This is a genomic window from Neorhizobium sp. LjRoot104, assembly GCF_964253725.1.
Taxonomy (GTDB): Bacteria; Pseudomonadota; Alphaproteobacteria; order Rhizobiales; family Rhizobiaceae; genus Neorhizobium.
This window is the reverse complement of record NZ_CAXURS020000001.1, coordinates 3596453-3651264: the sequence shown is the minus strand read 5'-3', so window position 1 is coordinate 3651264 and position 54812 is coordinate 3596453. Positions and strand designations below refer to the sequence as shown.

The 54812-nt window shown below is 63.0% G+C and carries 60 protein-coding genes (2 of these 60 running past the window's edge); 36 read left to right on the top strand and 24 right to left on the bottom strand.

Translation table 11 applies throughout. From position 1 onward, the window contains the following. The 5 genes from dapF to ACSQ8R_RS18045 all read left to right on the top strand — a co-directional run. Nucleotides 1-567: the 3' portion of a diaminopimelate epimerase gene (dapF, locus tag ACSQ8R_RS18065; protein ID WP_436254647.1), read on the top strand. It extends 351 nt beyond the left edge of the window; 567 of the gene's 918 nt are visible here — the last part of the coding sequence; the start codon falls outside the window, past its left edge; the stop codon is at nt 565-567. Further along, nucleotides 564-1844, top strand: coding sequence for a tRNA (N(6)-L-threonylcarbamoyladenosine(37)-C(2))-methylthiotransferase MtaB (gene mtaB / locus ACSQ8R_RS18060; RefSeq protein WP_436254646.1), 1281 nt, complete (start codon nt 564-566; stop codon nt 1842-1844). Before dapF ends, mtaB begins: the two co-directional genes overlap by 4 nt. A gap of 15 nt (nt 1845-1859) precedes the next feature. Next, entirely contained in the window at nt 1860-3506 is a 1647-nt protein-coding gene (gene ftsY, locus ACSQ8R_RS18055) for a signal recognition particle-docking protein FtsY (protein ID WP_436254645.1), read from the top strand. Nucleotides 3507-3570: 64 nt separating this feature from the next. Continuing rightward, complete coding sequence (locus ACSQ8R_RS18050; protein ID WP_436254644.1) at nt 3571-4254, top strand: septation protein A; 684 nt, start codon at nt 3571-3573, stop codon at nt 4252-4254. Then, entirely contained in the window at nt 4251-4838 is a 588-nt protein-coding gene (locus tag ACSQ8R_RS18045; RefSeq protein WP_436254643.1) for a DUF2585 domain-containing protein, read from the top strand. Before ACSQ8R_RS18050 ends, ACSQ8R_RS18045 begins: the two co-directional genes overlap by 4 nt. A 468-nt stretch (nt 4839-5306) precedes the next feature. On the opposite strand, the gene ACSQ8R_RS18040 is transcribed toward ACSQ8R_RS18045, so the two are convergent. The 5 genes from ACSQ8R_RS18040 to ccmA form a co-directional block, all read right to left on the bottom strand. Beyond that, complete coding sequence (locus ACSQ8R_RS18040) at nt 5307-5909, bottom strand: DsbE family thiol:disulfide interchange protein (RefSeq protein WP_436254642.1); 603 nt, start codon at nt 5907-5909, stop codon at nt 5307-5309. Beyond that, complete coding sequence (gene ccmD, locus ACSQ8R_RS18035; protein ID WP_436254641.1) at nt 5906-6076, bottom strand: heme exporter protein CcmD; 171 nt, start codon at nt 6074-6076, stop codon at nt 5906-5908. Before ccmD ends, ACSQ8R_RS18040 begins: the two co-directional genes overlap by 4 nt. Nucleotides 6077-6080: 4 nt before the next feature. After that, nucleotides 6081-6851 (bottom strand): heme ABC transporter permease, encoded by a 771-nt coding sequence (locus tag ACSQ8R_RS18030; RefSeq protein ID WP_436254640.1) that lies wholly within the window; start codon nt 6849-6851, stop codon nt 6081-6083. Nucleotides 6852-6926: 75 nt separating this feature from the next. Continuing rightward, nucleotides 6927-7586, bottom strand: coding sequence for a heme exporter protein CcmB (gene ccmB / locus ACSQ8R_RS18025; protein WP_436254639.1), 660 nt, complete (start codon nt 7584-7586; stop codon nt 6927-6929). Nucleotides 7587-7875: 289 nt separating this feature from the next. Then, on the bottom strand, nt 7876-8520 hold the full coding sequence (gene ccmA, locus ACSQ8R_RS18020) for a heme ABC exporter ATP-binding protein CcmA (RefSeq protein WP_436255513.1): 645 nt from the start codon (nt 8518-8520) through the stop codon (nt 7876-7878). Between the two features lie 270 nt (nt 8521-8790). Here ccmA and acnA point away from each other — a divergent pair, with 270 nt between their 5' ends. From acnA to ACSQ8R_RS18000, 4 genes are all read left to right on the top strand, one after another. Then, nucleotides 8791-11484, top strand: a complete 2694-nt coding sequence (gene acnA / locus ACSQ8R_RS18015; RefSeq protein ID WP_436254638.1) for an aconitate hydratase AcnA — start codon at nt 8791-8793, stop codon at nt 11482-11484. A 201-nt stretch (nt 11485-11685) separates the two neighbouring features. Beyond that, nucleotides 11686-12423, top strand: coding sequence for a TSUP family transporter (locus tag ACSQ8R_RS18010; protein ID WP_436254637.1), 738 nt, complete (start codon nt 11686-11688; stop codon nt 12421-12423). A gap of 196 nt (nt 12424-12619) precedes the next feature. After that, complete coding sequence (locus tag ACSQ8R_RS18005) at nt 12620-13369, top strand: DUF1223 domain-containing protein (RefSeq protein WP_436254636.1); 750 nt, start codon at nt 12620-12622, stop codon at nt 13367-13369. Between the two features lie 294 nt (nt 13370-13663). After that, nucleotides 13664-14053, top strand: a complete 390-nt coding sequence (locus tag ACSQ8R_RS18000; protein ID WP_436254635.1) for a DUF2794 domain-containing protein — start codon at nt 13664-13666, stop codon at nt 14051-14053. Nucleotides 14054-14062: 9 nt separating this feature from the next. Here ACSQ8R_RS18000 and ACSQ8R_RS17995 read toward each other — a convergent pair whose 3' ends face one another. The 4 genes from ACSQ8R_RS17995 to ACSQ8R_RS17980 all read right to left on the bottom strand — a co-directional run bounded on the left by ACSQ8R_RS17995 (nt 14063) and on the right by ACSQ8R_RS17980 (nt 18998). Next, a complete protein-coding gene (locus ACSQ8R_RS17995) occupies nt 14063-14620 on the bottom strand; it encodes an N-acetyltransferase family protein (protein ID WP_436254634.1) in 558 nt (185 codons plus the stop codon). A 108-nt stretch (nt 14621-14728) separates the two neighbouring features. Further along, nucleotides 14729-15511: a Bax inhibitor-1/YccA family protein gene (locus tag ACSQ8R_RS17990; protein ID WP_436254633.1), complete on the bottom strand. Its 783-nt coding sequence runs from the start codon at nt 15509-15511 to the stop codon at nt 14729-14731. 233 nt (nt 15512-15744) lie between these two features. Continuing rightward, complete coding sequence (locus ACSQ8R_RS17985; RefSeq protein WP_436254632.1) at nt 15745-18288, bottom strand: ABC transporter permease; 2544 nt, start codon at nt 18286-18288, stop codon at nt 15745-15747. Then, nucleotides 18285-18998 carry an ABC transporter ATP-binding protein gene (locus ACSQ8R_RS17980; RefSeq protein ID WP_436254631.1) on the bottom strand — a complete coding sequence of 238 codons (714 nt, stop codon included), beginning with the start codon at nt 18996-18998 and terminating at the stop codon, nt 18285-18287. Before ACSQ8R_RS17980 ends, ACSQ8R_RS17985 begins: the two co-directional genes overlap by 4 nt. Before the next feature lie 76 nt (nt 18999-19074). Here ACSQ8R_RS17980 and ACSQ8R_RS17975 point away from each other — a divergent pair, with 76 nt between their 5' ends. From ACSQ8R_RS17975 to ACSQ8R_RS17960, 4 genes are all read left to right on the top strand, one after another. After that, nucleotides 19075-19725 carry an arylesterase gene (locus ACSQ8R_RS17975; protein ID WP_436254630.1) on the top strand — a complete coding sequence of 217 codons (651 nt, stop codon included), beginning with the start codon at nt 19075-19077 and terminating at the stop codon, nt 19723-19725. 66 nt (nt 19726-19791) lie between these two features. Next, on the top strand, nt 19792-20379 hold the full coding sequence (gene thpR, locus ACSQ8R_RS17970; RefSeq protein ID WP_436254629.1) for an RNA 2',3'-cyclic phosphodiesterase: 588 nt from the start codon (nt 19792-19794) through the stop codon (nt 20377-20379). A gap of 33 nt (nt 20380-20412) precedes the next feature. After that, the gene (locus tag ACSQ8R_RS17965; RefSeq protein WP_436254628.1) at nt 20413-20715 is read left to right on the top strand and encodes a 4a-hydroxytetrahydrobiopterin dehydratase; all 303 of its coding nucleotides are present in this window, start codon (nt 20413-20415) and stop codon (nt 20713-20715) included. Nucleotides 20716-20771: 56 nt separating this feature from the next. Further along, nucleotides 20772-21170 (top strand): YkvA family protein, encoded by a 399-nt coding sequence (locus ACSQ8R_RS17960; protein WP_436254627.1) that lies wholly within the window; start codon nt 20772-20774, stop codon nt 21168-21170. 12 nt (nt 21171-21182) lie between these two features. On the opposite strand, the gene ACSQ8R_RS17955 is transcribed toward ACSQ8R_RS17960, so the two are convergent. Beyond that, nucleotides 21183-21746 (bottom strand): sigma-70 family RNA polymerase sigma factor, encoded by a 564-nt coding sequence (locus ACSQ8R_RS17955; RefSeq protein WP_436254626.1) that lies wholly within the window; start codon nt 21744-21746, stop codon nt 21183-21185. Between the two features lie 329 nt (nt 21747-22075). On the opposite strand from ACSQ8R_RS17955, the gene ACSQ8R_RS17950 reads away from it, so the two are divergent. The 3 genes from ACSQ8R_RS17950 (at nt 22076) to ACSQ8R_RS17940 (ending at nt 24450) form a co-directional block, all read left to right on the top strand. Further along, the gene (locus tag ACSQ8R_RS17950; protein ID WP_436254625.1) at nt 22076-22642 is read left to right on the top strand and encodes an invasion associated locus B family protein; all 567 of its coding nucleotides are present in this window, start codon (nt 22076-22078) and stop codon (nt 22640-22642) included. A gap of 221 nt (nt 22643-22863) precedes the next feature. Continuing rightward, nucleotides 22864-24102, top strand: coding sequence for a 23S rRNA (adenine(2503)-C(2))-methyltransferase RlmN (rlmN, locus tag ACSQ8R_RS17945; protein ID WP_436254624.1), 1239 nt, complete (start codon nt 22864-22866; stop codon nt 24100-24102). A gap of 222 nt (nt 24103-24324) precedes the next feature. Next, nucleotides 24325-24450, top strand: coding sequence for a hypothetical protein (locus ACSQ8R_RS17940; RefSeq protein WP_436254623.1), 126 nt, complete (start codon nt 24325-24327; stop codon nt 24448-24450). 4 nt (nt 24451-24454) lie between these two features. On the opposite strand, the gene ACSQ8R_RS17935 is transcribed toward ACSQ8R_RS17940, so the two are convergent. Continuing rightward, nucleotides 24455-25096 carry a LysE family translocator gene (locus ACSQ8R_RS17935; RefSeq protein WP_046637422.1) on the bottom strand — a complete coding sequence of 214 codons (642 nt, stop codon included), beginning with the start codon at nt 25094-25096 and terminating at the stop codon, nt 24455-24457. Between the two features lie 72 nt (nt 25097-25168). Next, nucleotides 25169-26026, bottom strand: coding sequence for an SDR family NAD(P)-dependent oxidoreductase (locus ACSQ8R_RS17930; protein WP_436254622.1), 858 nt, complete (start codon nt 26024-26026; stop codon nt 25169-25171). A gap of 260 nt (nt 26027-26286) precedes the next feature. Between ACSQ8R_RS17930 and ACSQ8R_RS17925 the strand changes: the two genes are divergently transcribed. Then, nucleotides 26287-27510: an argininosuccinate synthase gene (locus ACSQ8R_RS17925; protein WP_436254621.1), complete on the top strand. Its 1224-nt coding sequence runs from the start codon at nt 26287-26289 to the stop codon at nt 27508-27510. Between the two features lie 56 nt (nt 27511-27566). Here the strand turns inward: ACSQ8R_RS17925 and ACSQ8R_RS17920 are convergent, their stop codons facing one another. Together ACSQ8R_RS17920 and ACSQ8R_RS17915 are read right to left on the bottom strand one after the other, a co-directional pair. Continuing rightward, nucleotides 27567-28742 carry a multidrug effflux MFS transporter gene (locus tag ACSQ8R_RS17920; protein WP_436255512.1) on the bottom strand — a complete coding sequence of 392 codons (1176 nt, stop codon included), beginning with the start codon at nt 28740-28742 and terminating at the stop codon, nt 27567-27569. A 22-nt stretch (nt 28743-28764) separates the two neighbouring features. Further along, nucleotides 28765-29268: a MarR family winged helix-turn-helix transcriptional regulator gene (locus ACSQ8R_RS17915; RefSeq protein WP_436254620.1), complete on the bottom strand. Its 504-nt coding sequence runs from the start codon at nt 29266-29268 to the stop codon at nt 28765-28767. 114 nt (nt 29269-29382) lie between these two features. Here ACSQ8R_RS17915 and ACSQ8R_RS17910 point away from each other — a divergent pair, with 114 nt between their 5' ends. Beyond that, the gene (locus tag ACSQ8R_RS17910; RefSeq protein WP_436254619.1) at nt 29383-30024 is read left to right on the top strand and encodes a LysE family translocator; all 642 of its coding nucleotides are present in this window, start codon (nt 29383-29385) and stop codon (nt 30022-30024) included. A 31-nt stretch (nt 30025-30055) separates the two neighbouring features. On the opposite strand, the gene ACSQ8R_RS17905 is transcribed toward ACSQ8R_RS17910, so the two are convergent. Further along, entirely contained in the window at nt 30056-30478 is a 423-nt protein-coding gene (locus ACSQ8R_RS17905) for a hypothetical protein (protein ID WP_436254618.1), read from the bottom strand. Between the two features lie 187 nt (nt 30479-30665). Between ACSQ8R_RS17905 and ACSQ8R_RS17900 the strand changes: the two genes are divergently transcribed. The 4 genes from ACSQ8R_RS17900 to ppa all read left to right on the top strand — a co-directional run bounded on the left by ACSQ8R_RS17900 (nt 30666) and on the right by ppa (nt 36350). Beyond that, nucleotides 30666-32756, top strand: a complete 2091-nt coding sequence (locus ACSQ8R_RS17900; RefSeq protein ID WP_436254617.1) for a M3 family metallopeptidase — start codon at nt 30666-30668, stop codon at nt 32754-32756. A 379-nt stretch (nt 32757-33135) separates the two neighbouring features. After that, a complete protein-coding gene (typA, locus tag ACSQ8R_RS17895; RefSeq protein WP_436254616.1) occupies nt 33136-34959 on the top strand; it encodes a translational GTPase TypA in 1824 nt (607 codons plus the stop codon). Between the two features lie 203 nt (nt 34960-35162). Further along, entirely contained in the window at nt 35163-35669 is a 507-nt protein-coding gene (locus tag ACSQ8R_RS17890; RefSeq protein ID WP_436254615.1) for an N-acetyltransferase family protein, read from the top strand. 147 nt (nt 35670-35816) lie between these two features. Beyond that, entirely contained in the window at nt 35817-36350 is a 534-nt protein-coding gene (ppa, locus tag ACSQ8R_RS17885; RefSeq protein ID WP_046605240.1) for an inorganic diphosphatase, read from the top strand. 4 nt (nt 36351-36354) lie between these two features. Here ppa and ACSQ8R_RS17880 read toward each other — a convergent pair whose 3' ends face one another. After that, the gene (locus tag ACSQ8R_RS17880; RefSeq protein ID WP_436254614.1) at nt 36355-36669 is read right to left on the bottom strand and encodes a DUF167 domain-containing protein; all 315 of its coding nucleotides are present in this window, start codon (nt 36667-36669) and stop codon (nt 36355-36357) included. Next, nucleotides 36666-36956, bottom strand: a complete 291-nt coding sequence (locus tag ACSQ8R_RS17875) for a YggT family protein (RefSeq protein ID WP_245363925.1) — start codon at nt 36954-36956, stop codon at nt 36666-36668. Before ACSQ8R_RS17875 ends, ACSQ8R_RS17880 begins: the two co-directional genes overlap by 4 nt. A 141-nt stretch (nt 36957-37097) precedes the next feature. Between ACSQ8R_RS17875 and ACSQ8R_RS17870 the strand changes: the two genes are divergently transcribed. Then, nucleotides 37098-38333, top strand: a complete 1236-nt coding sequence (locus tag ACSQ8R_RS17870; protein ID WP_436254613.1) for an MFS transporter — start codon at nt 37098-37100, stop codon at nt 38331-38333. Nucleotides 38334-38429: 96 nt separating this feature from the next. On the opposite strand, the gene ACSQ8R_RS17865 is transcribed toward ACSQ8R_RS17870, so the two are convergent. The 5 genes from ACSQ8R_RS17865 to hemC all read right to left on the bottom strand — a co-directional run bounded on the left by ACSQ8R_RS17865 (nt 38430) and on the right by hemC (nt 43629). Further along, the gene (locus ACSQ8R_RS17865; RefSeq protein WP_436254612.1) at nt 38430-38912 is read right to left on the bottom strand and encodes a TerB family tellurite resistance protein; all 483 of its coding nucleotides are present in this window, start codon (nt 38910-38912) and stop codon (nt 38430-38432) included. A gap of 23 nt (nt 38913-38935) precedes the next feature. Next, nucleotides 38936-40591: a heme biosynthesis HemY N-terminal domain-containing protein gene (locus tag ACSQ8R_RS17860; RefSeq protein WP_436254611.1), complete on the bottom strand. Its 1656-nt coding sequence runs from the start codon at nt 40589-40591 to the stop codon at nt 38936-38938. A 15-nt stretch (nt 40592-40606) separates the two neighbouring features. Further along, complete coding sequence (locus ACSQ8R_RS17855) at nt 40607-41893, bottom strand: COG4223 family protein (protein ID WP_436254610.1); 1287 nt, start codon at nt 41891-41893, stop codon at nt 40607-40609. Between the two features lie 91 nt (nt 41894-41984). Beyond that, a complete protein-coding gene (locus ACSQ8R_RS17850; protein WP_436254609.1) occupies nt 41985-42695 on the bottom strand; it encodes a uroporphyrinogen-III synthase in 711 nt (236 codons plus the stop codon). Between the two features lie 4 nt (nt 42696-42699). Next, complete coding sequence (hemC, locus tag ACSQ8R_RS17845) at nt 42700-43629, bottom strand: hydroxymethylbilane synthase (protein ID WP_436254608.1); 930 nt, start codon at nt 43627-43629, stop codon at nt 42700-42702. A gap of 71 nt (nt 43630-43700) precedes the next feature. On the opposite strand from hemC, the gene tsaD reads away from it, so the two are divergent. The 5 genes from tsaD to ACSQ8R_RS17820 are packed head-to-tail and all read left to right on the top strand — an operon-like array spanning nt 43701 to nt 47227. Further along, complete coding sequence (gene tsaD / locus ACSQ8R_RS17840) at nt 43701-44798, top strand: tRNA (adenosine(37)-N6)-threonylcarbamoyltransferase complex transferase subunit TsaD (protein ID WP_436254607.1); 1098 nt, start codon at nt 43701-43703, stop codon at nt 44796-44798. Next, on the top strand, nt 44795-45811 hold the full coding sequence (locus ACSQ8R_RS17835; protein ID WP_436254606.1) for an NAD(P)H-dependent glycerol-3-phosphate dehydrogenase: 1017 nt from the start codon (nt 44795-44797) through the stop codon (nt 45809-45811). The genes tsaD and ACSQ8R_RS17835 overlap by 4 nt, the downstream gene beginning before the upstream one ends. A gap of 22 nt (nt 45812-45833) precedes the next feature. Further along, complete coding sequence (locus ACSQ8R_RS17830) at nt 45834-46124, top strand: YciI-like protein (protein ID WP_113128595.1); 291 nt, start codon at nt 45834-45836, stop codon at nt 46122-46124. An 8-nt stretch (nt 46125-46132) separates the two neighbouring features. After that, entirely contained in the window at nt 46133-46573 is a 441-nt protein-coding gene (locus tag ACSQ8R_RS17825; RefSeq protein ID WP_436254605.1) for an EVE domain-containing protein, read from the top strand. A gap of 6 nt (nt 46574-46579) precedes the next feature. Then, complete coding sequence (locus ACSQ8R_RS17820) at nt 46580-47227, top strand: class I SAM-dependent methyltransferase (protein ID WP_436254604.1); 648 nt, start codon at nt 46580-46582, stop codon at nt 47225-47227. Nucleotides 47228-47328: 101 nt separating this feature from the next. Here ACSQ8R_RS17820 and ACSQ8R_RS17815 read toward each other — a convergent pair whose 3' ends face one another. Further along, on the bottom strand, nt 47329-47697 hold the full coding sequence (locus ACSQ8R_RS17815; protein WP_436254603.1) for a DsrE family protein: 369 nt from the start codon (nt 47695-47697) through the stop codon (nt 47329-47331). 68 nt (nt 47698-47765) lie between these two features. On the opposite strand from ACSQ8R_RS17815, the gene ACSQ8R_RS17810 reads away from it, so the two are divergent. Next, nucleotides 47766-48758 (top strand): AraC family transcriptional regulator, encoded by a 993-nt coding sequence (locus ACSQ8R_RS17810; RefSeq protein ID WP_436255511.1) that lies wholly within the window; start codon nt 47766-47768, stop codon nt 48756-48758. Between the two features lie 81 nt (nt 48759-48839). Here the strand turns inward: ACSQ8R_RS17810 and ACSQ8R_RS17805 are convergent, their stop codons facing one another. After that, a complete protein-coding gene (locus ACSQ8R_RS17805; protein ID WP_436254602.1) occupies nt 48840-49271 on the bottom strand; it encodes a hypothetical protein in 432 nt (143 codons plus the stop codon). 285 nt (nt 49272-49556) lie between these two features. On the opposite strand from ACSQ8R_RS17805, the gene sdhC reads away from it, so the two are divergent. The 7 genes from sdhC to zapE all read left to right on the top strand — a co-directional run. Then, nucleotides 49557-49949: a succinate dehydrogenase, cytochrome b556 subunit gene (gene sdhC / locus ACSQ8R_RS17800; protein WP_436254601.1), complete on the top strand. Its 393-nt coding sequence runs from the start codon at nt 49557-49559 to the stop codon at nt 49947-49949. A gap of 11 nt (nt 49950-49960) precedes the next feature. Further along, nucleotides 49961-50341, top strand: a complete 381-nt coding sequence (gene sdhD, locus ACSQ8R_RS17795) for a succinate dehydrogenase, hydrophobic membrane anchor protein (RefSeq protein ID WP_436254600.1) — start codon at nt 49961-49963, stop codon at nt 50339-50341. 6 nt (nt 50342-50347) lie between these two features. Next, nucleotides 50348-52192, top strand: a complete 1845-nt coding sequence (sdhA, locus tag ACSQ8R_RS17790) for a succinate dehydrogenase flavoprotein subunit (RefSeq protein WP_436254599.1) — start codon at nt 50348-50350, stop codon at nt 52190-52192. 2 nt (nt 52193-52194) lie between these two features. After that, nucleotides 52195-52659, top strand: a complete 465-nt coding sequence (locus ACSQ8R_RS17785; RefSeq protein ID WP_436254598.1) for a DUF3052 domain-containing protein — start codon at nt 52195-52197, stop codon at nt 52657-52659. Beyond that, nucleotides 52652-53431, top strand: a complete 780-nt coding sequence (locus ACSQ8R_RS17780; RefSeq protein WP_436254597.1) for a succinate dehydrogenase iron-sulfur subunit — start codon at nt 52652-52654, stop codon at nt 53429-53431. The genes ACSQ8R_RS17785 and ACSQ8R_RS17780 overlap by 8 nt, the downstream gene beginning before the upstream one ends. 187 nt (nt 53432-53618) lie before the next feature. Then, complete coding sequence (locus ACSQ8R_RS17775; protein ID WP_436255510.1) at nt 53619-54161, top strand: AprI/Inh family metalloprotease inhibitor; 543 nt, start codon at nt 53619-53621, stop codon at nt 54159-54161. Between the two features lie 30 nt (nt 54162-54191). After that, nucleotides 54192-54812: the 5' portion of a cell division protein ZapE gene (gene zapE, locus ACSQ8R_RS17770; RefSeq protein ID WP_436254596.1), read on the top strand. The gene runs 543 nt beyond the window's last position; 621 of the gene's 1164 nt are visible here — the first part of the coding sequence; it begins with the start codon at nt 54192-54194; its stop codon lies off the right edge, out of view.

Here is a 54812-nt window from a genome sequence, read left to right as displayed (position 1 = left end):
GATATGGGCAAGCCGGTGTTCGAGTGGGACCGTATTCCGCTGGCGGAAGAATTTTTCGATACGAGCCGCATCGAACTGCAGATCGGCCCGATCGATGCGCCTGTGCTGCATTCGCCCTCGGCCATGTCGATGGGCAATCCGCATGCGATCTTCTGGGTCGATCGCGATCCGATGAGCTTCGATCTTGAGCGGTTCGGCCCGCTGCTCGAAAACCATCCGATGTTTCCCGAAAAGGCGAATATCACGCTGGCGCAGGTTACGTCGAAGTCGTCGCTGCGCACCCGTACCTGGGAGCGCGGCGCGGGGCTGACGCTCGCCTGCGGTTCGGCCGCCTGCGCCGCCGCGGTTTCCGCCGCCCGCACCGGGCGCACCGGCCGCACGGTGACGATCGATGTCGCCTCCAGCCCGGTCCGCCAGCCGCTTACCATCGAATGGCGGGCAGACGATCACGTCGTCATGACCGGGCCTGCCGAATGGGAATGGTCCGGCATGGTCGATCCGCAGAACGGCGGCTTTACCCGCGACCGGGAGCCTGGTGCCGGCGACCCGGAGGCTCGGGTCAATTGAGCGGCGTCGAGGTCATCACCTTCGGCTGTCGGCTCAATACCTATGAATCGGAAGTGATGCGGGCGGAGGCCGAAAAGGCCGGGCTCAACAATGCCATCCTGGTCAATACCTGCGCCGTCACCGGCGAGGCCGTGCGCCAGGCGCGCCAGGCGATCCGCCGGGCGCGCCGCGAAAACCCGCATGCCCGCATCATCGTCACCGGCTGCGCCGCCCAGACGGAAAAGGACACCTTTGCCGGCATGGCGGAAGTCGATGCCGTGCTCGGCAACGAGGAGAAGCTGACAAGCGCCTCCTACCGGTCGCTGCCGGATTTCGGGGTTTCGGCGGAAGAAAAGCTGCGCGTCAACGACATCATGAGCGTGCGCGCCACCGCGCCGCAGATGGTGAAGCATATCGACGGCCATGTGCGCGCCTTCATCCAGGTGCAGAACGGCTGCGACCACCGCTGCACCTTCTGCATCATCCCCTATGGCCGCGGCAATTCCCGCTCGGTGCCGATGGGCGCCGTGGTCGATCAGGCCCGCAAGCTTACCGAAAGCGGCTATCGCGAGATCGTGCTGACCGGCGTCGATGCCACCAGCTACGGCGCCGATCTCCCCGGCCAGCCGTCACTTGGGCTTCTCGCCAAGTCTCTGCTTCGCCAAGTTCCGGAAATCCTGCGCCTGCGCCTTTCCTCAATCGACAGTATCGAGGCGGACAAACATCTTTGGGACCTGATCGCCGACGAGCCGCGGTTCATGCCGCATCTGCACCTGTCGCTGCAGCATGGCGACGACATGATCCTGAAGCGGATGAAGCGCCGCCATTCGCGCGCCGAGGCGCTGGCCTTCACGCAACAGGCGCGGCGGCTCAGGCCCGAGATCGCCTTCGGGGCGGATATGATCGCCGGTTTCCCGACCGAGACCGAAGAGATGTTCGAGAATGCCGCGACGCTCTCGGAAGAGGCCGGCATTTCCTTCCTGCATGTGTTTCCCTACAGCCCCCGCCCCGGCACGCCTGCGGCCCGCATGCCGCAGGTCGATCGGGCGCTGGTCAAGGATCGGGCGGCACGGCTGCGGGCGCGGGGCGAGGCGCTGAATCGCGCCCATCTCGACCGCATGGTCGGCACCGAGCAGACGATCATCGTCGAGAACAACGGCATGGCGCATACGGAAAACTTTTCGCTGGTGGCAGTGCCCGGACTTGTTCCACGCGCGTTGAAGCGCGTTATGTTGACCGGCCATAACGGCAAACATCTGGAAATGCAGGTCGCGTCCGTCCCATCCCGGGCGGCGTAACCGGAACGGGTTCTCATGGCATTGGGCTTCATAAAACGCGTCTTCACCTTCGGCAAGCCGGCCGAGGAACCGGCACCCGATGCGGTGAGGCCGGAGGATCTGGCTGCCGTCCAGGCGGAGCTGGAGCCCAAGTCACGCGACGAAGACCTGCCGGTCTCGCCGGTCGATCCGGTTGCGCCGACGGAGATCGAGACGGCTGGCGGGCCGGTTTCGGATATGGCGGTTGAGGATATCGAGCCAGCTGAGCCGGTGACTGCCAACGATGACGAGCCGCCGCTTCTTCCTGGTGTCGAGGCCGCTTCGGATATCGGCATGGTGCCGTTGTCGCTGCTGCAGGCGGAAGCCGAGGCCGATGAAGAAGCCGCAGCGCCTGCGGAAGCACCCCCCTCTGTCCTGCCGGACATCTCCCCCTCACGGGGGGAGATCACGGATGCGCCGTCGACCCCGGCATCTGACATTAGCGATGTGGACCCCGACGCCGCTCCCACGAGTTCCGAGTCCGCTTTGGAGCGAGGAGTAAGCCACGATTCGATCTCCCCCCTTGAGGGGGAGATGTCCGGCAGGACAGTGGGGGGTGAGGCGCGGTCTGCGGAGCAGAGCAATCGATCCAGTGAATCGATTGCAGCAACGAACGCCCTGAGCCAAAGCGAAGGGCCGGATCGGCCAATAGAACCCACTCTCCCCAGGGGCTTCTCCACCGCCCGCCCGGAACCCACGCCCGAACCTGTCGCCCCCGCGCCAAAACTCACCTGGTTCCAGCGCCTGCGCGCTGGTCTCGCCCGCACCTCGTCGCAGCTCACCGGCCAGATCTCGGCCCTTTTCACCAAGCGCAAGCTGGACGAGGACACGCTGGAACAGCTCGAGGACCTGCTGATCCAGGCCGATCTCGGGGTCGAGACGGCGATGCGCGTCACCGGGGCGCTTTCCTCGGAGCGTTACGGCAAGGACGTCACCGGCGAGGATGTGTCGCGGATCATGGCCGAGGAGATCACCAGGGTTCTTGGGCCAGTCGCAAAGCCGCTCGCGCTCGATCTTAATCACAAGCCGCATGTCATCCTCGTGGTCGGCGTCAATGGCACCGGCAAGACGACGACGATCGGCAAGCTGGCGGCAAAACTGTCCGGTTCCGGCCTCAAGGTCATGCTCGCGGCCGGCGACACCTTTCGCGCGGCAGCCATCGAGCAGCTGAAGATCTGGGCGGACCGTACCGGTTCGCAATTCATCGGCACCAAGCTCGGCGCCGATGCGGCCGGCCTTGCCTATGACGCCTACGAGCAGGCGCGCGCCAACAAGTCGGATGTCTTGATCATCGATACCGCCGGCCGGCTGCAGAACCGCACGGAACTGATGGCCGAGCTCGAAAAGATCGTCCGCGTGCTCGGCAAGCTCGATCCTGACGCGCCGCATACCGTGCTGCAGACGCTGGATGCCACCACCGGCCAGAATGCCATGAACCAGGTGGAGATTTTCCGGAACGTTGCCGGGGTCAGCGGGCTTATCATGACGAAGCTCGACGGCACGGCGCGAGGCGGCATTCTCGTGGCGATCGCCGCCAAGCACAAGCTGCCTGTCTATTTCATCGGTGTGGGCGAGGGGGTCGATGATCTCGAACCCTTCGAGGCGCAGGATTTTGCGCGCGCCATTGCCGGGATTGCCCATTGATGCCACAAATCTGCCTTGGCGCTCGCGCAGGGCCAAGGCAGGACGAAGCAGGTTTGACCAATTTATGAAATTCGAAAGCGATACGACGCCCACCGCCGCCGACCGGCACCATCCGATGCTGAAGCTCGCGCTTGAGCTCGGGCCGCTGCTCGTCTTCTTCTTCGCCAATCTGCGCGGGGAATGGCTTGCCGCGACCTTTCCGTCGCTTTCGGTGCTCGGCGGTCCGCTTTTCATCGCCAGCGGCCTGTTCATGGTCGCGACCGTCGTTTCGCTCGTGGTCTCGAAGATCGTGCTCGGCCATCTGCCGCTGATGCCCTTCATTTCCGGCATCGTCGTCCTGGTCTTCGGCGGACTCGGCATCTGGCTGCAGGACGAGCTGTTCTTCAAGATGAAGCCGACGATCATCAACACGCTGTTCGGCGTCGTGCTGCTCGGCGGCCTGCTGTTCGGCAAATCGCTGCTCGGCTATGTCTTCAACGCGGCCTTCCAGCTCGACGAGGCCGGCTGGCGCAAGCTCACCATCCGCTGGGGCCTGTTCTTCCTGTTCCTCGCCGTCCTCAACGAGATCGTCTGGAGGGGCGCGAACGCCTATTACCTGCCCGACGCCAAGGCGGCCGATAACTTCTGGGTCGCCTTCAAGGTCTGGGGCACGATGCCGATCACGCTGATCTTCACCATGACGCAGATGCCGCTGATCATGCGCCACACGGTGCAGGACCCGGCGGGAAACACCGAGGCTGAAAAGTGACGGCGGCGGAATTCTCCCCACCGAGTTCATCTTCCCGGCGCTGGCTTCTTGCCGCGCTCGTCCTCTTTCTGCTCCAGATCGCCATCCTTTACGCGATGGGCCGCATTCCGATCTGCGAATGCGGTTATGTGAAGCTCTGGGAAGGCGGGGTGAATACCAGCGGCAATTCGCAGCATCTCTCCGACTGGTACACGCCGTCGCATATCATCCACGGCTTTCTCTTCTACGGTCTCGGCTGGTTGATCCTGCGCCGCGCGCCGCTGACCGCGCGGCTTTCGCTGGCCATCCTGATCGAGGCTGCCTGGGAGATCGCCGAAAACTCCCCGCTGATCATCGACCGCTACCGTACGGCGACCATGGCGCTCGGCTATACCGGCGACAGCATCCTCAATTCGGCGATGGACACGGTGTTCATGGCGCTTGGCTTCTTCGCCGCTTCGCGCCTGCCGGTCTGGCTGACGGTCGCAATCGCCATCTTCTTCGAGCTGGCGACCGGCTATATCATCCGCGACAACCTGACGCTCAACGTGCTGATGCTCGTCTGGCCGATGGATGCGGTGCGGGTGTGGCAGGGCGGGCTATAGGTCGCCGGCAGGGCGGGAGGGGTCTTTGCCGGGGATGATTTTTCCGCCCGTGAAAAATACCGCCAGACCCATCAATCCCTTAGGGACATTCGCTTCCCCGTTCATCCCCGCCTGTCCGAAGCCGCGCCATAATCGCCCCGTCATCGGATGGGAAACCGGGTTCGCGAACCGGCCTCCTCCTCCAAGGTTTTCGGACCCCGGTTTCCGGTGATGGCTGTGGAACGTGGTGGGACGGGAACTGACAACTCCCGGAAAGCTGCAGGAAACGGTCGGGGCAGGCGGAAAGCCTGAATACCCAATACCGAAATACCCCGCCTGCTCCATTCCCAAACCAGAACCGCGCCGGACAGGACGTCCCGCGCGGCCAGAAGTGCTTCTTCACGCCGAGATCGAATGTTCTTCGAAGCCGGAACACGGCGAAACACCTCGGTCGCTTTGGGACATCCCGGTCGCCCGACCGGCTCCCGTTCAGCGTCCTGCCACGGCCTTCTCGATCGCCGGCAATAGATCCTGCGCCAGGCTGCGTGCATCGAACGGACCGACGCGCTTGTAGAGAATGGTACCGTCGGGCGCGACCAGATAACTTTCCGGAATGCCGTAAACCCCCCAGTCGATCGCCGCCTTGCCATTCGGATCGATGCCGATCGCCTTGTAGGGATTGCCGAGTTCGCCGAGGAAACGCAGCGCGTTGTCGTTGCGGTCCTTGTAGTTGATGCCGACGATGGTGAGCCGGCTGTCGTTCGCCAGTTCCTTCAGTATCGGGTGTTCCTGCCGGCAGGGCACGCACCAGGAGGCAAAGACATTGACCAGCGTCAGCTTGCCGGCGATGGCGGCCGTCGTCAGCGCCGCGGTGTTCGAGCCTTCGAGCGGCGGAAGCGCCAGCGAAGGGGCCTTCTTGCCGATCAGGGCGGAGGGTATGGCCGAAACGTCGCGACCGTTGACGTCCTGGTCGTAGAGCATCTTGCCGGCGACCGCTGCAAAGCCGAGAAAGATCGCCAGCGGGATCAGCGGCAGCGCATAACGGGCCAGGCTTTTGCGCGTCGCGCGCTGATTTTCGGTCTCGATGCTCATGCCGCGTCACCCTTCGATTGTGCCGAGCGGCGGCGGATACCGGAGGCTTCGAGTTCTGCCAGCTCCTTTTGGCGGGCGCGGCCGTCGAGCCAGGTCCAGGCGATCAGACAGAGGCAGACGACAGCCGAAACGGCATAGGACATCGCGATGTAGAAGGTATGGCTCATGATCTCACGCCTCCGAGCCGGTTACATGGCCGGCCATGCGCGCGGCCATGCGCCGCTGGGCGGCGACGCGGCGGCGCCAGATCTCGTTGCGCATCGCCATCACGTGCAGGGTGAAGAACAGCATGGTGAAGGCGATCGCCATGATCAGCAGCGGCCAGAGGAATTCCGGGTCGATGGTCGGGCCGCCCATGCGGATGACGCTCGCCGGCTGGTGCAGCGTGTTCCACCAGTCGACCGAGAACTTGATGATCGGGATGTTGACGAAGCCGACGAGGATCAGCACGGCGGACACCCGCGCCGCCCGCGACGGATCGTCCATGGCGCGGTTCAGCGCGATCAGGCCGAGATACATGAGGAACAGTACGAAGACGGAGGTGAGGCGCGCGTCCCACACCCACCACGTGCCCCACATCGGCCGGCCCCAGAGTGAACCGGTGGCAAGCGCGATCAGCGTGAAGGCGGCGCCGAGCGGGGCTGCGGCCTTGTGGCTGACGTCGGCGAGCGGATGGCGCCAGACCAGCGTGCCGATCGCCGAAACGGCCATGACGGTGTAGCACATCATCGACAGCCAGGCTGCCGGCACATGCACATACATGATGCGCACCGTCAGGCCCTGCTGGTAATCGCCCTCGGTGGTGAAGCTCAGGTAGAGCCCGATCGCAAACAGGATCGCGGTGGCCGTCGCCATAAAGGGAAGGATGCGGGCCGCCAGCGCCAGAAACCGCGTCGGGTTGGCCAGGTCGCTGAACTTGCTGATGGCGAGGCTTTCGGTCATGGGCACTTTCTAATATGCGTGCGGAAAAATCAGCTTGATCCTGGTCAATTCAACCGGTCGACGAGCCGATTCTAGTCAATCGCCGGCATTGCGCAACGCCAGTGCCGCGCCCAGCGGTCCGAGCACGGCAAAAAACATCGTGATCGCCACCAATATCAGGAAAGGCGGCATAAACGGGGCAGGATCCTCGACGGCCGCATAGGAAGCGCTGACCCCGAAGATCAGCACGGGGATTGCGAGCGGCAGGACGAGGATCGAGACGAGCAGTCCGCCGCGCGGCAGGGCCACCGCGACCGCGGCGCCGACCGCGCCGATAAAGGTCAGCGCCGGCGTGCCCACCAGGAGCGTCAGCATGGTGGCGCCGATCGCCACCTCGTCCATGTTCATGAACAGGCCGAGCAGCGGCGAGGCGATCACCAGCGGCAGGCCGTTGCCGAGCCAGTGGGCGAGGCATTTCATCAGCACGGTCAGCACCAGCGGGTGTTCCTGCATCAGCAGCAGATCGAGGGAGCCGTCCTCGCGATCGGTCTGGAACATCCGGTCGAGGCCGAGCAGGGCCGACAGTAGCGCGCCGATCCAGACGATCGCCGGGCCGATGCGGGAGAGAAGGTTGAGGTCTGGTCCGACGCCGAAGGGGATGACGGCGACGACGGTCATGAAGAAGAGCACGCCGATCAAGGCGCCGCCGCCGGCGCGGACGGAGAGTTTGAGGTCGCGGAGGAGGAGGGCGGTCATGAGCGGGGGCTCCGTATTCGGGGCGCACCCCCGTCTGCCCTGCCGGGCACATCTCTGCAAGCGAGAGGACGGTCGGATGCGACGGTGCGTGGAGCCCCTCCCCCTTGTGGGGAGGGGTTGGGGAGGGGACTTTTCACCCGGCATGAAAACCCCTCCCGCCTGCCGGCCACCCTCCCCACAAGGGGGAGGGTTAGGGCTGCCGCACCGGCGCACGCTCCATGTGCCGCAGCCTTGTCCTCAAGGGGAAGATGCCCGGCAGGGCAGAGGGGGGGAACGCGGGGCAGACCCATCACCATCTCTCCTCCGCCACGCCCGCGAACCCCGCCATCTTCAGCTCCCGCGCATTCTCCAGCCCCAGCGGCTGGTGAGTCGCCGCCAGCACAATGCCACCGGTCGCCAGATGTGCATTGATCAGCCCCGTGAACACGCCCTCCGCATTCACATCCAGCGCCGCGGTCGGCTCATCGAGGATCCAGACCGGGCGATACGACACGAGCAGCTTGGCAAACGCCATGCGCCGCTGCTGGCCGGCGGAGAGATAGCCGAAGGGCAGATGGATGATGCCGCCGAGGCCGACGGCTTCGGCCGCCTCGCCAGCGGAGACGCCCTTGCCGCCCTCGAAATCGCCGAGGAAGGTCTTCCAGAAGCTCAGATTCTCCGCAACCGTCAGCTCCGCCTTCATCGCGTTGCGGTGGCCGAGGTAGTGGCAGGCCTCGGCGGCGCGCATTCCCGATTCGGCACTCTCGGATGTCCAGGTGACGCGACCGGTTTCCGGGTGCAGCAATCCGGCCACGACGCGCAGCAGCGTCGATTTCCCGGATCCGTTGCGGCCGGTCAGGACGAGGCTTTCACCGGCTCCGAGAGTAAAGGAGATATCCGTGAAAATCCGGTCTTCGCCGCGCCTTGCGCTCAAGTTTTCGGCCAAAAGCCGCATGCCGGAGACCTTCATTAAGATTTTAATCATCGCGATCCGAAAATTTATTCGGAATGGGCGCCAAGCGTCTGGAACCCTTCTTAGAAATTATCTATAAGCACTGCAACCACGCCAGCGGCCGGCGTGATTTCAATCTTCCGCCGAACTTGAAGATCCCAAAAAATCTTCTCGTGCGGACAGCGGAAATGGTCGCACCCGCATCCTGATGTGCATGAAGTGCATAGGCGTCCGCACGCGCGTGTTGGCTCTTTAATCAGCGGGGTTTATTCCGTGGCTAAGTCTCTCGACAGTTTCAATTGTCGCTCCGTCCTTACCGTAGGCGGTAAGGATTACGTTTACTACAGCCTTCCGAAGGCCGAGCAGAACGGCCTTGCCGGCGTTTCGAAGCTGCCCTTCTCGATGAAGGTGCTGCTCGAAAACCTGCTCCGCTTTGAAGATGGCCAGTCCGTCACCAAGGAACAGATCCTGACGGTCGCCGAATGGCTGAACAACAAGGGTCTCACGGAAGCGGAAATCGCCTACCGCCCGGCCCGCGTGCTGATGCAGGACTTCACCGGCGTTCCCGCCGTCGTCGATCTTGCCGCGATGCGCGACGCGATGGTTTCGCTCGGCGGCGATCCGGAAAAGATCAACCCGCTGGTTCCCGTTGACCTCGTCATCGACCACTCGGTCATCGTCGACGAATTCGGCACGCCGACCGCTTTCGCCAAGAACGTCGAGCTCGAATACGAGCGCAACGGCGAGCGTTACCGCTTCCTGAAATGGGGCCAGCAGGCGTTCAAGAATTTTCGCGTCGTTCCTCCGGGCACCGGCATCTGTCACCAGGTCAACCTCGAATATCTCGGCCAGACCGTGTGGACCAAGGAAGAGGACGGCGAAACGATCGCCTATCCGGATACCTGCGTCGGCACCGATTCGCACACCACGATGATCAACGGCCTCGGCGTTCTCGGCTGGGGTGTCGGCGGCATCGAAGCGGAAGCCTCGATGCTCGGCCAGCCGGTCTCGATGCTTCTGCCCGAGGTCATCGGCTTCAAGCTCACCGGCAAGCTCAAGGAAGGCGTCACCGCGACCGACCTGGTGCTGACCGTCGTGCAGATGCTGCGCAAGAAGGGCGTGGTTTCCAAGTTCGTCGAGTTCTTCGGCCCAGGCATGGACAACATGCCGCTCGCCGACCGCGCGACGATCGGCAACATGGGTCCGGAATACGGCGCGACCTGCGGCTTCTTCCCGGTCGATGGCGAAACCATCAACTACCTGACCATGTCCGGCCGCACGCTCGAGCGGATCGCGCTGGTCGAGGCCTATTCCAAGGTTCAGGGCATGTGGCGCGAAGGCGACGGCTCCGACCTCGTCTTCACCGATACGCTTGAGCTCGATCTCGGCGACGTCGTGCCGTCGATGGCCGGCCCGAAGCGTCCGGAAGGCCGCATCTCGCTCGACAAGATCGCTTCCGGTTTCGCCGGTTCGCTCGATACCGAATACAAGAAGCCCGGCCAGCTCGGCAATCGTTACCCTGTCGAAGGCACGGATTTCGATCTCGGCCATGGCGACGTGGCGATCGCCGCGATCACGTCCTGCACCAACACGTCCAACCCGTCGGTGCTGATCGCCGCCGGCCTGCTCGCCCGCAACGCGGTTGCCAAGGGCCTGAAGTCCAAGCCCTGGGTGAAGACCTCGCTCGCACCGGGATCCCAGGTGGTCGGCGAATACCTTGCCAAGTCCGGCCTGCAGGCCGATCTCGACAAGCTCGGCTTCAACCTGGTCGGCTTCGGCTGCACCACCTGCATCGGCAATTCCGGTCCGCTGCCGGCGCCGATCTCGAAGACGATCAACGACAAGGGCCTGATTGCCGCCGGCGTGCTCTCGGGCAACCGCAACTTCGAAGGCCGCATCTCGCCTGACGTGCAGGCGAACTACCTCGCCTCGCCGCCGCTCGTCGTCGCCTATGCGCTTGCCGGTTCGGTCCAGAAGGACCTGACCTCCGAACCGCTCGGCGAAGACCAGAACGGCAATCCGGTCTTCCTCAAGGACATCTGGCCGACCTCGAAGGAAGTCCAGGAATTCATCCTGAAATACGTCACCCGCGAACTCTACGAAACCAAGTATGCGGACGTCTTCAAGGGCGACGAGAACTGGCAGGCGGTCAAGGTTCCTCCGGGCCAGACCTATGCCTGGGATGACAATTCGACCTATGTGCAGAACCCGCCCTATTTTGTCGGCATGGGCAAGACGGGCTCGGGCCTCAAGAACATCAAGGGTGCCCGCATCCTCGGTCTCTTCGGCGACAAGATCACCACCGACCACATTTCCCCGGCCGGTTCGATCAAGGCTGCTTCGCCGGCCGGCGCCTACCTCACGGAGAACGGCGTCGGTGTTGCCGACTTCAACCAGTACGGCACGCGCCGCGGCAATCATGAAGTGATGATGCGCGGCACGTTCGCCAACATCCGCATCCGCAACTACATGCTCGGCCCGAACGGCAAGGAAGGTGGCTACACCTTCCACTATCCGTCCAAGGAGGAGATGTCGATCTACGATGCAGCCATGCAGTACAAGGCCGAGGGCGTTCCGCTCGTGATCTTCGCCGGCGTCGAATACGGCAACGGTTCGTCGCGCGACTGGGCCGCGAAGGGCACCAACCTGCTCGGCGTCAAGGCGGTCATCGCCCAGTCCTTCGAGCGTATCCACCGCTCGAACCTGGTCGGCATGGGTGTCGTTCCCTTCGTCTTCGAAGAAGGCACGACCTGGGCCAGCCTCGACCTCAAGGGCGACGAGACCGTCACCATCGAGGGCCTGGAAGGCGACATCAAGCCGCGCGAATGGAAGACCGCCAAGATCACCTACGGCGACGGCACGGTGAAGGAAATCAACATCCTCTGCCGCATCGATACGCTCGACGAGGTCATCTACATGAACAATGGCGGCATCCTGCAGACGGTTCTGCGCGACCTCGCCGCTTAAGTGACATGGCCACCCGCCGGCTCGGCCGGCGGGTCACCAATTTTCCACGTGAGTTAAGCTGCCCCTCACCCTAGCCCTCTCCCCGCACGCGGGGAGAGGGGACTTGAGAGTTTGCGGCTCGTGTCCTTCTCCCCATCTCAATGGGGAGAAGGTGCCGGCAGGCGGATGAGGGGCAGTTCCAACACCTAAGGTCCCATGCCCTTGACCGTCGTCCTCCTCACCGGAATGGCCGTCACCGTTTTCCTGACATCGCTGCTTTCGGGAATTTTCGGCATGGCGGGCGGGTTGATCCTGCTGTGGGTGCTGCTTTTCCTCTTTCCCGTCGGCACCGCAATCGCCATCCACGGCGTCATCCAGATGGTGTCCAACGGGTCGCGCGCCTGGTTTTCCCGCGCCTATATCGACTACCGCATTCTCGGCATCCTCGGCCTGGGCCTGGTCATTTCGAGCATCATCCTGCTGATCGTCGATTACCAGCCGGACCTGATCGTCGTGTCGATCGCCATCGGGCTGATGCCGATCCTGGTCTGGATGCCGGTATCGAAGCTGCGGCTCGATGCCTCGAAGCCGCTGCATGCGCTGGTCTGCGGGCTGATCGCCGGCGCGCTGACGGTCGGCGTCGGCGTATCGGGGCCGACGATCGACATCTTCTTCATCCGCACGACGATGGACCGGCGCAAGGTGATCGCCACCAAGGCGGCGGTGCAGGTCGCCTCGCATGCGACGAAGGTGGTGTTCTACTGGAACGCGGCCTCGCAACTGCCGACCACGGAGTGGATCGCGGTGCTGGTGGCAGCGCCTATCGCCATTCTCGGCGCGCGGGCCGGCAACGACATTCTGCAGAAGATGACCGACCAGAATTTCCGCGCGTGGACGCGCTGGATCGTCACCGGCGTGGGTGCCGTTTATTTTACCCAAGGCCTGCTCAAACTGATTTGACCCCGGCGCATTTTTCGCGAAGTTTGATGTCCGACCAAACGCATTCGGAAACCGATCAATTATCCGGTCTTCACCCCTTCGTGACTTTCTCTTGAAGGTTCCCGGTGGTTACTTTCCGCCATCCAGTGCGTTAGGCCCCTTGATCGCCGCGAGCAATCGTGGATAACAGTTGCCCTGATAAAAAGGTCTGCCACCCATGCCCCTTCGTTTTCGCTCCGTACTCCTTGTGGCGGGCCTGTTTTATGCGGGCGCTGCATTCGCGGGAGAGGTCAGGGCGCCGAAGGGCGTGATCGAACTTTTTACCTCTCAGGGCTGCTCCTCCTGCCCGCCCGCCGATGCCGCTCTGGGCGAGCTGGTGGCGCAGGGAGACATGGTCGTGCTTTCCTACCACGTCGATTATTGGAACTATCTCGGCTGGACCGATACGCTGAGCTCCAAGGAAAATACCGAGCGGCAATATGGTTATGCCAAGACGCTCGGGCGTAGCGGTGTCTATACTCCGCAGGCCCTCATCAACGGTCGAGACCACGTCAAGGGCACCGACCTCACGGTGATCAACGACAAGGTGAAGGCACTCGGCCAGAGCGGCAAGGGGCTCGACGTCCCGGTCACCGCGGCGATGCGCGGCGACGAGATCGAGATCGAGATCGGAGACGGCAAGGGGCAGGCCGACGTCGTCGTCGCCTATTTCACTAAGCGCCAGATGGTGGATGTCACCAAGGGTGAAAACAGCGGCAAGACGATGGAATATTGGCACGCCGTTTATGACGTGCAGTCGGTCGGCACCTGGAACGGCCAGAGCATGAAGCTGACCCTGCCCGGCAAGCTGATGGGCAAGTCTAAGAAGGATGGCTGCGCGATCCTGCTGCAGACATCCGGCCCGGGCGGCGAGCCCGCGGCAATTCTCGGCGCGACCGTGCTGATGGCGGGCCGCAAAAAATACTGACCGCGGGCGCGGTTCCTGTCCTGCCGATTATGCGTGAGTTCTTGTTGGCGGCCCGATCCAATAACATTGGGGGGCTGGGGGTAAGGGTCAATGCACCAGACCGGGCCATATGGCGCTGAAAAACGGCGCCAACCAACGCTGCCAATCTCGCTTCGAAATCGGGCACTCTTTTGTTCGAAATGGGGCAAGAATAAAATCGCGGCGGTTGGTTGCGGGCGAGATTGCCGGGGTTGATTTTTACGGCCTCTCGGGCACACTGTCATATCTCTGACATTTGACGATTTGGGAGTCTTGATGACAGATCAGCCGGATTTGCCGGGGGGACAGAGACCCCAGGACACAGCCGTTGTCGTCGATCTCAGTGATTATCGGCAGAACCGCGATCCCGCACCGGTCACCTTCCACCGGCGGGAACTCGATGCGATCTTGAGGATTTACGGTCGGATGGTCGGCGAAGGGGAGTGGAAGGACTACGCGATCGACCACCTCAAGGATCGGGCCGTGTTCTCAATCTTCAAACGCTCCGGTGAAACTCCGCTCTTCCGAATAGAGAAGAATCCGAAGCTCGCGGCCAAGCAGGGCGCCTTTTCAGTGATGAACACCCATGGCCTGATCATGAAGCGCGGACATGAGCTGCCGCAAGTGCTCAAGGTCTTCGACAAGGTGCTGAAACTGATCGATTAAGGCGGCGCCCTATTCGGCAAACAGCGAACCCGGATAGACGCCGGGATTTGGATCGGTTTCATTGCCTTCGCCGAGCGAAACCTGCATCAGCACCGTGTCCTGCCATTTTCCGTGTTTGAAGCCGGTGCCCTTGAGCGTGCCGGTCAGCTCGAAGCCGAGACCGCGATGGAGCGCCACGGAGGCAGGGCTGGCGCCGCCGATGACGGCGACCATCTGGCGGAAACCCAGCGCCTCGCAGCGCACCAGCAGTTCTTTCAGCAGCGCCTTTCCGACGCCCTTGCCGCGCGCTTCCGGTGCCAGATAGATCGAATCCTCGACCAGCCAGCGATAGGCCGGGCGGGTCCGGAAGGCCGATGCGTAGGCGTAGCCGAGGAGGGTGCCGTCTTCCTGTTCCGCCGCGATATAAGGATAACCCTTGGCCCGGATTGCCTCGAAGCGGGCGGTCATCTCGGCCTCGCCCGGCGGCGTCAGTTCATAGCTTGCGGTGCCGTTCAGCACGCTGTCGCGATAGATTTCGGTAATCGTGGGAAGATCGGCGGGGGAGGCGTCGCGGAGATGGAATGTCATTGAGTTTCAGGCCGTTGAAAGGAATGGCCGAGCCTATGCCGTGACGCGAAGCCGGGCAATAAAAAAGGCGACCCGGAGGCCGCCTTTTCCTGTTCGAATTCCTCGAGATCAGTTGTTCCGGTTGCCCAGGAACTGGAGGAGGAACGTGAAGAGGTTGATGAAGTCGAGGTAGAGGGTCAGAGCGCCCATGATGGCCTTGCGGCCAGCAACCGCGACGTCGTCGCCGTCAAAGTACATTTCCTTGATCTTCTGCGTGTCGTAGGCGGTGAGGCCTGCGAAGATCAGCACGCCGATCGCGGAGATCGCGAAGCCGAGGGCCGAAGACGCCAGGAAGATGTTGACGATCGAGGCGATGATCAGGCCGAACAGACCCATGATCAGGAACGAACCCATGCCCGACAGGCTTCTCTTCGTCGTGTAGCCGTAAAGCGACAGGGCGCCGAAGGAGGCCGCCGTGATGAAGAACGTCTGCACGATGCTCTGCGCCGTGTAGACCAGGAAGATCGACGACAGGGAGAGACCCATCAGCGCCGCATAGCCCCAGAAGGTGGCCTGTGCCGAGCTGACGCTCATCTTATGAACGCGGAAGCTCAGGAAGAACACCACTGCGAGCGGCGCGAGCATGATGACCCAGCGAAGCGGCGAACCGTAGATCGCAGCGCCAAGGCTGGTCAGCAGGATGCCGTTCGGAAGCCGGGCGACAGCTGCGGCTGCATCCGTCGTCGTTGCGAGGGCCGAGATACCATAGGCGGCGATACCGGTGATAGCCAAGCCGACAGCCATCAGGTTGTAGACCTTGAGCATGTAGGCGCGCAGGCCTTCATCGATCATCGCGCCGGACTGGGCGCGACCCTGCGCCGCCCGGGTCTGGTAGTTGTTGAAATCAGCCATTGTTTCCTCTTTAAGCTCCGGAATTATTCACGGTGTCGGGCCCCCTTTTTACGGACCCAGGCGCCGCTGCGGAGCTCCAGCAAGCCTGCGCATAAATATGATGCGAGATCGCTTCACATACAAGAGGTGCGACAAGCGAAAAACGCAAGCCATGGGAGCTATTTAGCAACCTATGGGAGGCGCTGACGGTAATTTGATCCGAGAGTTAACAAGAAATGCTACCTCTGGAAGAATTAGAGCTCGCGCAGCACCGGTGCGGCCTTCTGCCCTAATATGCGCCATGTGCCGGCAAGGCCTATTCCGACGGTCAGAACCAGCGAAACGGCGAGCGTCAGCACCGCGACATCGGGCAGGAAGACCGATTGCAGCCGCATGATCCGGCTGACGATGAACCAGGCGGAAAGGCCGCCGGCGACGAGCGCAAAGAGGGCCGTTGCCGCGCCGAGGATCATGTATTCGTAGCTGAAGGCGCGCATCAGCATGCTGCGCGTGCCGCCGAGCGTCTTCAGGATCACCGCGTCGTGGGTGCGTGCCCGATTGCCGGCCGCAAGCGCGCCGGCCAGTACCAGCACCGACGAGATCAGGGCAACGGCGGCCGCGGCCCGGATCGCCGTCGCGAGCTGGCCGACGAGCTGATCGACGATGTCGATCGCATCCTTGACCCTGACGCTGGTGATAGTCGGATAGGCGTTGGTGACGGCGCGCAGGATCGTGGCTTCCTGCTGGGCGGTGGCCTTGGGGTCGCTCAGGGTCGCCAGCCAGGCATGCGGCGCGCCGCGGAAGGTATTGGGCGAAAAGATCATCACGAAATTGATCGACAGCGATTCCCACTGAACCTTGCGAAAATTGGCGATGCGGGCGGTGATGTTGCGGCCGAGCACGTTGACGGTGACGGTGTCGCCGATCTTCAGGCCGAGTTCGCCAGCCTCCTCCGCCGAGAAGGACACGAGCGGTTCGCCGGTATAATCCGCATTCCACCACTCACCCGCGGTCAGCGCCGAATTGGACGGCAGTTTGTCCTCGTAGGTAATGCCGCGGTCGCCGCGCAGCACCCAGCGGCCGGCCGGCGGCACGTTCATCTGGGTCACGTCCTTACCGTTGAAGGCAAGTATCCGGCCGCGCAGCATCGGAACCTGGGTGATCACACCCTCCGGCGCCTGCTGTTTCAGGATGTTGACGAAGCCCTCGCGCTCGGATCCCTGGATATCGACGAAGAAGAAGTTCGGAGCCTGCTGGGCGATGCTGCCGGTCAGCTGGCGGCGCATGTTGCCGTCGATCAGGGCGAGCGTCACGAGGAGGGCAAGGCCGAGGCCGAGCGACAGCACGACCGATGGCGTCAGTGCGCCGGGCCGGTGGATATTGCCGATCGCCAGCCTGAGCGCCGGCGAATTGACCCGCGGGCTTCTCCTCGCAAGTGCTGCGATAAGCGCAGCCACGAGGCGCAAAAGCACGAAGGCGCCGGCGACGGCGGCGAGGAAGACGGAGGCTATGAAGCGCTCTTCCGCCGAGACGATCGCCAGCGCCGCGAGGGCGGCGAGCGCCACGCCTGCGGCCAGAAGATATGGCCAGGAGGGAAGGCGGGTATTGTCGAAGCTCTGTTCGCGGAAGAGGGCGGTCGCCGGAACTTCGCGGGCATGGCCGAGCGGCAGGACCGCGAAGGCGAAAGTGATCAGGATGCCGAACAGCGCGGCGAGCGCCAGCGCCGACGGATAGAAGGTCACTTCCTTCGGAACCGGCAGCACGCCTTCGAGGAATTGCAGAGCGACGAAGGGCGATATGGCGCCGATGACGAGGCCGATCAGGATGCCGACCACCGCCAGCAGCATGATCTGGATGAGATAGATCATCGTCACCACCGAGGCAGGCGCGCCGAGGCACTTGAAGGTGGCGATGGTGGTGCGCTTGGCATCGAGGAAGGCGCGCACGGCATTGGCGACGCCGACGCCGCCGACGATCAGCGCCGTCAGTCCGACCAGCGTCAGGAATTGCGAGAAGCGGTCGACGTTTTCGGTCAGCGAAGGGGCGGCCCGATCGCTGGTGCGGACCGACCAGCCGGCGCTGGGAAACTCGCGGTTGGCGCGGGCGGCGAGCGTCGAGCGGATCGCCGGATCGTCGAGCCGGATCTTGTAGGCATGCTCGACGAGGCTGCCGGTGGTGATCAGGCCGGAGGCGGCGAGCGCTTCGCGGCTGACGATCAGGCGCGGGGCGAAGCCGAAACCTTCCGAAAGCGCATCGGGCTCGGCGGCGATCGTGCCGCGCAATGTCAGCCTGACATTGCCGAGCAGAAGCTGATCCCCGTCCTTGAGGCCGAGGCGCTCCAGCAGCAGTGGCGCCGCGAGCACGCCGAAAGTGTCTCCCTGCCTGGCAAGCAGATCGGGCAACGGCGCGGAAGGTTCGGCGCCGAAACTGCCGTAGAGCGGATAGGCGTCGTCCACCGCCTTCACCTCGACCAGCGCCTGTTCGGAACCGTCGGGCTTGCGGGCCATGGAGCGCAGGCCGGTGGAGACGGAGACCTTGCCGAGGCTCGTCAGGAATGCCCGTTCCTGGTCGGTCGCCTCGCGATTGTTCAGTTCGAAGCGAATGTCGCCGGCAAGAATTTCCTGGCCTTGCGAGGCGATGGCGCCGGTGATGGCGCGCGATACGGAATTGACCGCCGCGATCGCACCGGTGCCGAGCGCGATACAGGCGAGGAAGATGTAGAAGCCGGCCAAGCCGCCGCGCATCTCGCGCAGCGCCAGGCGGAAGGAAATCGAGAGGCGCGGAAAGGCCCGCCTCATGCGGAGACCGCCTGAACGGGATGATGGGCGGTGGCGCTGTCGCCGACGATCTCGCCGGAGCGGACGCGGATCTGGCGCGAGCAGCGGGCGGCGAGCGCGTTGTCATGGGTGACGAGCAGCATGGTCATGCCGCGCTCGGCCTGTTTCGAGAACAGGAGGTCGGCGATCTGGCGGCCGGTCTCGGTGTCGAGATTGCCGGTCGGTTCGTCGGCGATCAGCACCGAGGGCGAGGGGGCCAGCGCCCGGGCGATCGCCACGCGCTGCTGCTCGCCGCCGGAAAGCTGGCCGGGATAGTGGCTGAGCCGCTCGCCGAGGCCGACGGCGGTGAGCTCGCGTTTTGCGATCTCGAAGGCGTCTTTCACATTGGCGAGTTCGAGCGGCACGGCGACGTTTTCGAGCGCGGTCATGTTGGCGATGAGGTGGAAGGACTGGAAGACGATGCCGATATTGCGGCCGCGGAAATCCGCGAGCCTGTCTTCGGACAGGGAATGAAGGGGCGCGCCGTTGATGACGATCTCGCCGCTGTCGAGGCGTTCGAGACCGGCCAGAACCATCAGCAGCGTCGATTTGCCGGAGCCGGACGGCCCGACGATGCCGACGGCTTCGCCGGCGCGGATTTCGAGATCGATCTGCTTCAGCACATGCACCGAGGCCGCCGCGCTGCCCAAGGTCAGATCGGCTTTCTTCAGCGTGATGATGGTTTTAGTCAAATCGAACCGTCCTATATAGGCGTGAAGCGTAACCCGAACACCGCGTTGCGGCAGCGCTCAATCTAGGAGACGGATCGTGAGTTTTAAAGCAAGCCTGCTTCACTTCATCGTCATGTCCGGGCTGGCGCTGTTCGCCTTGCCCGCCGCTGCGCAGGACAGGGCGATCCAGCTCGTCGGTTTCGGCGACAGCCTGATGGCGGGTTACCAGCTTGCGCCTTCCGAATCCTACACGGCCCAGCTCGAAGCGGCGTTGAAGGCCAAGGGCGAGAATGTCGTCGTCACCAATGCCGGCGTTTCCGGTGATACGACGGCGGCGGGTTTGTCACGCATCGACTGGTCGGTGCCGGACGGCACGGACGGCGTGATCCTCGAACTCGGGGCCAACGACGCGCTGCGCGGCATCTCCCCGGACCAGTCGGAGAAGAATCTCGATGCGATCCTGGCGCGGCTGAAGGAGCGGAAGATCCCGGTTCTGCTGATCGGCATCCTGGCGCCGCCGAACATGGGGGGAGATTATGCCGAGAAGTTCAACCCGATCTACAGGCGGCTGGCCGACAAATACGCGGTGCCGCTCTATCCGTTCTTCCTCGACGGGGTCACGACCATTTCCAGTCTGCAGCTCTCGGACGGCATGCATCCGAACGCCAAAGGGGTCGCCGTGATGGTCGAAAAGACCGTTGAACCTGTCAAAAGCTTCCTGGGGGCTATTAAGGATAAGGGAAAATAACAGCTTGCGCGGAACCTCTTTGCATGATTCGCTGTTAGCATCTGCAAAAGATTCGAGGAGGTCCCTATGCCGAGACTTTTCACCGCCCTCGAAGTTCCGCGCAATGTAGCGATGAGTCTCTCTCTCCTGCGCGGTGGGATCCCCGGTGCCCGGTGGATCGACGTCGAAAACTACCACATCACCCTACGCTTCATCGGCGACGTCGACGGCCGCACCGCCGACGAGATCGTCAGCCGGCTAGACCGCATCGACCGTCCGGAATTCCAGGCGACGCTGACCGGGATAGGCTCCTTCGGGTCGAAGAAGCCGCATTCCATCTGGGCCGGCGTTTCGCCGTCCCCGGAAATCTACGCGCTGCAGGCGGAGATCGAGCGGATCTGCCAGCGCATCGGCTTGCCGCCGGACCCCCGCAAGTTCACCCCGCATGTCACCCTGTCGCGGCTCAAGAATTGCCGGCTGGACGATGTGGTCCACTACCTTTCCGGCCGCGGCAACTTCTACACGGCGCCCTTCACGGTGCCCCGTTTCGTGCTGCTGTCGTCGAAGGAATCGGTCGGTGGCGGACCTTATCTGACGGAGGAAATCTTCCCGCTGCAGGAGGCGAGCTACGGCCAGGCCTATGCAGGCGACATGGAGCCGGTATGGAGCCGGTGAAGAGCCTCCTTTAGTCCGAAAGGAAGGTTGGCGATGAATTACGAAAAGCTGGACGCGGCCGGCGTCGAGCGCGAACTTGCGACACTTCAAGGCTGGGAGCTGAAGCCGGAAGGCGATGCGATCTCCAAGAGCTTCAAGTTCAAGACCTTCATCGAGGCTTTCGGCTTCATGGCCGAATGCGCGTTGTCCGCCGAAAAGCTCAACCACCATCCGGAATGGTCGAACGTCTATTCGCGGGTGGATGTGCTGCTGACCACTCATGATACGAAAGGCCTGACCAACATCGACTTCAAGCTGGCCCGGGCGATGGACAAGGCATCCTTGCGCCGCAATTGAACTTCATGGTCGATAGCCCATATTGGGTGGGCACACGTTGAGCGAACGGAGCGACCATGGACGACGTGAAGATCGGTGAAATTCTGCTGCCGGGTGACACGGACACGCAAGACCGCCGCGAGCGGCGGGTCCGTGCCAAGTTCTGGCCGACCCTGAAGCGGGCCGTCCGGCAGGTGCCGTTCAGCCGCGACCTGATCGCCGCCTATTATTGCGCGATCGACCGGCGAACCCCGACCCGCGTGCGGGGCGTGCTGCTTGCGGCGCTCGCCTATTTCGTGATGCCGATCGATTTCCTGCCGGACATGTTCGTGCTTGTCGGCTTCACCGACGATGTCGCAGTGCTCGCCGCCGCTTTCCGGATGATCCAGGGTCATATCGCCGACCGCCACTACGAGGCCGCCGACCTGGCGCTGATGGACAATCCGGACATTGCCGACGACATGCGCGGCAAATAGTCTCAACGGGCGCTATCCCTCCGAAGGATCGTCGAGAACTCTCCGCAAGCGCTCGAATGCGAGCCTGATTCGCGACTTCACGGTGCCGAGCGGGAGACCCGTGGACGAGGCGATTTCCGAATGGGACTGGCCGAGGAAGAAAGCCGCCCGCACTAGTTCCATCTGTTCACCGGGGATATCGGCGAGTGCCGCGCGCACCTGCGCATCCCGCTCCTCGCCTTCGAAGATCGTATCGGCTCCCGGCGCCTCGGTGACGAAGAACAGGGGTTCGTAGATATCCAGCTGCCTGTGCCTCGCCCGGCGCTCCGCATCGATGCGGCGGTTGCGGGCGATGCGGAAAAGCCAGGTGGACAGGGAGGATCGGGCCGGATCGTAAAGGCCGGCACGGTGCCAGAGGACGGCCATCACCTCCTGGACGAGTTCTTCCGCATCGTCGGGCCGCATCGACCGTTTCACCAGCCAGGATTTCAGGCGCGGTGCGTAATAATCGAACAGCACCGTAAAAGCTGCCTGGTCGCGTTCATCGGCCACTGCCCTTACCAAGCCGGCGAAGTGGTCTCTTTCGTCTACATCCATTTACGCTGCGCACAGTTTCCGATGAGATTCGCGTCATATTCGACCATTCTAATGTCATTGTGAGAGTTAGGAAAAGGACAAACTCTTGCCCCAATCCTTGTGTCACTGATTGACGAAACGCATGGAAATTCTGCTGGTTGGGTCTTTGGAGGCATAGCGGTGAATGCTATTCCCGTACAGCTTGGGGCCAGGGCAGGAGATTCAGCAAATTCTAATGGTCTGGTTGACGGTTTGGTAACCAGGATCAAGTCAAAATGCGCCGAATCAGGATCATGCCTGGCAAGGCTTGCCCGCTCGGGCCGTTGAACGAACAAAACCGGCAGGAGACCATGTCTGTAAGAACAATCGCAACCGCATTGGCAATCTTGGCTGCAAGCGCCGGCCTGGCATCGGCTCAGGCGCCGAAGGCCACTGCCCCGGCCAAGCCCCAGCAGGCCCAGGCTCCGGCGGCAGCTGCCGCGGGCCCCACGCGCATCCAGCAGTTCAAGGCATGGGGCGCCTATTCCTACAAGTCCGGCGCCAGCAACGTCTGCTACGTGCTGTCGGTGCCGACCACCAAGGAGCCGGCCAGCGTCGATCACGGGGATATCTTCTTCATCGTTTCGCAGCGTCCCGGACAGAACATCTCCTATGAGCCGCAGGCGATGGTCGGTTACCCGCTGCAGCCGAATTCCAAGGTGACGGTGACGATCGACAAGAAGAACTTCACGATGTTCACCAAGGACAAGGCGGCCTGGGTGGAGAACGCGGCCGAGGAGCCGGCCCTGGTCGCGGCGATGAAAACAGGTCACAACATGAGCGTCAGCGCCGTTTCCGGCCGTGGCACCAAGACCTCCTATGCCTATTCGCTGCAGGGCATTGCGGCGGCGCTGAAGCAGATCGAAACCTGCAAGTAGACGCCCCTGCGCAGCAAGAGTTGAAAGGCCGGTCCCGTGACCGGCCTTTTGCATTTCTTGAAGAATAGTGACGCGGCGGCTATTTGATGATAAAGCCCGGCTCAACGAAGGTCCGGCACGTGTGCCCGATGGGCCGATACAGGTTTCACGCATTCAACATGCCCTGACTTTCCCGCTGATCGAACGTGGGAAAGCTGCATGTGTTCGAACGGGATAAAAGAATGTCAGTCTCAGAGGCTCTGGCGCCGGTCGCCATCAAGAAGCCGCTCGTCGCCAATCCGGATCTGTTCGGCAGCAAGCCGTCGCTGATCGGGCTTTCGCGCGAGGACATGGCGGCAGCATTGAAGGAAAAGGGCGTACCGGAAAAGCAGGTGCGCATGCGCGTCAGCCAGCTCTGGCACTGGCTCTATATCCGCGGTGTGTCCGATTTCGACGCGATGACCAATGTCGCCAAGGACATGCGCGAGATGCTGAAGACGCATTTCACCATCGCGCGTCCCGAGATCGTCGAGGAACAGGTTTCCAACGACGGCACCCGCAAGTGGCTGTTGCGCTTCCCGCCGCGCGGCGCCGGCCGGCCGGTCGAGGTCGAGACCGTCTACATTCCCGAAGAAGGCCGCGGCACGCTGTGCATCTCGAGCCAGGTCGGCTGTTCGCTCACCTGTTCGTTCTGCCACACGGGAACGCAGCGCCTGGTGCGCAACCTGACGGCCGAGGAAATCCTCGCCCAGCTTTTGCTGGCGCGCGACCGGCTCGGCGATTTCCCGGGCACCGACACGCCACCCGGCGCCTTCGTGCCGACCGGTGAGCGCAAGGTCACCAATATCGTCATGATGGGCATGGGCGAGCCGCTCTACAATTTCGAGAGCGTCAAGACAGCGCTGCTGATCGCGACCGACGGCGACGGCCTGTCGCTGTCGAAACGCCGCGTGACGCTGTCGACCTCCGGCGTGGTGCCGGAAATCTTCCGTACCGGTGACGAAATCGGCGTGATGCTGGCGATCTCGCTGCACGCGGTGCGCGACGACCTGCGCGACATGCTGGTGCCGATCAACAAGAAATATCCGCTGAAGGAACTGATCGAGGCCTGCCGCAACTATCCCGGTCTTTCGAACGCCCGGCGCATCACCTTCGAATATGTGATGCTGAAGGACGTCAACGACAGCCTGGAGGACGCCAAGGCGCTGGTCCAGCTCCTGAAGGGCGTTCCGGCGAAGATCAACCTCATCCCGTTCAACCCCTGGCCGGGCACCAACTACCAGTGTTCGGAATGGGCTCAGATCGAAAAGTTCGCCGATTTCATCAATCAGGCGGGTTACGCCTCGCCCATCCGCACCCCGCGCGGCCGCGACATCCTCGCCGCCTGTGGCCAGCTGAAATCGGAATCGGAACGCATGCGCAAGACCGACCGTCTCGCCTTCGAAGCGATGATGATCGCCGGGCACGGCGAAGACGATTGATGAGCAATCTCGTCCGAAACGAAAGGACGAAGCTGACGGCGAGCTATTTCAATGGAGCCGCTATCGCTGTCGCGGCGGTCGGAACGCTCGCGCCACTGATTTCCAGCCTCAATACTCCAGCCGGCATACCAAATCTTTCGACAGCGATTTCATGTCTCGTTTGTCTTTTGCGTCCGGCATATTACATTTTATAGCAAGACGTCTGCTGAAAGGGTTGATCGAATGAACATCCCGGAACTCCTGACATTCCTGATCATGCCGGTCGGGTTGATCATTTTTGCGGGGATCATGCTTTACGTCACACGGCAAGACCGCATCGACGCAAAGAAGAACAATCCCTCGCGCTGATCTCTTATCGCGCCTGGGTGAAGAAGATCTTGGCCGCGAAGATCGAGAAGACGCCGGCAAACGTGTAGTCGATGCCGCGCAGGACCTTCGGATTGGCCTGCAGCCAGCCCGAAAGCCAGTCGGCAGCCAGGACGACGATCAGGTTCACCGGCATGCCGATGACGATGAAATAGAAGCCGAAAAAGATCAGCTTGCCGGTGACGTGCGGATCGCCTGCCGTCACGAATTGCGGCAGGAAGGTCATGAAGAAGATGATCACCTTGGGATTGAGGATATTGACCCAGAAGCCCGTCGAGATGTTGGCGAGCGGGCTGCTTGCCGTCTTTTCCACTTGTTCCACCGAAAAATTCGAGCCGAAGCGGATCGCCTGGATCGCCAGCCACAGGAGATAGGCGGCGCCGCCGGTCTTGAGGATGAAGAAGGCGGTCGGCGACGCGGTGATCAGCGCCGAGATGCCGAAGGCGACCAGCAGCGTGTGGCAGACGACGCCGAGGCTGGTGCCGAGTACCACGAACAGCGCCGGGCGTCGGCCCTGGCCGAGCGCGCGGCTGATCGACAGCGTCATGTCCGGTCCCGGCGTCAGCGCCAGAAGCAGGCCGGCGGCGGTGAAGGCAAGCAGGGCGGCAAGGCTCGGCAGGAATTCCATAGGCGCGCTCGAATGGCCGGGTAGAGGAGTTTCCCATTTACCCGGCTTTCGAGGCCGTGCCAAATCAAACTATCAACGTCTGTCGATGAATTTCTTTGATGCATCGGCAAAATCCGGATGCCAGCGCGACAGCGGCGGGCGGTTCTCGATGATGTCGCCGATCGCCCACGCCATGCGGCGTTCGTCGGTTGCCCGGTCCACGTCGTTGTCGGGGCACAGGATGTAGAAATCGCCGCGCTCGAGGCTCGCCAGCATGAACTCGACGGTCTGTTCCGGTGTCCAGGCGCCAGCTGGCTTTTCGATGCGGTCGCCTTTGGTGAGGCTGGTAAACACGAAGCCGGGGATGAGGAGATGTGCCGAGACCTGGCAGTTCGGCGTGTTGCGCAGCTCGTGCTGCAGGGCTTCGGTGAACGCCTTCACGCCGGCCTTGGCGACATTATAGGCGGGATTGCCGGGCGGGGTGGTGATCCCCTGTTTGGAACCCGTATTGATGATCAGCGACGGTTCGCCATGGGCGATCATCGCCGGCCCGAACGTCCGCGTGCCGTTGATGACGCCCAAAAGGTTGACTGCGAAGACGCTGTCCCAGTTGACCTGCGGGCCGAAGATCGAGCTTCCCGGGCTGATGCCGGCATTGTTCATCAGCACATGTACCCGGCCGAACCGCTGGATGACGGCGCGTTCGAGCGCCTCGATCTCGTCCGGCTTCGAGACATCCGTGCCGATGGCGGCGACGTCCGCGTCCCCGTCCTCGGCAAGGGCGGCGACCTCGCGGGCTGCTTCCGCAAGCCGGTCGCCCTCCAGATCGGCAAGGACGACGGAAAGGCCCATCCGGGCAAATTCCTTCGCGGAGGCAAGGCCGATGCCCGATGCAGCCCCGGTAATCACCGCGACATTGTCCTTCTTCAGAGCGGGATGAGTGATGGTCATTTGCAGATCTCCTCTGGGGCGCTGCTGTTCAAAGGTCGGGCGGGATATGGTAACCTCATCAAAACCTGTCAACATGACAAGGGCGTCACAAGAGAGGCTGTTGTCATTCGCGTCCTTCACCAGCGGATGAACATCGGCCGCCATCTCTGATCGGTCTCTCCCGGTTTTTCTTGCGTGCCTCAAGAAACTCGCTAAAAGTGCCGCAATTCCCGACAGAGCGGTTTTTTAACCGCTTCCACCCGCAGACGGACGCAATCGACATGGCACTCCCGAAAGACGTAAAGAAGGTCGTTCTCGCCTATTCCGGCGGTCTCGACACCTCGATCATCCTGAAATGGCTGCAGACCGAACTGAATGCCGAGGTGGTGACCTTCACCGCCGATCTCGGCCAGGGCGAGGAGCTGGAGCCGGCCCGCAAGAAGGCCGAGATGCTCGGCATCAAGGAGATCTATATCGAGGACGTGCGCGAGGAGTTCGTGCGCGATTTCGTCTTCCCGATGTTCCGCGCCAATGCCGTCTATGAAGGCGTCTACCTGCTCGGCACCTCGATCGCCCGCCCGTTGATCTCCAAGCACCTGATCGAGATCGCCAAAAAGACCGGCGCCGATGCGATCGCCCATGGCGCCACCGGCAAGGGCAACGACCAGGTCCGCTTCGAGCTTTCGGCCTATGCGCTGAACCCGGATATCAAGGTCATCGCGCCGTGGCGCGACTGGGCCTTCAAGAGCCGCACCGATCTTTTGAACTTCGCCGAGCAGAACCAGATCCCGGTTGCCAAGGACAAGAAGGGCGAGGCGCCGTTTTCCGTCGATGCCAACCTGCTGCACTCTTCCTCCGAGGGCAAGGTTCTGGAAGACCCGGCCATCGAGGCGCCGGAATACGTGCATATGCGCACGATCTCCCCGGAAGCCGCGCCGGACAAGGCGACCGTCATCAAGGTCGGCTTCAGACAAGGCGATGCGGTTTCGATCAACGGCGTCGCGATGTCGCCGGCAACGTTGCTTGCCGCGCTCAACAATTACGGCCGCGACAACGGCATCGGCCGCCTCGATCTCGTCGAGAACCGCTATGTCGGCATGAAGTCGCGCGGCGTGTACGAGACCCCCGGCGGCACGATCCTGCTTGCGGCGCATCGCGCCATCGAGAGTATCACGCTCGACCGTGGTGCCGCCCATCTCAAGGACGACATCATGCCGCGTTATGCGGAGCTCATCTATTACGGCTTCTGGTTCTCGCCGGAGCGCGAAATGCTGCAGGCGCTGATCGACAAGAGCCAGGAGCATGTGGAGGGCGAAGTGACGCTGAAGCTCTACAAGGGCAATGTCATGGTCATCGGCCGCGAGAGCGAAAAATCGCTCTATTCCGACAAGCTGGTCACCTTCGAGGACGACCAGGGCGCCTACGACCAGAAGGACGCGGCCGGCTTCATCAAGCTCAATGCCCTTCGCTTGCGCACGCTCGCCAAGCGCAATCTCGGCAAGTAATTTCCGATAGTCCGATCATTGAGGCCCGCTTGCCCGACGAGGCAGGCGGGCTTTTTTCATGGCCTGCGGCTGGCGATCCGGAAACCGATGTAACCGAGCACGGCGATGAGGTGCATGGCCGGGATGATGATGCCGAAGGCCGGCAGCGGCGAGCCGATCGAGGCGGCAACCACACCGCCGACGAAACCGGCGCCCATCTGGATGAAGCCCATCATCGCCGAGGCGGAACCGGCAATATGCGGGAAGGGGATGAGGCCCGCCGCGGTCATGTAGGGCGACACGAAGGCGATCCCGAAGGCGCACATGGCTACCGGCACCATGACCGACAGAAAGGATGGCGGCAGGTAATGAACCGAAAGAGCCATGACGAGGCCGCCGCTGCCGCTGAAAATCAGTCCGACGAGGGGCGCGCGTTCCGCCGGCAGCCATTTCGAGATGACGCGCAGACAGACCGACCCCATCAGGAAGAAGCCGGATTGCATCAGCATGCTCATGCCGAACTGGGTCGGCGTCAGCCCGACCTTCTCGATCAGGATGAAGGGCAGCACGGCCGCCTGGGCATACATGGAGCCGACGGCGCCTGCGAGGACGACCGCGGTCAACAGGAAGCGCGGCAGGGCGATGATTTCCGCATAGGCCTGCACGAGCCGCAGGGGCTTCAGCCGGCTGCGATCGGGGACCGTGGTTTCCGTCAGGCAGACGGTCGACAGGAAGACCAGCAGCGCGCCGAAGCCGACCATCAGCAGGAAGACCGATCGCCAGCCGAACGCGGCCAATGCGAGGCCGCCGAAAGTCGGGCCGAGGGACGGCCCGATCGCCAGGATGATGCCCATCGTGTTGATGATGCGGGCCGCGTCGCCGCCGTTGAACTGGTCTCGCACGATGGCGCGCGACACGGTGATGCCGACGGAGGCGCCGATGCCCTGGATGAGGCGGCCGGCGAGCACCCATTCGACCGTCGGCGCGAAGGCCGCCAGAAGCGAACCGGCAAGATAGATCAGCAGGAAGCTCAGCGAGGCGGTCTTGCGGCCGAAGGCGTCGGAGACGGGGCCGGCCACCAGCTGCGCCAGTGCGAAGCCGGCGAAATAGAGCGACAGCGTCATCTTGATCGCCGCTTCCGTGGTGGAGAAGGCGTGCACCAGTTCCGGCATGGCGGGCGTGTAGATCGCCATCGAGATCGGTCCGATCGCCGTCAGAAGCGCGCCGATGATCGTGGTTCGGCGCTCGCTCATCCGAGCGGGGACAGGCGGCATGTTATCGGCTTTCATCAGGTGCGGTCTGCGGTGCGGCGGAAGGGGCGGTCGCCTGAAGGTTGGCGTTGACCAGGGCCAGCGCCTCGCGCAGGATCCGATTGTTTTCCTCGCTCAGGCCCTCGGTCGCCTGCGCAAGGATGACATTCAATTCGTTGCGGATCGAACCGATCATCTCGCCGGAAGTCTCGGTAAGGTTGATCCGCTTGGCGCGCCGGTCAGCGGAACATTGCTGCCTTTCGACCAGTCCAAGCGTCTCCAGCTTGTCGAGATAAGCGCAAAGCGTCATCGGCTCGACCCCCATGCGGGCGGCGATGTCGAGCTGGCGGCTGCCGTCGAGAGCCGCGATGTTGATCAGGGCGCGGGCTTCCCCGGGTGTCAGTCCCAGGCCTGCCTGGGCGATGCGGCGCTCGAAGGCGGCTCGCAGCAGTCGGGCATTGTCGATGATCAGGGACCCCAGAATGTCCATATGCTGTTCGGCACCTTTCGCCTCGTCCTCGAATTTCATAAGGCACCCTTACTATCTTTCAGGTGCGAGGCAAGTGGAAAAGGGGGCGCTGGTTGCATTGACACCGGTAAAACCGGAGGCGAGATTGTCGCAGCCTTCCGACGGAGTTCACCCATGTCCTCATCGCTGCTTGCCGGCGCCTTCTTTGCGGCGCTCGCCTACACGCTCATTCCCGGTCCGGCATTCCTGGCGCTGCTCGGCATCGGTGCCGGACAGGGAAGGCAGGCCGGCGCCTTCTTCATGGGCGGCCATCTGGCGGGAGATGTCCTCTGGTCCGGGCTGGCGCTGGTGGCAATCATCGGCGCCAAGACGGTCGGCACCACCCTATTCGACATACTCGGGGTTTTCTGCGGACTCTATCTCGGCTGGATCGGCTGGAGCGCGTTGCGGGCGAAACCGAAGGAGAATGGCGGCGCTCTGGTGACGGTCGAAAAGCCGCTGCGGCGCGGACTGATCTTCGGGCTGACCAATCCGAAGGGGTATCCGGTGGCGCTGGCGACGTTCACGGCCCTGCTCGCGAGTTCAGCCGATGCACTGGATTTCAGCGCGCTGCCGCTTCTTCTCGCCGTGTCGCTGATCGGGTTTCTGACAGCCGATCTGGTGCTGATCGGGATTATCGGCGCCGGCGTGGTGCGGCGGTTCTATCGCAAACACGAGAGGGTGATCGTCCGGCTTTCGGGCCTGCTGTTCATCGGCTTTGCGGTGCAGGCGCTCTGGCATTCGGCACCGGGCCTGTTCGGCTACCGGCGCGCCTGAGGGCGGCTGCCGGTTTCCGCGCTCTTTCCGATCAGACTTCGATGAAGGCCATGACCGCGCGCAGGACGTTGGCGCGGGACGTATCGCCAAGCGACATGGCGATTTCGAGTTGGTTGCGGTAATAATCGTGGAAATTGAAACCGGTTTCGTCGGTGACCTGCGACAGGTCCATCAACTGTCCCTGAGCATCGATGGCGTGGGTGGGAAGTTCTTCGGACAGGGTTGTGTAAGTGTCCTGGTCGATCCTGCCGGCCTGGTAGTTTTCGAGCGCAAGCGCACGCAGATCCCGCGGGGAGATCGCCGAATAATCGATCGGCGATTCATCCGTGTCGGGCACCTGAAAGGTGATCTGGCTCTGCCGACTTCCATGCTCGGATGATTTCTCGACCTTGTTGTTTCGAGAGTGATCTCTTTGCAGTAAGTTGGTAGACCAGCGCAAGGAACTGATTTCCATGGCTATATCCTGTTTCATCGGATACTGCGCCAAAAGTACCTTTGATTACTGCACTGCGTCAAATGGTTAATAACCGTTAATTATTGTGTATGATTTCTTGCTGAAAGATGAAAATGGGCGGGCGCATACCCATTCCCGCCGCCTTCTCCTATATGAATGGCGACGCATCGTTACGAAGGATATATTCATGTCTTCTAATCTTCTGGTGAATCCCGCTCTGGTGGACTGGAACGGCCATCACGGTCTGCCGCGTTTCGATCAGGTGAAGGACGAGGATTTTGCTCCCGGCTTCGACGCAGCGCTTGTCGCCCACGAAGCGGAGATCGATGCGATCGCCGACAATCCGGAAGAGCCGACCTTCACCAATACCATCGTGGCCCTGGAGATCGCGGGCGATGCGCTATCGCGCGTTTCGGCGCTGTTCTGGGGCAAGGCGGGCGCCCATACCAACGAGAATATCCAGGCGCTTGAACGCGAGATCGCGCCAAAAATGTCGCGCCATTATTCGAAGATCGGCATGAATGCGGCGCTGTTCTCCCGCATCGATACGCTCTGGGAAAAGCGCAAGGAGCTTGGCCTGACGCTCGAGGAAGAGCGGGTGCTGGAACGTCACTGGAAAGGCTTCGTGAAGGCGGGCGCCAAGCTCGCCAAGGCCGAACAGGAGCGACTGGCGGATATCAACGAGAAGCTCGCTGGGCTTGGCGCCAGGTTCGGCCAGAACGTGCTCAGCGACGAGAAGAGCTGGTCGCTGAAATTGTCCGAGGAGGCCGAGCTCGACGGTCTTCCGGCATTCCTGCGGGATGCCATGGCATCCGCGGCCCGCGAGCGCGGCGAGACGGACGGTTATATGGTAACCCTGTCGCGCTCGATCATCGAGCCGTTCCTTACCTTCTCCACCCGCCGGGATCTGCGCGAACAGGCTTTCAAGGCATGGGCGGCGCGGGGGCAAAACGGCGGCGACACCGACAATCTCGGGATCGTGCGCGAAACGCTGGGGCTGCGGGCGGAAAAGGCAAAACTGCTCGGATACGAAAATTTCGCGGCCTACAAGCTCGACAACACGATGGCGAAGACGTCCGATGCGGTGAACGCGCTGCTCCGTCAGGTCTGGGACAAGGCGCGCTCCAAGGCGCTGGAGGAAGAGGCGAGCCTTGGCGGGCTGATCGCCGAGGAAGGCAAGAACCACGAGGTGATGCCCTGGGACTGGCGTCATTATGCCGAGAAGCTGCGCCAGCGGACTTTCGACTTCTCCGAAACCGAACTGAAGCCCTATCTGCAGCTCGAAAAGATCATCGAGGCTTGCTTCGATGTCGCCGAGCGGCTGTTCGGCATCCAGGCGGTCGAGGTTAAGGGTGTTGCGGCCTATCATCCGGACGTGCGGGTTTTCGAAATCCGCGCCAAGGACGGTTCGCTGAAAGCGCTGTTCCTCGGCGACTATTTCGCCCGGTCTTCGAAACGCTCGGGCGCCTGGATGAACTCCCTTCAGTCGCAGCACAAGCTGCCGCTGAAGAACGGCGCAGCAGGCGAGCTGCCGATCATCTACAACGTCTGCAATTTCGCCAAGCCCGCCGAGGGCAAGCCGGCGCTCTTGTCGCTCGACGATGCCCGCACGCTGTTCCACGAATTTGGCCATGCCCTGCACGGCATGCTGTCTGACGTGACCTATCCGTCGGTCTCGGGCACCGGCGTGTCGCGCGATTTCGTCGAGCTGCCGTCGCAGCTTTACGAACACTGGCTGACCGTGCCGGAAATCCTCGAGAAATACGCCGTGCACTATGAAACCGGCAAGCCGATGCCGAAGGCATTGCTCGACAAGGTGCTGGCGGCCCGCACCTTCAACGCCGGCTTCGCGACGGTGGAATTCACCTCGTCGGCTCTGGTGGACATGGCGTTTCATACCCGCGGGGCGGTCGAAGATCCGATGGCGGTGCAGAAGGAAGTGCTGGACGAGATCGGCATGCCGGCCTCGATCGTGATGCGCCACGCGACGCCGCATTTCCAGCACGTCTTTTCGGGTGACGGTTATTCGGCGGGCTACTATTCCTACATGTGGTCGGAGGTGCTCGATGCGGACGCCTTCTCCGCCTTCGAGGAAACCGGCAATGCCTTCGATCCGGTCATGGCCCGCAAGCTCAAGAACAACATCTATTCGGTCGGCGGCTCGATCGATCCGGAGGAGACCTACAAGGCCTTCCGCGGCAAGCTGCCGGACCCGAAGGCGATGCTGAAGAAAAAGGGCCTCGCGATGGTCGAGGAGCTTTCCGGAAGCGACGCCTGAGCGTGTTGCGATCCTGCTCTCATGGCCCGCTCTCATGGAATGAGATTGGGGAATGAGATCGGGCCGAAGATTTGCCAATCATCGGCCTGTCATGCGGCGGTCGTAAAACCGTAGCGCCAGGTCGCGACATTCATCTGGCGGCAGTTCGAACAGGGGTCGATCGTGCCCGGCACGGCCGTGGCCTCCATTGCAATCGTGGCTGCCACCCTCCTGCTGCTCCTCTTGCCATCGTCTCGGGGCGCAGCGGGCTGGTGGCGAAACAGCCATCAACCATCATCACGCTCACCCCTTTCGCAAATGCGAAAAACAGGGTATGAGGCCGCAAAACGAATTGGGTGCCGCCTCCCGTTGCCGCGCCAAGAGCTCAGAGATTCAAAACATGAAAATGCGAAATATCGCGATTATCGCACACGTCGACCATGGGAAGACCACTCTCGTTGACGAACTCCTGAAGCAGTCCGGCTCGTTCCGCGACAACCAGCGCACCACCGAGCGCATGATGGACAGCAACGATCTGGAAAAAGAACGCGGCATCACCATCCTTGCCAAGGCGACGTCGATCGAGTGGAAGGGCGTTCGCGTCAACATCGTCGATACCCCCGGCCACGCCGACTTCGGCGGCGAAGTCGAGCGTATTCTCTCGATGGTGGACGGCGCGATCGTTCTCGTCGATAGCTCCGAAGGCCCGATGCCGCAGACCAAGTTCGTGGTCGGCAAGGCGCTGAAGGTTGGCCTTCGCCCGATCGTCGCGATCAACAAGATCGACCGTCCGGACGGCCGCCACGAGGAAGTCATTAACGAGGTCTTCGACCTGTTCGCCAATCTCGACGCAACCGACGAGCAGCTCGACTTCCCGATCCTCTATGGTTCCGGTCGCGACGGCTGGATGAACGTCAATCCGGAAGGCCCGAAGGACGAGGGCCTCGCGCCGCTGCTCGACCTGGTTCTGAAGCACGTTCCCGAGCCGAGCGTCGGTGAGGAAGACGGCGCTTTCCGCATGATCGGCACGCTGCTCGAAGCCAACCCCTTCCTCGGCCGCATCATCACCGGCCGTATCCATTCCGGCTCGATCAAGCCGAATCAGCCCGTCAAGGTGCTCTCTCAGGACGGCAAGACGGTCGAAACCGGCCGTATCTCCAAGATCCTTGCCTTCCGCGGCATCGAGCGTACGCCGATCGACGAAGCGCATGCGGGCGATATCGTCGCCATCGCCGGCCTCTCAAAGGGCACCGTCGCCGACACGTTCTGCGATCCCTCGGTCACCGAGGCGCTGCATGCCCAGCCTATCGACCCGCCGACCGTCACCATGTCCTTCCTCGTCAACGACTCACCGCTTGCCGGCACCGAAGGCGACAAGGTGACGAGCCGCGTCATCCGCGACCGCCTGTTCAAGGAAGCCGAAGGCAATGTCGCGCTGAAGATCGAGGAAGCCGAGGGCAAGGATTCGTTCTACGTTTCCGGCCGTGGCGAATTGCAACTCGCCGTCCTGATCGAAACCATGCGCCGCGAAGGCTTTGAGCTTGCCGTATCGCGTCCGCGCGTCGTCATGCACAAGTCCGAGGACGGCACGCTGATGGAGCCGATCGAGGAAGTCGTCATCGACGTCGATGAGGAACATTCCGGCGTCGTCGTGCAGAAGATGTCCGAGCGCAAGGCCGAACTCTCCGAGCTTCGCCCGTCGGGCGGCAGCCGCGTCCGTCTGGTATTCTTCGCGCCGACCCGCGGCCTGATCGGCTATCAGTCGGAACTGCTGACCGATACCCGCGGCACGGCGATCATGAACCGCCTGTTCCACGACTACCAGCCCTACAAGGGCGAGATCGGCGGCCGCACCAACGGCGTGCTCTTGTCCAACCAGTCCGGCGAAGCCGTTGCCTATGCGATGTTCAACCTGGAAGACCGTGGCCCGATGATCATCGAGCCGGGCGAAAAGGTCTATATGGGCATGATCATCGGCATTCACAGCAGAGACAACGACCTTGAGGTCAATGTCCTCAAGGGTAAGCAGCTGACTAACATCCGTTCTGCCGGCAAGGACGAAGCCGTCAGGCTGACCCCGCCGATCCGCATGACGCTCGACCGCGCGCTGTCCTGGATCCAAGACGACGAGCTGATGGAAGTGACGCCGAAGAACATCCGGCTGCGCAAGACCTATCTCGACGCCAACGACCGCAAGCGCTTCGGCAAGGCGAAAATCGCCTGATTTCGACAGCATGCTCTGAGCCTTTCAAAACCCGGCAGAAATGCCGGGTTTTTTTCTGTGCCTGAGCCCCGCCCGGTCTTGTCGCAAAGGTTAAAAACACGTTAACGTTGCCTCGTCGTCCACATGAGAAGTCTGTGGGCAATCCGTTCTACGCATATTGGCGGAATGGCGGATCGCCTGCATCAGGGCCTAGAGTAAGCGTTATGAAGACGTTATCTATCGATGTCCGGCGGGCTGAGCCGCAAGACGCCCGCGCCATTTCCGAGGCGCACCGCCAGGCATGGACGCAGGCGTATGCCGGGCTCATTCCCCACAAGCCGCTGACCCAGATGCTGGAGCGGCGGGGCGAGGCGTGGTGGAGCAAGGCGACCCGTGGTCCCGCGACCCTGCTGGTGCTCGATGTCGCCGACCAGGTCGCCGGTTACGCCACGATCGGCCTCAACCGTGCCCGGGCATTGCCCTATGACGGCGAGATCTACGAGATCTATCTGCGTCCCGAATTTCAGGGCATTGGCCTTGGTCGCCGCCTGTTCGGCGAAAGCCGCCGGCTCCTGAGGTCGCTCGGCTGCGAAGGCCTGGTCGTCTGGTGCCTTGAGGACAGCGAGCATGCGGCACGTTTCTTCCGTCGGCACGGCGGGGTGGACCTTGCCGAAGGTATGGAGGATTTTGGCGGCACTCAGCTTCGCAAGATCGGTTTCGTCTGGTCCTGAGCGGCCGACCCTCAAAGCCCTGAATTTGAACGCTTTCTAATGTTGCGGCGCGCAGGGCGGTTCAATATTGGCGTCAAAGCCTTGTTGCCTTGCAGCATGATTCCCGCTATCGACGCTTAACTTTGTCGAACCTCATCGGGGACCAGAATGCGTATCGATGCAATTTCCGTTGGCAAGAATCCGCCTGAAGACGTCAACGTCATCGTTGAAGTGCCGGTCGGCGGCCAGCCGATCAAGTACGAAATGGACAAGGAAGCCGGCGCTCTCGTCGTCGATCGCTTCCTCTACACGCCGATGACCTATCCGGGCAATTACGGCTTCGTACCGCACACGCTCTCGGAAGACGGCGATCCGATCGACGTCCTCATCTGCAATACCCGTCCGCTGGTTCCGGGCTGCGTCATCAACGTGCGCCCGATCGGCGTGATGATCATGGAAGACGACGGCGGCAAGGACGAGAAGATCATCGCCGTGCCGGTTCCGAAGCTGACCCAGCGCTACGACAAGATCAAGAACTACACCGACATGCCCGAGATCACGCTGAAGCAGATCGAGCATTTCTTCGAGCACTACAAGGATCTGGAGCCCGGCAAGTGGGTGAAGATCGGCGGCTGGCAGAATGTCGACGTGGCGAAGACGCTGATCGTCGAAGCGATCGAGCGTTACAAGGCAAGCAAGTAAGCCGTCAGGCTTTCAGGACCTTTTCGAGCTTCTCAGCCAAATCCTCCGGGTCGCCATCGATCCGGAGGATTTTTTTGCGCGCGGTTTCGCCCGAGAGGATCGAAATGGAGGATTTCGGAAGGCGGAACGTCCCGGCCAGCAGCAGGATCAGCGCCTTGTTGGCCTTGCCGTCCTCAGGCACCGCGGTGACGCGCGCCTTCAGGAAGACCTCGCCATCGGCGGCGGTCTCGATGCCGTCGACAGCATTACGGCCCGAATTCGGGGTCAGCCGGATTGCGAGCCGCAGGTGGTCGGAATGCTTGCTGCAGGGACCGCTCACGCAAACAGCGGATAGATCGACGTCCACATCAGCGAGCGGATGAAGAAGATGATCAGGAGCAGGATGACCGGCGAGATGTCGATGCCGCCGAGATCCGGCATGATGCGACGGATCGGGCGCAGCACCGGGTCGGTGACGTTGAAGAGGAAACGGCCGATCGCATCGACGAACTGGTTTCTCGAATTGATGACGTTGAAGGCATAGAGCCACGAGAAGATGGCGCTGGCGATCAGCACCCAGGTATAGAGGTTCAAGGCCAAATCGATGGTCTGAAACAGGGCGAGCATTAACGTCTCCATTTCTTTGTTGACAGACATGTAGACATTGGCGAACTAACGGGCAAGTGCCGCGCCGGCGCCTCGTCCGATTCATGTTTAACGGGCGGCAGGCACGATGCCGGCTTCCGGCTCCGCTGAAAGTACTGCCTCATGTCCATTCCTGCCTCGGGCGATCGTTTCGCCGCCTTCCGGCACCCATCCTATACTCGCTTCTTCTTTTCCCGGCTTTTCTCCGCTTTCGCGATCCAGATCGTCAGCGTCGCCGTCGGCTGGCAGATGTATGACGTGACCGGCAATCCGCTCTATCTCGGCCTGATCGGGCTTTTCCAGTTCCTGCCGTCGCTGCTGCTGATCCTCGTCACCGGTTCGGTCGCCGACCGCTATAACCGCCGTGTGATCGTGGCAATCTGCATGGTGGTCGGGGCGCTCTGCGCCGGCGCCCTTCTGGCGCTCACAGTCACCCACTCATTTTCGCCCTGGCCGGTGTTCGGCATCCTGATCGTGTTCGGGATCGAGCGCGCCTTCATGGGGCCGGCGGTCCAGTCGCTCGGACCGAACCTGGTGCCGGAACAGGACCTGCCGAATGCGGTCGCCTGGAACTCCTCGTCCTGGCAGACGGCGGCGATCCTCGGCCCGGTTGCCGGCGGCCTGCTTTACGGCCTCAGCGCAGTTGCGGCCTATTCGGTCGCCTTCGCGTTTCTGATCCTCGCGGCGGTCCTGATCTTCACGATCCCGAAGCCTGTGCAGCGCAATGCCGTGGACAAGGTGAGCTGGGGGCAGATCCTTGCCGGCTTCAGGTTCATCTCCGGTGAAAAGGTCGTGCTTGGGGCGATCTCGCTCGATCTCTTCGCCGTGCTTCTCGGGGGCGCCGTGGCGCTGATGCCGATCTTTGCACGCGATATTCTCGAACTCGGCCCCTGGGGTCTCGGCATGCTGCGGGCGGCGCCCGGCGTCGGAGCGATCATCGTCGCGATCTACCTCGCCTTCTATCCGATCCGCCACCACGCCGGCGTGGCGATGTTCATCGGCGTCGGGCTGTTCGGGGTCGGCACGCTGGTCTTCGGTCTCTCGGCGACGCCCTGGCTGTCGATTTCGGCGCTGATGCTGATGGGCGCGTCGGACATGATCTCGGTCTATGTGCGCGAGACGCTGATCGCGCTGTGGACGCCGGACGAGGTGCGCGGCCGGGTCAATGCGGTCAACATGGTGTTCGTCGGCGCGTCCAACGAGCTCGGGGAATTCCGGGCGGGCACGATGGCCTCGATCTTCGGAGCGGTGCCGGCGGTGGTGATCGGCGGTATCGGCACGCTGGCTGTCGCGGTCGTCTGGTCGATGGGCTTCCCGAAGCTACGCCGGATCGACAGTCTCGAAGCACCGGAGCGCTGAGAAGTCGGCTCAGCCGGGCTTTTTACCGCGAACGGCAGGGCATGGGAGCATCGGACGCTTCCGGCGAAGGGAAGGGAGTATCGGCAATAGCTGCCGTCAGTCTCCTCCCTGATCATCTCCTCCGGTCGCACGCGCGGCCGCCTGCTGGCGTTCCAGAACCCTGTCGCGCGCCGAGACGCTCAGGAGATCGGCGATTCTCCAGATCACGTGGTCTTCGATTTCGCTCCGCTGGCCGTCGGCATAGACGATATCCCAGAGGATGCCGAGCAGCTCGACGCGGTCGTCTTCGTTGACGAGATGTTTTCTGAGATCGGAGGTGAAGCGGTAATAGTCAACCGCCTCGCTGCCGGCCTGGTGGCCGACCTCGATCAGCGCCTTCAGGCGATCTTCGCTGAGGTCGTAGCGTTCGCGCAGCAGGTCCCGGAACTTCTGCTGTTCCTGATCGGAGATATTGCCGTCCGCCTCCATGACCTGGAAACAGAGCGCAACGAAGGCCACCCGCGGATCGTCGGGTGCGAACTCTTCCGTAGGGTGGGATCCGGTCAGCGTGTGGAGGAAGGCCTGAATGCGATCTAACATCTATCTCCAGGCCCTCGCCATTCTTAAAACAGCCGGAGCCTCGTTGTGGGCTGCCCGGCATTGGGATCTTTCACACCCGGATCATCCGGCGGCCGGCCAAAAAAGGGAACGGGCTCCTCCCCATTTTCAGGGGTTTTTCCGGTTTTCGGCGTCACATTCGCGGGCGCTGGTGTTTTTGCTGCAACAGCTAAATCCTTCTGCGGCCGCTTCGCCTCCTGGGGAAGGGGCTGGGCGGGGACGAGGATCGGCTTCGGTGCCTCCTCGGCGCGCGGTTCAGCCGTGACGTTATTTGCCGACGACGCCTGGCTTGCCGGCGGCGTCACGCTGACGGGCGGCAGGCTGGCGATTGCCGTATCGGCTGCGAGCGAACCGTCTTCCACCGGGCCTTCGAGCTGGTCGAACGGCGCCTTCCATTCGAAGGCGTCGAGCCGGCCGGTGACCGGCGACAGCGGCAGCCATTTTTCCGAGACGAAACCGTCGGCCACCCAGGCCGGGTCGCGCGGCGCGCGCAGGGCCTGCGCCATCCAGTGGCGAACGCGGCCCTGGTCGCCGGTCTCGGCCTCCTCGATATCGGCGAGCAGCAGGTAGACGGCTTCGCGGGGTTCCATGCGGGCGGCGGCCTCTGCCTTGGCGCGGGCCTTTTTGAACTCCTGCGCATCGAGCGCCGCCTGGGCGACGGCGAGCAGCGATTCGATATTGTTGGGGCGCATCGCCTCCAGCTTTTCGGCGCGTTTCAGCCGGTCGACGGTGCTGTCGCCGCTGCGGGCGCGGATATAGGCGCGGGCGATTTCCGGATGCGGACCGAGCTTCCAGACGCCTTCGAGGGTAGATGCGGCCTTGCGGACATTGTCCTCGCGCAGCCAGGCCTTGGCGGCGATCACGGCGGCGGGCACGAGGTCCTTGGCAAGCTTCAGGGCCGCCATGGCGTCGTCGCGGGCGCCCTTCGGATCGCCTTCCAGCCGGTCATTGGCCTTGGCGGTCAGAAGTACGGCCTTCCAGCGCTCGGCCTGCGGCTTTTCGAGGATGTTTGCCATGCGCTGCTGGTCGAGCAGGCGGATCGCATCGTCCCAGCGGCCGGACTGGCTGCGGGATTCGAGCGTCGCCTGGGCGGCCCAGGGCAGGTAGGGCGCGTGTTCGACGGCCTTTTCGGCATATTGGCGGGCGGCCTCGTTGGCGCCGAGCCGGCGGGCTTCCATGTAGAGGCCGCGCAGGCCGAGCTCGCGGGTTTCCGGATCCTCGGCCATCTGCTCGAACTTCTTGCGCGCTTCGTCGTGCTTGCCTTCGATCAGCGCGGCCTGGGCCTCGAGGAGGTGGATCAGCGGCTCCTGGTCGGCGCTGATCAGGCCGCGGGTGCGAAGGCTCATCTTGCGGGCGAGCAGCGCATTGCCGGCGCCGGCGGCGATCAGGCCGGTCGAGAGCGCCTGGTAACCGCGGTCACGCTTGCGGGCGCGAAAATAGCGGCGGACGGAATAGGGCGAGGTCCAGATCACCCCGACGATCCACCAGAGCAGCATCGCCAGGCCGATCAGGGCGACCACGGCGGTGGCGGCCACCATCAGGCTGGTTTCGATGAGGTGGTCCTGCCAGGTAATGGAAATCAGGCCAGGGCGATCCGCAAGCCAGGAGAAACCCCAGCCGAGAGCCAGCACCACAACGAGAAAAATGAAAAGTCTGACCATCCGGTTGTTCCGTCCTCAGCCTTGGGTGCCGGCGACGGCGCGCGAAAGCGTTCCGCCCACGAGATTTTCCACCTGAATGCGGGCATCGAGCTTCTGCTTGAAATCGCGCGAAACGGCCTTTGCCGGTTCCGGCAGCGCGTCCCATTCGCGGGCGGAGGCCTGGAGGTCGCCGTTGCGCAGCGCATTTTCCATGCGGGCGACGATCGCATCCGGCGTCTCGCCCTGAACCTCGCCGACGCGGCGGACCTTGACGACCGACATGGCGGAGGAGAGCAGCCGGCCGGCAATGCCCTCGTTCGGGTCCCTCTGGACGGTTGCCTCCAGCATCGCATCGGCGACGCGGGGGAAGTCGCGCTGCAGCTCGGCGCGGGCGGGCACGCCGGCGGAGGCGAATTTTTGCAGGTCGGCGACCGCCGGATCGTCGCCGGCGACGGTCTTGAAGGTCTGGAGCTCGGTCTCGAACGGGCCGCCGCGATCGATGCCGGCCTTGAGGGCGGCGGCGGCGACGGCGCGGGCGACCTGCTGTTCCGGGCCGCGGTCGTTCAGCTTCGCTTCGGCCTGGTCGAGGCGCTGGGCGAGGCTGGAATCAGCATTGGCGGCTGACTGGACCGTGGCGCGAAGCCGGTCGAGATCGGCCTTTAGCACGGCAAGCGCCTGTTCGCTGGCGCCGCCCGCTGCCCGAGGCGCCGTTTCGAGCGCCGCGACGCGATTGGCGAGCGCGGCATCCGGGGCCGCTGCAGCAGCAGGCCGGTTTTTGAGTGCCGCGATTTCCTGGCGCAGCGCGGCGATCTCGGAGGAGAGACCGGCCGTGTTGGAAGCGGCCGGGGCGGGCGTGGCGCCGGGAAGGTAACCGGCATATTGCATGCTGCCGGCGAGCAGGAGTGCGACGAGGCCGCCGAAAATGCCGGCGGCGATCAGCGTTGACGTAGCGGGGCTCGGGCGCTGGGGCGGAGCGGGGGTGGGCTCCGGTTCGGGGGCGACGGTTGCGGGTTGCGGTTCTTTCGGCGTTTCCGCAGCGTCGTCGAAACGCGGCTCGTCGGTCGGCGAGCGGTCGAAGGCAGGTTCATCGACGAGCTCGTCGGCCGTAGAAAGGCCCGGGGCGGGGTCTTTGGCGAGCTCAGCATTTGCCGGCTCACCAGCGCCTGCGGACATCTCTTCGGCAGGCTCGCTCGGGCTTGCCGCGTCATCGGTGTCGTTGCTGCGGACGGGCTCGGCGACCACTTCCGATTGCTCGGCGGTCAGGTCGATCGTGACCGGCTCCTTGTCTGTCCTGGATCGGCGGGGTGGTTGTTCCGGTACCATCTCGACCTCTTTTTGCATGCGCTCACAAGGAAACTAGTGGGTGGGTCATCGGAAGGAAAGGGGCGGGCGGGATTTTGCCGCCACCCCTCTACTAAAGGAGTGCGAAAATCCCGTCTTCGTCAGGGTGGCGGGCGATCTTGATATTTCTATGAAATTCCGGGGGAATGATTTCGGCCACGTTGTCGCTGAGGCAAACGAACTGAACGGATGCCAGTTCCTTCAGGTGCGGTGCAGCGAAATCGCACAACAGCCGGGCGTTTTCCCGGGAATAAAGAAACACCGCATCCACGGGCGGATCGAGCAGAATGTCACGGATGAAAACTTCATCGTAGGCTATCGGTACCATTTCGTAGACTTCGGCCGTCACGAACGGGACATTATTCGTCCGCAGCCCGTCCTCGAATTTCGGTGAGCGCGGCTTGCCGGAGAGATAGAGCAAAGGGGCATCGAAAGTTGATGCATCGCCTGCGATGAGTTCGGCGAGTTCGGCGCCCGTTCCGGCGCCGGAGCGAATGTTGCGGAAGCCGGCATCCTCGGCCGCCTTCGCCGTCGTTTCTCCCACTGCGTAAAGGGTTTGGCCCAGGCATGGGGATAGGCGCTCACCCAGCGAGGACAACACCCGGACGGCTTCGGCGCTGGTGACGGCCAGCGCGGCATGCTGCGTGGTGAGCGCCGTCAGGGCAGCGTCCGGATGATGGATTGCCTTGGTCAGCGGCAGCAGGACCGGCTGATGGCCGAGGTCCTGCAGCCGTTCGGCGGTGCGGCGGGCCGCGTTTTCGGGGCGGGTGACGACGACCCGCATCGCGTTACGACCAGCCTTCGAAGAAATCGGGGCCGGCGGCGGCGCGGACGGCTTCGCCGGCCTGGCGGCCGAGCTTTTCCGCGTTTGTCCGTTTGCCCTCGGTTTCGATCGAGTGTTCCTTGCGACCATCCGGCGTCAGGATGAGGCCCGAAAACTTCAGGTGATCGCCCTCGCAGACGGCGTAACCGCCGATCGGGGTGCGACAGGAACCGTCGAGTGCGGCCAGGAAGGCGCGTTCACAGGAGACGGCGTCATAGGTCGTGCGGTCGTTGATCGGGTCGAGAAGCGCGTCGATGCGGGCATCGCCGATCCGGCTTTCCACGCAGATCGCGCCCTGCGCCGGTGCCGGCGGAAAATCCTCCGGGTCGAGCAGTTCGGTGACGACAGCTTCCTTTGCCAGGCGTTTCAGGCCGGCATAGGCGAGCAGGGTGGCATCCACCTGGCCTTCGGAGAGCTTGCGCAGCCGGGTTTCGACGAGGCCGCGGAAGGTGATGACGTTGATATCCGGCCGGATGCGGCGGATCAGCGCCTGGCGGCGCAGCGACGAGGAGCCGACAGTTGCGCCATCGGGAAGGGCTGCGAGCGTGTGGGCGGTGCGGCCGATGAAGGCATCGCGAAAATCCTCGCGGGGCAGATAGGCCGCAAGGCGCAGGCCGTCGGGGAGTTTTGTCGGCATGTCCTTGGAGGAGTGGACGGCGAAATCGAGATCGCCGGAGATCAGGCCTTCCTCCAGTTCCTGGGTGAACAGGCCCTTGCCGCCGAGTTCCGAAAGCGACCGGTCGGTAATCCGGTCGCCGGTGGTCGACAACACGACGATCTCGAACATATCCTCCGGCAGGCCATGCGCCGCCATCAGCCGCGCGCGGGTTTCGGAAGCCTGGGCGAGCGCCAGCGGGCTCCCGCGCGTGCCGATCCGGAAAGGTTTTGTTTGCATCCGCGTCATTCCATTGTTACCGGAGGCTTTCGTAGACCGGTTTATCCGGCATCGCAATTATCGATAGGCGTATGGCGACCTTTCTTCGCATCCTTGGCATCGAAACCAGCTGTGACGAGACGGCGGCTTCCGTCGTGGCGCGCCATGAGGACGGCCGCGGCGAAATCCTCTCGGACGTGGTGCTCTCCCAGCTCGACGAGCACAGCGCCTATGGCGGCGTCGTGCCGGAGATCGCGGCGCGTGCGCATGTCGAGGCGCTGGACGGGCTGATCGAGGAGGCGCTGACCCGCGCCAACGTTTCGCTCGGCGAGATCGACGCGGTGGCGGCGACTTCCGGGCCCGGCCTGATCGGCGGGCTGATCGTCGGGCTGATGACGGCTAAGGCGATCGCGCGGGCCGCCGGCAAGCCGCTGATGGCGATCAATCACCTCGAAGGCCATGCGCTGACGGCGCGGCTGACCGACGGGCTTTCCTTTCCCTACCTGATGCTGCTCGTCTCCGGCGGTCACACCCAGCTCGTGCTGGTGCGCGGCGTCGGCGAATACGAGCGCTGGGGGACGACGATCGACGACGCTCTCGGAGAAGCCTTCGACAAGACGGCGAAACTGCTCGGCCTGCCCTATCCCGGAGGCCCCGCCGTGGAGAAGGCGGCGCTGAAAGGCAATCCGGACCGGTTTTCGCTGCCACGACCGCTGGTCGGTGAGGCGCGGCTGGATTTCTCCTTCTCCGGCCTCAAGACGGCGGTGCGGCAGGCGGCGACCGAGATCGCCCCCTTGAGCGATCAGGATGTCGCCGATATCTGCGCCTCGTTCCAGAAGGCGATTTCCCGGACGCTCAGAGACCGCATCGGCCGCGGGCTTGCCCGCTTCAAACAGGAATTCGGGCATCTCGATGTCGACAAGGCGTTGGTGGTAGCGGGCGGGGTTGCCGCCAACCAGGAAATCCGACGCACGCTGCAGGCGTTGTGCATCGAGAACGGTTTCCGCTTCATCGCGCCGCCGCTCAGGCTCTGCACCGACAATGCGGCGATGATCGCCTGGGCGGGGTTAGAGCGGATGGCGGAAGACTTGCCGGCGGATGGTCTCGACGTGGCGCCGCGTTCGCGCTGGCCCCTCGACGGGCAAGCAAAGACCCTTCTCGGCTCCGGCAAGCGGGGAGCAAAGGCATGAGCGGGCGGGAACGGCCAGGAGAACGGATCGTCGTCATCGGCGCGGGCGCCTTCGGAACGGCGCTTGCCGCGGTCATCTCGCTGGAAGGCCGCCATCCGGTCACCCTGATCGGCCGCGATCCGTCGCTGATGAGCGACCTGCGCGACGACCGGGTGCATGATGCAGCCCTTCCCGGCGTGCCGCTTCCGGATGCGCTGGAGTTTTCTGCCGAGCCGGATGCGATCGGCGAGGCAGGCCTCGTGCTTTTTGCGATGCCTTCGCAGGCGCAGGCGGATGCGGCGCGGCATTACGGACCTTATCTCGCAGAAGGCGCGGTGGTCGTCACCTGCGCCAAGGGTATCGACAAGTCGTCCGGCCGGCTGCTGACCGAGGTGCTGGAGGCGGAATTGCCGCATCATGCGGTCGCCGTTCTCTCAGGTCCGGGGTTTGCGGCCGATATCGCCCGCGGCCTGCCGACGGCGATGGCGATTGCGGCGGATGATCAGGCACTGGCGGAGCGGCTTGCCCATGCGCTCTCCGGCCGCACGTTCCGGCTTTATGCCTCGACCGACCGGATCGGCGTACAGCTTGGCGGGGCGCTGAAGAACGTGCTGGCGATTGCCTGCGGCATCATCGAAGGCGCCGGGCTCGGGGATTCGGCGCGTGCGGCGCTGATCTCGCGCGGCTTGGCGGAAATGTCGCGGCTGATCGAGGCGATGGGCGGCAAGGCGGATACGGTGCGGGGGCTGTCGGGTCTTGGCGACCTGGTGTTGACCGGCACCAGCCATCAATCGCGCAACCTGCGCTTCGGCATTGCTCTGGGCCAAACTGGCGGGAGTTGGGGCGACCCCGCGGAAACGGTAGGCGGGCCGCTGGTCGAGGGTGCTTTCGCGGCATCCGTCGCGGCGCGTCTCGGTGAAAAATTCTCCGTCGAACTGCCGGTCACCAACGCGGTGGCCGATATCATCGACGGCAAGCTCGATATCATGACGGCCATGGAACAACTGATGACCCGGCCGATCACCACCGAATAAGATCATCCTCAAGGAGAGACTGATGCTGTTTGCGTTTCTGTGCACCGACAAGCCCGGCCATCTGAACGTCCGGATGGAAACCCGCCCGACCCATGTGGAATACCTGAACAAGCTGAATGCCGAGGGCACGCTGAAGTTCGCCGGCCCGTTCCTCGATGACGACGGCAAGCCGAACGGCAGCCTCGTGGTCGTCGAGGCCGCCGACATGGCCGCCGCCCGCACGATCGCCGAAGCCGATCCCTATTACATGGCCGGTCTGTTCGAGAAGGTCGAAGTGAAAGCCTGGAACTGGGTCTTCAACAAGCCGGAGTGAGGCGACAGATGGCGTATTGGCTGTACAAATCCGAACCGTCCGCCTGGTCCTGGGAACAGCAGAAGGCGGCCGGCGACAAGGGCACCGAATGGACCGGCGTGCGCAACTACCTGGCGCGCAACAACATGCGGGCCATGAAGATCGGCGACAAGGGCTTCTTCTACCACTCGAATGACGGGCTGGAGATCGTCGGGATTGTCGAGGTCTGTGCGCTGTCGCATCCCGATTCGACGGCAAAAGGCGATCCGAAATGGGATTGCGTCGATATCCGCGCCGTCATGGATGTGCCGAAGCCGGTGACGCTGAAGGACATCAAGGCCAACCCGAAGTTCGAGAAGATGTCGCTCGTCACCTCGATGCGGCTGTCGGTGCAGCCGGTGACCGACGAGGAATATTTCGAGATCTGCCGGCTCGGCGGTCTCGACAATCCGCCGCGCTCGCCGGACTGAGCGCGATTGAAGACCGATCCCCGGACCTTCATCCTCCAGAACACGGGTCTCACGAGCCCGCCGCATGTGCCGGAAATCCGGCTGCATCTGGCGAGCGAGGCGCATGACCTGTGGCTGAAGACGGAAGAGGACCTGGAAAAGATCGGCCTGCCACCGCCCTTCTGGGCCTTTGCCTGGGCGGGGGGCCAGGGGCTTGCCCGCTATGTCCTCGACAATCCCGATGCGTTCGCCGGCAGACGGGTGCTGGATTTCGCCAGCGGCTCCGGTCTGGTGGCGATTGCCGCAAGGCTTGCGGGGGCGGCCGACGTGCTGGCGGCGGATATCGATCCCTGGGCGGCAAGCTCCATAGCCCTGAATGCGGCGGAGAACGGGGTGGCGATCCGCTCCACGGCCGAAGACCAGATCGGCAGGCCGGTCGAGGCGGATGTCATCCTGGCCGGCGACGTCTTCTACGATAGGGAATTTGCGGCGGCCTTGATCCCGTGGTTCACGCGGCTTGCGGGTGAGGGGAAGCTGATTCTGGTCGGTGATCCCGGCCGCAGCTATTTGCCGAAGGACCGGCTCGAGCAACTTGCGGTCTATCAGGTGCCGGTGACGCGGGCGCTGGAGGACAGCGAGGTGAAGAGGACGACGGTCTGGCGGTTTGCCCATTAGGTTGGCGGGCTCGCCCATCATTGCCGCGGCAGCGATGGGGCCGAGCGGAGGAGAGGATGTGATCAGCCTCGCCGAACGGCCCCACTGGATGTTCGTGATGATCAAAACGAGAGCGTGGCGGCTCCGTCCCTGATCTCGGCGTGCATTGCGCTTGCTCCCACGATGACAACGCCCTCGAGCAGGTCGTGCTGATCATAACCACGCGATTTGACGCAAGGCGGGCATGCCCAGATCGTGCCGCCGCGGCCCTGGAAATCTTCGATCGATTGAGCCAGCGGATCGAGCGGCGCCACATGTGTCATCCGCTGCCCGCCCTTGCGGACGAGATCGATCGCGGCGCTGGTCAGAAATACCGAGACCTTGAGCCCCGCAGTGATGCCGCCATTGGCAATCGTGAAGGCGACGGACGAAAGTTCGGAATCGATGCCCTTGGTGACGAGCACTACCAGTTTGTCAGTTGGAGTTTGCATTGTATTCTCCCACGGTTGAGTTGACCTGCTCACTGTAGGAAGGCGGGCGAAACCCGTCTTTGGCCGAGATGCGTGAAGGCTTGTCCGAAAATCCTGACCTGACGCGGGGCGTGGCGCGGGACGACGTGCTGTCGGCGCTGTTGTCGACGATCCGCCTTTCAGGGTCGTTGCAGTTCTGCTTCATGCCCTCCGGCAACTGGCAGACCGATGCCACACCCTCCATGGCGAGCCTCTCGGGGAGGGCAATCGGCACGGTCCCGTTTCACATCGTCGCTGCCGGCCAGTGCTGGCTGAAGATGGAAGGCCAGGAGGCAGCGCTCGAGCCGGGCGACGTGCTGATCTTTCCCTTCGGCACCGGGCACCAGCTGGGCTCGGGCGGTGACGGCGCGATCGTCAACCCGACTCGGCAACTGCCGCCGAAGCCGTGGCGCCAGATTCCCGTCATTCGCCACGGTGACGATGCGCAAGGGGTCAGGCTGCTCTGCGGCTATCTCCAGTGCGACGCGCTGAGCTTTGCGCCGCTGAGGCGAGCGCTGCCGAAGCTGATTCATGTCAGGACGCGCAGTGCCAATGACGGAGACTGGCTGCGGGCGACCATCCGGCAAATGGTGGAAGAGGTCGATATGCCACATGCGGGCGGGATCTCCATGCTGCCGAGACTGACCGAGATCCTTTTTATCGAGATTCTGCGTCACCAGATCACCATGGCCGAACCGCAGGCGGCCGGCTGGCTGGCGGCACTCGGCGACGCGGCTCTGTCGCGTTGCCTGTCACTCATTCACGACGATCCGACGCGCAACTGGTCGCTGGGGGAACTGTCTGTCGCGGCGGGGATGTCGCGCAGCGTGCTGGCGGAACGTTTCCAGACGATCCTCGGGACTTCTCCCGTCAGATATGTGCGCGAGTGGCGCCTTTATCTGGCGAGCGTGGCTCTGGCAACGACGGGGCAGGCGATTGCCACGATCGCCTATGACGCGGGATATGCGACCGAAGCGGCTTTCAGCCGGGCATTTTCGCGGACCTTCGGCACGCCGCCGGCGGCCTGGCGTGCGATGGGCTGAAAGTGGGGAGGGCGGAGTTAGCCGGATATAGCAGCAGCAGGCCGTCCGCCGCATATGCGCGGGCGATTGCTGCGGCGCTGTTCAATTCCCGCCGCGAATAACACAGACGCCGGCCTCGTAGGCGCAGGCGTTTCCGAGGCCGCGGCCGCGCAGGCCGCTGTCGACATCGATGATCTTGGCCTTCGGCGCGAGCACCACGCGGCCTTCCTGTCCCCACCAGTAGTCTTGCGAAAAATAGCGCGCAAAATGGATGCCGAAGTCGGGGATCGGGCGGGCCTGCAGCGGTCCGCTGAAGATGCCGAGCCTGCGGACGAATGACGCCGTCCCGGTATAGAAGACGCGAAAGCTCTCCACATTCGGCGAGCGGTCGTCCCGCTGTTCCGAGCGGTTGCTTCCAAGGCGGTAGACGCCGCTGCCGGCATCGATCCAGCCATCGCGGGCGTTCGTGGCGGAAGCGAGCGAGGCGAAAAGTGCTGCGGCGACCAGGACAGGCTTGATGCGATTCGCGATCATGGCGAACTCCGGAGGATATGATTAATGAAAGGTTATCATAAAACGGCTCCTCCCGTCCCGACGGCAACGAATTCTTTCCAAATCGTAGTTAATGTGACCGCCGGGTTTGCGCCGCGTCAGCCACGAGAAAGACACAATCGATTAAATTCGAATTCAGTCTGAATTGTTCTTGTCGTCAGACATCCGTGCGATTAAACCACGCCAATGATGCAATGCACATTTCTTCGGCATCGTGCATTGCCGGGCGCCCGCCCTTGATACCGCATACGACGCCGCGAGGTTCTGATGGCGAATGTGACTAACAACCGGCCCCTGTCGCCGCATCTTCAAATCTACAAGCCAATCCCCACCATGGTCATGTCGATTGTGCACCGCATCACCGGCGGCGCGCTTTATTTCGGCACCGTCCTGGTGGCGTGGTGGCTGATCGCCGCCGCCAGCGGCCCGGCCTATTACGACTGGGCCAACTGGGCGCTCGGCAGCCTTCTCGGCAAGCTGGTGCTGCTCGGTTATACCTGGGCGCTGATCCATCACATGCTTGGCGGCTTCCGCCACTTCATGTGGGACCTCGGGCACGGCTTCGAGAAGGAATTTTCCACCAAGCTCGCCATCGCCAATATCATCGCATCACTCTGTCTGACCGTGCTGGTCTGGGTGATCGGCTTCCTCGTTCGGTAAGGTTCTCATCCATGGATATGCGTACCCCGCTCGGAAAGGTCCGCGGACTGGGCTCCGCCAAGGACGGCACCGAACATTTTTGGCGCCAGCGCCTGACGGCCGTCGCCAACGTGCCGCTTCTGACCTTCTTTATCGTGTTCATGATCATCTATGCCGGCAAGCCCTTTCCGGAAGTGATCGCGGCCCTGTCGAACCCGTTCGTCGCCGTCATCATGGGTCTGGTGGTGATCTCCGGCGTCATCCACATGAAGATCGGCATGCAGGTGATCATCGAGGACTATGTCCACGGCGAGTTCACCAAGGTTGCGCTGGTCATGCTCAACACCTTCTTCTCGATTTTGATCGCCGGGCTCTGTCTGTTCGCCGTTCTGAAAATCGCATTCGCAGGATAACCCGTCATGGCATCAGTCACCCCCATCGCCCAGAACGGCAAAGCCTATACCTATGTCGACCATTCCTATGACGTGATCGTCGTCGGCGCCGGCGGCGCGGGCCTGCGCGCCACGCTCGGCATGGCCGAACAGGGTTTCAAGACCGCCTGCATCACCAAGGTCTTCCCGACCCGCTCGCACACCGTCGCAGCTCAAGGCGGGATTGCGGCGTCGCTGCAGAACATGACGCCGGATAGCTGGCAGTGGCACCTTTACGACACCGTCAAGGGTTCCGACTGGCTCGGCGACGTCGACGCCATGCAGTACATGGTCATGGAGGCGCCGAAGGCCGTCTACGAACTCGAACATTACGGCGTGCCGTTCTCCCGCAACGAGGAAGGCAAGATCTACCAGCGCCCGTTCGGCGGCCACATGCAGAACTTTGGCGCCGGCCCGCCGGTGCAGCGCACCTGCGCCGCGGCCGACCGTACCGGCCACGCCATCCTGCACACGCTCTACGGCCAGTCGCTCAAGAACAATGCGGAATTCTTCATCGAATATTTCGCGCTCGACCTGATCATGTCGGAAGATGGCAGCCGCTGCACCGGCGTCGTCGCCTGGAACCTCGATGACGGCACGATCCACCGTTTTGCCGCCAAGATGGTGGTGCTGGCAACCGGCGGTTACGGCCGCGCCTATTTCTCGGCGACATCGGCCCATACCTGCACCGGCGACGGCGGCGGCATGGTGGCTCGCGCCGGCCTGCCCCTGCAGGATATGGAATTCGTGCAGTTCCACCCGACCGGCATCTACGGTTCGGGCTGTCTGATCACCGAAGGCGCGCGCGGCGAAGGCGGTTACCTCGTCAATTCCGAGGGCGAGCGCTTCATGGAGCGTTATGCACCTTCGGCCAAGGACCTTGCCTCGCGCGACGTGGTTTCCCGCTGCATGACGCTGGAAATCCGCGAAGGCCGCGGCGTCGGCAAGAACAAGGACCACATCTTCCTGCATCTCGACCATCTCGATCCGGCCGTTCTGCACGAGCGTCTTCCGGGCATTTCCGAGAGCGCCAAGATTTTCGCAGGCGTCGATGTGACGCGCGAGCCGATCCCGGTCCTGCCGACCGTGCATTACAACATGGGCGGCATCCCGACCAATTTCTACGGCGAAGTCCTGAATGCCGACAGCAACAATCCGGAACGGCTGCTGCCGGGCCTGATGGCCGTCGGCGAAGCGGGCTGCGCCTCGGTTCACGGCGCCAACCGCCTTGGCTCCAACTCGCTGATCGACCTCGTGGTCTTCGGCCGCGCCGCGGCGATCCGCGCCGGCCAGGTGATCAACAAGGCCGAGCCGATCCCGGCGCTCAACATCGCCGCCTGCGACAAGATCATGGACCGCTTCGACCGTCTGCGGAACGCCAATGGCGGCACGCCGACGGCGGTGCTGCGCGACAAGATGCAGCGCACCATGCAGGACGACGCCGCCGTGTTCCGGACCCAGGAATCGCTGGAATCGGGCTGCAAGCGGATGTCGGCGATCTGGGGCGAGCTGAAGGACATCAAGGTCACCGACCGTTCGATGATCTGGAACTCGGATCTGGTCGAGACGCTGGAACTCGAAAACCTGATGGCGAACGCGATCGCCACGGTTGTCGGCGCGGAAGCCCGCAAGGAAAGCCGCGGCAGCCACGCCCGCGAGGATTACACGTCCGGCCCGTTCGGCGGCCGCGACGACGAGAACTGGCGCAAGCACACGCTTGCCTGGGTCAGCGACAGCGGCGAGGTCAAGCTCGACTACCGCCCGGTGCATACCGAGCTCATCGCCGAAGGCATCGATCCTTACAAGATCGAGCCGAAAGCGCGCGTGTACTGATCATGGAGGCGGCGGGTGCGGGATATTCCGGAACGCCGCTCGTCAAGAAGCTGGGTTTCAAGCCTGGGATGACGGCAGCGTTCGTTGCGCTGCCGGATAGTCTGGAAGAGCTGGAAACCTTGGTTGAATTCGCCGCCTGCGACCGGTTTTCCTCCTGGGAAGCGATGCGTGCGGCAGGCAAGGCTTACGATGCGATCCACGCCTTCACGATCATGAGGGCGGAGATCGAAAACGAGCTTTCCGGTCTTCAGGACCGAATCAGGCCGGATGGCATGATCTGGGTCTCCTGGCCGAAGAAGGCTTCGAAGGTTAGGACGGACGTGACCGAGGATGTCGTGCGTGCAGCGGCTCTCGATCTCGATCTGGTGGATGTCAAGGTGGCCGCGGTCGACAACATATGGTCGGCGCTGAAGCTGGTCATTCGCAAGGATCGGCGCAAGGAAAGAACGGATAGGTCGCATGGTTGAACTCGCTCTCCCCAAGAACTCTCAGATGACCGAAGGCAAGACCTGGCCGAAGCCGGCTGGCGCCAAGAACGTCCGGGAATTCCGCATCTACCGCTGGAACCCGGATGACGGCCAGAACCCGCGCATCGATACCTATTATATCGACGTTGACGATTGCGGCCCGATGGTTCTCGACGGTCTGCTCTACATCAAGAACAATATCGACCCGACGCTGACGCTGCGCCGCTCCTGCCGCGAGGGCATCTGCGGTTCCTGCGCCATGAACATCGACGGCACCAACACGCTCGCCTGCACCAAGGGCATGGACGACGTGAAGGGCACGGTGAAGGTCTATCCGCTGCCGCATATGCCGGTCGTCAAGGACCTGGTTCCGGACCTCACCAACTTCTACGCCCAGCACCGCTCGATCGAACCCTGGCTGAAGACGGTTTCGCCGCAGCCGGCCAAGGAATGGAAGCAGAGCCACGAGGACCGCCAGAAGCTCGACGGCCTCTACGAGTGCATCCTGTGCGCCTGCTGCTCGACCTCCTGTCCCAGCTACTGGTGGAACGGCGACCGCTATCTCGGCCCGGCCACCCTGCTGCAGGCCTATCGCTGGCTGATCGACTCCAGAGACGAAGCCAAGGGCGAGCGGCTCGACAATCTCGAGGACCCGTTCCGGCTCTATCGCTGCCACACGATCATGAACTGTGCCCAGACCTGCCCCAAGGGCCTGAACCCGGCTAAAGCGATCGCCGAGATCAAAAAGATGATGGTCGAGCGTCGCGTCTGAGGCGTTCTCGACAATGGGCGTCTCCTCCGGTCCCAGCGCTGGCTGGGACTGAATACATCGGGGCGTGCCTCTTGATCGGCCTGCCGAATTGTTCCAGTACGACTTGATTAACCAAGGTGGTTTACGATAATTCGGTCTCAATTCAGTGGCATCGGTGGCGGGTCAAGCTGAAAGCAGGAGTTAGATGATGCAGTTCAGATACGCGGCGACGGGACTTGTTCTTGTCTTGGCACTGGCCGGTTGCCAGCGCACTTCCTATAGCCCTTATAGCGATCTGCCTGCGCAACCCTCCCAGCCTGCGCCGCTTCAGGCGCAGCCCGTGCCGTCCGTTCAGGGTGGCCAGCTGCCGCCGCCTCCCGGCACCGCGGGTTCTTCCCAGTTTCCGAGCGCGCCCGGCGCAAATCCTGCCATGGCGTCCGCCAATCCGTCCGCACCGCCTGCGAGTGCGCTCGATGTCAAGAAGGAAGCCATGGTCGGCAACTGGCGTGTGGCCAATGCCGGTTCTTCCTGCGACATGTTCCTGACGCTCACCAATCTCGGTGGTGGTTCGCGCGGCGGTACCCGCGGCTGCGCCGGCGAACTGACCGCGATGGGCTCCTGGGAAGTATCGGGCAAGATGGTTCAGTTCAAGAACCGGGCCGGCGACGTGATCGGACGCGTCTACAAGAGCGCCGAGAACCGTTTCGACGGTACGATGAACTCCGGCCAGCCGGTCAGCCTCAGCCGCTAAGCGGTTTCCCACAGTTTCGAGGGCGTCCGGTTGGAACCCATTCCCGAATACACGACGAGCGTCGGCGAGGAGCTGAAGGCTCTGGCTGCGTCGGGTGTGCTGACCGCCGACAAGGCCCAGCTCGCGGTTGCCGCCAAGCTCGACCATCTTCTGACCTGCCTTCGCGAGACGAAACCGGCGAAGAAAAAAAGCGCGCTCGGCTGGCTCTTTGCCAAGGGCGGCGGCCGGCCGCGCGAAATCCGCGGTCTTTACGTGCATGGCAGCGTCGGGCGCGGCAAGACCATGCTGATGGACATGTTCTTCAAGAAGGCGCCGACGACAAAAAAGCGCCGGGCGCATTTCCATGAATTCATGGCGGATGTGCACAACCGCATTCACGAACACCGGCAGAAGCTGAAGCGCGGCGAAACCAAGCAGGCGGATCCCGTGCCGCCGGTCGCCGCCGCTCTGTTTGCGGAAGCCGAGCTTCTCTGCTTCGACGAGTTTTCGGTGACCGACATCACCGACGCGATGATTTTGGCGCGGCTGTTCACCGAGCTGTTCGGGCTCGGCTGCGTACTCGTTGCGACCTCGAACGTCGCGCCGGACGATCTGTATCGGGACGGGCTGAACCGTGGGCTTTTCCTGCCGTTCATCGCACTGCTGAACCGC

Bases quoted from the DNA above. Each gene is read 5' to 3' on its own strand.
- ACSQ8R_RS17810 (WP_436255511.1), top strand. From the start codon at position 47,766: ATGCGTGAAGGCTTGTCCGAAAATCCTGACCTGACGCGGGGCGTGGCG.
- sdhC (WP_436254601.1), top strand. From the start codon at position 49,557: ATGGCGAATGTGACTAACAACCGGCCCCTGTCGCCGCATCTTCAAATC.
- ACSQ8R_RS17780 (WP_436254597.1), top strand. From the start codon at position 52,652: ATGGTTGAACTCGCTCTCCCCAAGAACTCTCAGATGACCGAAGGCAAG.
- ACSQ8R_RS17925 (WP_436254621.1), top strand. From the start codon at position 26,287: ATGGCACTCCCGAAAGACGTAAAGAAGGTCGTTCTCGCCTATTCCGGC.
- ACSQ8R_RS18050 (WP_436254644.1), top strand. From the start codon at position 3,571: ATGAAATTCGAAAGCGATACGACGCCCACCGCCGCCGACCGGCACCAT.
- ftsY (WP_436254645.1), top strand. From the start codon at position 1,860: ATGGCATTGGGCTTCATAAAACGCGTCTTCACCTTCGGCAAGCCGGCC.
- ACSQ8R_RS17990 (WP_436254633.1), bottom strand. From the start codon at position 15,511: ATGGCTGATTTCAACAACTACCAGACCCGGGCGGCGCAGGGTCGCGCC.
- ACSQ8R_RS17940 (WP_436254623.1), top strand. From the start codon at position 24,325: ATGAACATCCCGGAACTCCTGACATTCCTGATCATGCCGGTCGGGTTG.
- ccmD (WP_436254641.1), bottom strand. From the start codon at position 6,076: ATGAGCCATACCTTCTACATCGCGATGTCCTATGCCGTTTCGGCTGTC.
- rlmN (WP_436254624.1), top strand. From the start codon at position 22,864: ATGTCAGTCTCAGAGGCTCTGGCGCCGGTCGCCATCAAGAAGCCGCTC.
- ACSQ8R_RS17985 (WP_436254632.1), bottom strand. From the start codon at position 18,288: ATGAGGCGGGCCTTTCCGCGCCTCTCGATTTCCTTCCGCCTGGCGCTG.
- ACSQ8R_RS18040 (WP_436254642.1), bottom strand. From the start codon at position 5,909: ATGAGCATCGAGACCGAAAATCAGCGCGCGACGCGCAAAAGCCTGGCC.
- ACSQ8R_RS17830 (WP_113128595.1), top strand. From the start codon at position 45,834: ATGCTGTTTGCGTTTCTGTGCACCGACAAGCCCGGCCATCTGAACGTC.
- ACSQ8R_RS17815 (WP_436254603.1), bottom strand. From the start codon at position 47,697: ATGCAAACTCCAACTGACAAACTGGTAGTGCTCGTCACCAAGGGCATC.
- typA (WP_436254616.1), top strand. From the start codon at position 33,136: ATGAAAATGCGAAATATCGCGATTATCGCACACGTCGACCATGGGAAG.
- ACSQ8R_RS17855 (WP_436254610.1), bottom strand. From the start codon at position 41,893: ATGGTACCGGAACAACCACCCCGCCGATCCAGGACAGACAAGGAGCCG.
- ACSQ8R_RS17900 (WP_436254617.1), top strand. From the start codon at position 30,666: ATGTCTTCTAATCTTCTGGTGAATCCCGCTCTGGTGGACTGGAACGGC.
- ACSQ8R_RS18000 (WP_436254635.1), top strand. From the start codon at position 13,664: ATGACAGATCAGCCGGATTTGCCGGGGGGACAGAGACCCCAGGACACA.
- ACSQ8R_RS17875 (WP_245363925.1), bottom strand. From the start codon at position 36,956: ATGCTCGCCCTGTTTCAGACCATCGATTTGGCCTTGAACCTCTATACC.
- ACSQ8R_RS17950 (WP_436254625.1), top strand. From the start codon at position 22,076: ATGTCTGTAAGAACAATCGCAACCGCATTGGCAATCTTGGCTGCAAGC.
- thpR (WP_436254629.1), top strand. From the start codon at position 19,792: ATGCCGAGACTTTTCACCGCCCTCGAAGTTCCGCGCAATGTAGCGATG.
- ACSQ8R_RS17850 (WP_436254609.1), bottom strand. From the start codon at position 42,695: ATGCGGGTCGTCGTCACCCGCCCCGAAAACGCGGCCCGCCGCACCGCC.
- ACSQ8R_RS17785 (WP_436254598.1), top strand. From the start codon at position 52,195: ATGGAGGCGGCGGGTGCGGGATATTCCGGAACGCCGCTCGTCAAGAAG.
- ACSQ8R_RS17835 (WP_436254606.1), top strand. From the start codon at position 44,795: ATGAGCGGGCGGGAACGGCCAGGAGAACGGATCGTCGTCATCGGCGCG.
- ACSQ8R_RS17890 (WP_436254615.1), top strand. From the start codon at position 35,163: ATGAAGACGTTATCTATCGATGTCCGGCGGGCTGAGCCGCAAGACGCC.
- tsaD (WP_436254607.1), top strand. From the start codon at position 43,701: ATGGCGACCTTTCTTCGCATCCTTGGCATCGAAACCAGCTGTGACGAG.
- ACSQ8R_RS17915 (WP_436254620.1), bottom strand. From the start codon at position 29,268: ATGAAATTCGAGGACGAGGCGAAAGGTGCCGAACAGCATATGGACATT.
- ACSQ8R_RS17935 (WP_046637422.1), bottom strand. From the start codon at position 25,096: ATGGAATTCCTGCCGAGCCTTGCCGCCCTGCTTGCCTTCACCGCCGCC.
- ACSQ8R_RS17930 (WP_436254622.1), bottom strand. From the start codon at position 26,026: ATGACCATCACTCATCCCGCTCTGAAGAAGGACAATGTCGCGGTGATT.
- ACSQ8R_RS17775 (WP_436255510.1), top strand. From the start codon at position 53,619: ATGCAGTTCAGATACGCGGCGACGGGACTTGTTCTTGTCTTGGCACTG.
- ACSQ8R_RS18030 (WP_436254640.1), bottom strand. From the start codon at position 6,851: ATGACCGAAAGCCTCGCCATCAGCAAGTTCAGCGACCTGGCCAACCCG.
- ACSQ8R_RS17920 (WP_436255512.1), bottom strand. From the start codon at position 28,742: ATGAGCGAGCGCCGAACCACGATCATCGGCGCGCTTCTGACGGCGATC.
- ACSQ8R_RS17960 (WP_436254627.1), top strand. From the start codon at position 20,772: ATGGACGACGTGAAGATCGGTGAAATTCTGCTGCCGGGTGACACGGAC.
- hemC (WP_436254608.1), bottom strand. From the start codon at position 43,629: ATGCAAACAAAACCTTTCCGGATCGGCACGCGCGGGAGCCCGCTGGCG.
- sdhD (WP_436254600.1), top strand. From the start codon at position 49,961: ATGGATATGCGTACCCCGCTCGGAAAGGTCCGCGGACTGGGCTCCGCC.
- sdhA (WP_436254599.1), top strand. From the start codon at position 50,348: ATGGCATCAGTCACCCCCATCGCCCAGAACGGCAAAGCCTATACCTAT.
- ACSQ8R_RS17865 (WP_436254612.1), bottom strand. From the start codon at position 38,912: ATGTTAGATCGCATTCAGGCCTTCCTCCACACGCTGACCGGATCCCAC.
- ccmB (WP_436254639.1), bottom strand. From the start codon at position 7,586: ATGACCGCCCTCCTCCTCCGCGACCTCAAACTCTCCGTCCGCGCCGGC.
- ACSQ8R_RS17995 (WP_436254634.1), bottom strand. From the start codon at position 14,620: ATGACATTCCATCTCCGCGACGCCTCCCCCGCCGATCTTCCCACGATT.
- ACSQ8R_RS17910 (WP_436254619.1), top strand. From the start codon at position 29,383: ATGTCCTCATCGCTGCTTGCCGGCGCCTTCTTTGCGGCGCTCGCCTAC.
- ccmA (WP_436255513.1), bottom strand. From the start codon at position 8,520: ATGCGGCTTTTGGCCGAAAACTTGAGCGCAAGGCGCGGCGAAGACCGG.
- ACSQ8R_RS17965 (WP_436254628.1), top strand. From the start codon at position 20,413: ATGAATTACGAAAAGCTGGACGCGGCCGGCGTCGAGCGCGAACTTGCG.
- ppa (WP_046605240.1), top strand. From the start codon at position 35,817: ATGCGTATCGATGCAATTTCCGTTGGCAAGAATCCGCCTGAAGACGTC.
- ACSQ8R_RS17870 (WP_436254613.1), top strand. From the start codon at position 37,098: ATGTCCATTCCTGCCTCGGGCGATCGTTTCGCCGCCTTCCGGCACCCA.
- ACSQ8R_RS17860 (WP_436254611.1), bottom strand. From the start codon at position 40,591: ATGGTCAGACTTTTCATTTTTCTCGTTGTGGTGCTGGCTCTCGGCTGG.
- ACSQ8R_RS18005 (WP_436254636.1), top strand. From the start codon at position 12,620: ATGCCCCTTCGTTTTCGCTCCGTACTCCTTGTGGCGGGCCTGTTTTAT.
- ACSQ8R_RS17955 (WP_436254626.1), bottom strand. From the start codon at position 21,746: ATGGATGTAGACGAAAGAGACCACTTCGCCGGCTTGGTAAGGGCAGTG.
- ACSQ8R_RS17905 (WP_436254618.1), bottom strand. From the start codon at position 30,478: ATGGAAATCAGTTCCTTGCGCTGGTCTACCAACTTACTGCAAAGAGAT.
- ACSQ8R_RS17825 (WP_436254605.1), top strand. From the start codon at position 46,133: ATGGCGTATTGGCTGTACAAATCCGAACCGTCCGCCTGGTCCTGGGAA.
- ACSQ8R_RS17805 (WP_436254602.1), bottom strand. From the start codon at position 49,271: ATGATCGCGAATCGCATCAAGCCTGTCCTGGTCGCCGCAGCACTTTTC.